The following is a 56659-nucleotide window of genomic DNA, read 5'->3' on the forward strand; positions in this document are numbered from 1 at the left end:
CCCCCCTTCGGCGACGGCAAAGGCGATCTTGCGGCAGATCGAGCCGATCTCGCGCTCCAGGTTCCTCACCCCCGCCTCGCGGGTGTAACGGCGCACCAGCTCCAAAAGCGCCGCGTCCGTGAAGCTCACCCCCTTGCCGGCCAGCCCGTTGGCCTCGGCCTGTTTCGGGACCAGGTACTCGCGCGCGATGGCAAGCTTCTCGTGCTCGGTGTAGCCGTCCAGCCGCACCACCTCCATACGGTCCAAAAGCGGCCGCGGAATGGAGTGACTGGTGTTGGCCGTGGTGATGAACATCACCTTGGAGAGGTCGTAGTCGAGGTCCAGGAAATGGTCGTTAAAGCAGGCATTCTGCTCCGGGTCGAGCACCTCGAGGAGCGCCGACGCCGGATCGCCCCGGAAGTCGGAGCTCATCTTGTCAATCTCGTCCAAAAGGAACACCGGGTTGGACGAGCCGCACTTCTTGAGCGACTGGATGATGCGCCCCGGCATGGCCCCGACGTAGGTGCGCCGGTGCCCGCGGATCTCCGCCTCGTCCCGCACCCCGCCCAGCGAGATCTTGACGAAGTCGCGGCCGGTGGCCTTCGCCACCGAGCGCGCCAGCGAGGTCTTGCCCACGCCCGGAGGGCCGACCAGGCAGAGGATGGGGCCCTTCATGCCCGGCGCGAGTGCGTTCACCGCCAGGAACTCCAGTATCCTCAGCTTCACCTTCTCCAGGCCGTAGTGGTCACCGTCAAGACGGGCACGCGCCTCCCGGATGTCGCGGTTCTCCTCGGCGTAGGCGCCCCAGGGGAGTGCCAGCAGCCAGTCCACGTAGTTTCTCACCACGGCCGCCTCGGCGGACATGGGGGACATGAACTTCAGCTTCTTGATCTCCGCCTGCACCTTCTGCTTGGCCTCGGCCGACAGCGGCAGCTTGGCGGCCTTCGCCTCAAGACTGCGCAACTCCTGCTTGAACTCGTCCTTCCCCCCCAGTTCCTTCTGGATGGCACGGATCTGCTCGTTCAGATAATAATCCTTCTGGGTCTTCTCCATCTGCTTCTTGACGCGAGCGTGGATCTTCTTCTCGATCTGCAGGATCTCGATTTCCGCCCCCATCAGCGACAACAGGCGCTCCATGCGCCGGGCCGGCTGCACCGCCGCCAGGAGTTCCTGCTTCTGCGCCACCTTGAGGTTCAGGTGCGGCGCAATGGTGTCGGCCAGGCGGGAAGCGTCGGCGATTCCCTGCACCGACTGCAGCACCTCGGCGGGTACCGAACTGTTCAGCTCGACGTAGTTCTCGAAGGAGGCCAGCACGCCGCGCTTGAGTGCCTCGACCTCGGTCAGGTTGGCGCTCTTCTCGGCGAGCGTTTCCACCTCGACCTCGAAGTAGTCGGTCCGGTCGCTGAAGGCGACGATGGAACCGCGCCTTTTCCCTTCCACCAGCACCTTCACGGTGCCGTCAGGTAACTTCAGGAGCTGGATCACCTGGCACAGGGTGCCGACCGTGTAGATGTCGCCCGCCTCGGGATCCTCGGTCTTGGCGTTTTTCTGGGTCGCGAGCAGGATCAGCTTGTCGTTCTGGGCCATGGCGGCCTCAAGAGCGAGCACCGACTTCTCACGCCCCACAAACAGAGGTATCACCATGTGCGGGAAGATCACGATGTCCCGTAAAGGAAAGAGAGGGAACCTTTCCGGATTCCCTCTCTTTTTGCGTCTGCTGCTGGTTTCTTCAGTCATATGTCCCTGTTAGGCGCTTTCGGCCACGTTCTCATAGACGATGATCGGTTTTTCCTTGCTGTAGATCACCTCTTCGCTGATCACCACCTCTTTCACCATGCTCTGGGACGGGATCTCATACATGATGTCGAGCATCGCGTTCTCCAGGATGGAACGCAGGCCGCGGGCGCCGGTCTTTCTCTTGAGCGCTTCGCGCGCGATGGCGATCAGGGAGCCGTCGGTGAACTTGAGCTTCACGTGCTCCATCTCGAACAGCTTCTGGTACTGCTTGATCAGCGCGTTCTTGGGCTCCTTGAGGATCTGGACCATGGCCTCCTCGTCCAGCTCGGAGAGCGAGGCGAGCATAGGGAGACGGCCCACGAACTCGGGGATGAACCCGAACTTCAAGAGGTCCTCGGGGGTGACGCCGGCCAAAAGTTCACCGGCCTTCTTCTCGACCTTCTTCTTGACGTCGGCCCCGAAGCCCAGGGTCTTCACGCCGATCCTCTGCTGGATGATATTGTCCAGCCCAGGGAAGGCGCCGCCGCAGATGAAGAGGATGTTGGTGGTGTCCACCTTCAGGAACTCCTGCTGCGGGTGCTTGCGGCCGCCCTTGGGCGGGACGCTGGCGATGGTCCCCTCGATGATCTTCAAAAGCGCCTGCTGCACCCCTTCACCGGAAACGTCGCGGGTGATGGAGGGGGAATCGGACTTCCTGGCGATCTTGTCGATCTCGTCGATGTAGATGATCCCCTTCTGTGCCTTCTCCACGTCGTAGTCGGCGGCCTGCAGGAGGGTCAGGATGATGTTCTCGACGTCCTCGCCCACGTAGCCCGCCTCGGTGAGGTTGGTGGCGTCCGCCATGGCGAAGGGAACCTTGAGGATGCGGGCCAGGGTCTGGGCCAGGAGCGTCTTACCCGAGCCGGTGGGCCCCAGAAGCAGGATGTTGCTCTTCTGCATCTCGACGTCGCCCGGCTTGGTCGGCGCCTCGACGCGCTTGTAGTGGTTGTACACCGCGACGGCCAGGACCTTCTTGGCGCGGGCCTGCCCGATGACGTACTCGTCCAGGACCTCCTTGATCTCCTGCGGCTTGGGGAGCTTGCGGACGTCCGGGCCGGAGGTGTCTTCGAGCTTGGACTCCTCCGCGATGATGTCGTTGCAAAGTTCGATGCACTCGTCGCAGATGTAGACCGTAGGCCCCGCAATAAGCTTCTTCACCTCTTCCTGGCTCTTCCCGCAAAAGGAACAGATCAGCGTATCCGAACGGTCATCTCTTCTGCTCAATTGGCACCTCCGGTGACAACGTTTCTTGTGACAATGGCATCTATAATACCATATGTCTTTGCCTCTTCGCCCGACATAAAATAGTCGCGCTCGGTGTCGGCAGCCACTTTTTCTACGTTCTGACCGGTGTGCTCAGCCAGAAGTTCATTGAGCTGGTCCTTCATGCGCAGGATCTCCTTGGCGTGGATGTGGATATCCGTCGCCTGCCCCTGGAAGCCTCCCAGCGGCTGGTGGATCATGATGCGCGAGTTGGCCAGGGAAAACCGCTTTCCCTTCTCCCCGCCCGACAGCAGGAAGGCGCCCATGGAGGCCGCCTGCCCGATGCAGATGGTCGACACCGGCGCCTTGATGTAGCGCATGGTGTCGTAGATCGCCATCCCGGCGGTGACCACACCGCCGGGGGAGTTGATGTAGAGATGGATATCCTTGTCGGGATCCTCGGCCTCCAGGAAGAGGAGCTGCGCGATCACCAGGTTGGCGACGTTGTCGTCGATGCCGCCACCCAGGAAGATGATCCTGTCCTTCAGAAGGCGCGAATAGATGTCGTACGACCTCTCGCCCCGGCCAGTCTGCTCCACTACTATCGGTACCAGCATGGAATCTCCTATTTGCTTTCCGCCTTGGGAACCTCGGTTACCTTGGCGCGCTCGGTGATGAACTGCACCGCCTTGTCTTCCCTCATCTGGGCCATCAGGCTGTCCTTGGCCCGCTCGTTGGTCTTGTACAGCTGTGCCACCTTCTCCAGCGGCTGCCCGGTCTGGCCGGAGATCTGGGCGATCTGCCCCTGGAACTCCTCGTCGGTCACCACGATGGATTCCTTCTCGGCCACCGCGTCGACGATGACGGAACCTTTGACCTGGTCACGGGCCACGTCACGGAACTGGGCTTTGTAGCTCTCGTCGGTCATCCCCATCATCTCCAGGGACATCCTCTGGGAGGCGAGGCGCTGCTTGGTGTTCTCCAGCATCATGGTGACCTGACGGTCCACCAGGGCCTCGGGGACCTCGACCGGGTTCTTCTCGATCAGCGCCTTGAAGACGTTCTCGCGCAGCTCGTTGTTGATGCGGGCCTCTTCCTGGGTCTGGTTGATCTCGGCCAGCTTCGCCTTCAGGAGGTCGAGGGTTTCGAACTCGTCACCGAACTCCTTGGCGAAGTCGTCGTTCAGCTCGGGGAGTTCCTTGATCTTGATCTCCTTGACGGTGATCTCGAAGTCGGCGGGTTTGCCGGCCAGCTCCGCGGAGCCGTAGTTCTCCGGGAAGGTCACCTTGATGGTGCTGCTGGTCCCGACGGTCATGCCGACCATCTGATCCTCGAAGCCCGGGATGAAACGGCCGGAGCCCAGCTCGAGCTGGAAGTCCTCTGCGGCACCACCCTCGAAAGGAACGCCGTCGATGGAGCCCTTGAAGTCGAAGGTGACGAAATCGCCCAGGGCGGCAGCATGCCCTTCCGGAGCCGGTGCGAGCTGCGCCATGCGCTCCTGCATCTCCTTGAGGCGGGCGTCGACCGCCGTCGGGTCGAGCACGAGCTGCTCCTTGGTCACCTCGAGGCCGAGGTATTCCTTCAGTTCGACTTCCGGGAAGATTTCCACGGTTGCCGAGTACTTGAACGGTTCGCCCTTCTTGAGCGTATCGCTCTCGATCACCGGGTAGGAGACCGGGTTGATCCCCTTTTCGGTGACAGCCTTGAAGTAGGTATCGCTAACGAGGCTCTTGACGACGTCCTCGGCCATCTTCTCGCCGTAGTGTTTCTCGATCAGGCTCATCGGGACCTTGCCCTTGCGGAACCCCTTGATCGCGGCATGCTTCCTTATTTCGGCATAAGCCTTGTCAACTTCAGCGGAAACTTTGTCCGCCGGAATTTCGAAGTTCAACTTCTTCTTGATGCTGTTGACCGATTCAACACTAATCTGCATGGAAAGTCCTCTCTTTGTTCACTTTATATGGCAGGCTCTCTGCCGTAATGCCTCGTGCATGAATGTCTGGGCGGGGGTTGTGGTGACGGGTCTGTCGGGGCATCCGCTAGAAAAGCTGCCTCCCGGAAGGGCTATGGCACCGAGCTGTTCGCTTAGGGCGCGCGACAAGAGCGTAAAGTAGCAAAGAGGAAGGGAACTTGTCAATATAGAATTGGTTTCGCTTTAATCGCTTACACCCCCGAAATGCCGTCCAACGCGCCCCCCGCCGCCATCACGCCTCCGGGTTTGATGGCGGCGGAACCAGGTGTGGGAACGCAAAAAAGCCGCCCCCCGGTGGGGGGCGGCGGCGTAGAAAAGAGGTGCTAGTAGGCCTCGTGATCGGCGGCCACCGCCTCGGCGGTGACCCTCCCCCGGAAGATCCGGTACACCCAGATTTTGTACAGGATCACCACCGGCACGAAGGTGAAGGCCACTCCGGTCATGATCTGCAGGGTGTACTCAGAGGAGGAGCTGTTGTAAATGGTAAGGCTGGACAGGGCGTCCATGCTGGACGGGATCAGGTTGGGGAACAGCCCGATCACGCCGGTCCCGACCACGCCCAGGATGGTGACGCAGGAAGCGGCGAAGGCGGCCAGGGTGTTGCCGGTGCCCAACAGCAGGCGCACACCGACCAGGGCAGCCACAGCGATCAGCGGGGCCACCAGGAACACGGGGGCCTTCAGATAATTGTCATAGAGCTTGGTCGCGAAGTTGGTGTAGGCAAGGAAGGCGACCGCCACCACGAGGAGCGGGACCCACAGGGTGCGGGCCAGGGACTCGGCGCGCCGGCTCAGGTCGCCGGTGCTCTTCACCGCCACGTAGAGGGCCCCGTGCTCAAGGAAGAGCATCACGAAGAGCAGGCCGCTCACAATGCCGTAGGGGTTCAAAAGCGCGACCAGGGAGCCATGGTACCCGGCCTTATCCATGGGAAGCCCGGCGAAGATGTTGCCGAAGGCGACGCCGAAGAGCAGCGCCGGCACGAAGCTCGACAGGACGATGGCCCAGTCCCAGCAACCGCGCCAGGTGGCGCCCTCTTCCTTGCTGCGGAACTCGAAGGAGACCCCGCGCACGATGAGCGCGAAGAGCAGCAGCAGAAGCGGCGTGTACAGGTAGCTGAACATGAGCGCGTAGGTGGTCGGGAAGGCGGCGAAGGTGGCGCCCCCGGCGGTGATCAGCCAGACCTCGTTGCCGTCCCAGACCGGGCCGAAGCTGTTGATGACCACGCGCCGCTCGATATCGGTCTTACCGAGCACGCGGTGCAGCATCCCCGCCCCCAAAACGAAACCATCCAGCATGAAATAGACCGCCCACAGAACACCCCAAAGTACAAACCATACGATATGCAGATCCATTGTCCCCCCCTAGTTTCTGAAGGCGTTGGTAGCGCCGACGTGAGTTTCTTCAGGCCCTTTGCGGGCGAATTTGGCCAACAGGTAGATGTCCACAAAGCCCAGCAGGCCGTAAAGGAGCGTGAAGCCGAGCAGGGAGCCGATCACCTGCGTCAATTCCAGGGACTTGGAGACCGCGTCCGAGGTCTTCATGATGCCGTAGACGATCCAGGGCTGGCGGCCCACTTCGGAAACGATCCAGCCGAGCTGGTTGGCGATGTAGGGGAGCGGGATGCAGAGCACCAGCAGCTTCAGGAACAGGGGATACTTCTCCAGCAGGCCGTTCTTCGAGAGAAACAGCGCCGCGGCAGAGAGGACGATGAACAGGGTTCCCAGCCCGACCATCAGGCGGAAGCTCAGGAAGACCGGGAGCACCGGCGGACGCTCGTCCTTGGGGAACGAGGTGATGCCGCGGATCTGGGCGTTGGTGTCGTGGAAGGCGAGGAAGCTCAGCAGGCCGGGCACGGGGAGCGCGGTGACCAGGTTGCACTCGTTCTTCTCGTCAGGGAAGGCGATCAGGTGCATGGGGGCGTTGTTACAGGAATTCCACACCGCCTCCATGGCGGCGAACTTGGCGGGCTGGGTCTTGGCGACGTCGGCCGCGTGGAAGTCCCCGATCACGCCGACCATGATGGAGGCGGCCAGGGCGAAGGCGGCGGCCATGCCGAAGGATGCCTTGAAGAACTCGCGGTTGCGCGCCTTGAGCAGGTGGTAGGCGGAGATTCCCATCACGAAGAACCCGGCCACCGTGTAGCCGGAGACGATCTGGTGCCCGAATTTCAGCAGGCCGAAGGGGTTGGTGACCAGCGCCAGGAAGTCCACCATCTCGGCGCGACCGTTTCTGAGCACGTAACCTACCGGGTGCTGCATCCAGCCGTTGGCCAGGAGTATCCACAGACCCGAGAGGTTGGTCGCCAGGGCCACCAGCCAGATGGAAACCGCGTGGAACCTTTTGCCCACCTTTTCCCAGCCAAAGGCCCAGACGCCGATGAACACGGACTCCATGAAGAAGGCCACGGTGGCCTCGATGGCAAGAGGCGCACCGAAGATGTCGCCGACGTAGCGCGAGTACTCGGCCCAGTTCATGCCGAACTGGAACTCCATGGTGATACCGGTCACCACGCCGAGGGCGAAGTTGATCAGGAACAGCTTGCCCCAGAACTTCGTCATCCTCTTGTACATCTCGTTGCCGGTCAGCACGTAGCGGGTCTCCATCATGGCCACCAGGACCGACAGCCCCAGGGTCAGCGGGACGAAGATGAAGTGGAACATGCAGGTAATGGCAAACTGCAGCCTGCTCAGGGTTAGTACATCCATGATTCGCTCCTTGAATTGAATTGAACGGTTTTTGGCCCTTGCGGGCCCTTCTCAGCCTAGTCGATATTAGTGGTCACAAAAGACCTTCAGGACCTTCTTTATCCTAATTGTAGACAAAATTTTTTGCGCCGATCAGGGGTCCTGGTTACGGGCCAGGGTATCGATGGTGACGCCGTCGAGGATGTGAACCACCTCGGTCTGCACCTGCTTCCAGACGGCGTGCACGCGGCAGGGGCCTCCCCTGTCGCAGGCGCTGCCCAACAGGCAGCGGTTGGGGAGAATCGGCCCTTCGACGGCCTCGACCACCTCACGTAGGGTGATGGCGGACGCGGGGCGCGCCAGTACGAACCCGCCGCCGGTACCGCGCGAGGACGTGACCAGACCCAGCTTGGCGAAGCTCTGGAAGATCTTGGCCAGGAAGGTCTGCGGCACCTCGGCGGCCGCGGCTATCTCGCTGATCAGCGAAACCCGCCCCGGCGGCTGCTGGGCCAGGTAGATGATGCCACGGATTGCGTATTCGCCCTTGCGGGTAAGTTCCATCATAAAAACACCTTTAGGACCAATTTGATCCCCTTTATAACCGACCACCCGGGTGGTGTCAAGATAAAATCCTGACAGCCGCTACTTTATAGAGCAGGTGCATGGCCGAGGGTACCTGACTGCAACTGGTGCAGGCGGCTCCAGGCGCGAGGCAGGCAAAGGGCGCGCGGCGGGGGGCAAGCAGGGGACATAAAAAGGGGGGTGCCGGAGGCGCCCCCCTTTGGAATCGGTCTATAGATTGGATCAGCCCAGGAGGCTGTTGAAGTTCCTTGCTCTGTTGGCCAGTATGGTCGGATCGAGCACCTCGCCACAGCAGGTGCATTTCCAGGCATCGAACGATCTCACGAAGTCATAGTATTTTTCCGCAAACATCCTACCTTTGCATTTAGGGCATTTCATAAGCCGTACCTCCCAACAAAAAGTTGATTAAAGAACTTCATGTGGGATCGTATAATTCACGCGACATGCCAATATCGGAAATATAAACAAGTTGTAATCTAAACCATACTCCTTTTCGAAGGAACCTTCGCAAAAAAGCCCCCTTACAGATGATTAGAAATATTTTCGGATTGTCGCCAACTTCCCTTCCCCGATCCCCGGCACCCGCAGCAGCCCCTCCACCGAACCAAAAGCGCCATTTTCCTGACGGTCAGCCACGATACGTCGGGAAAGTGCCGGTCCGATGCCCGGCAGGAGGTCCCATTCCGCCTCCTCGAGCAGGTCGGGATGCAGAGGAACCCCTAAGAGCATCCGCTCTCTCGCTCCCATCTTCGTAACAGAAATCAGCTGGTTAGCACCGTAATCCCCGGCCAGGGTGACCACATCGCCGCTAACCAGCGGCTGAGTGACGGGTCCTCTGACGCGTGTCGTGACGCCCTTCGCCGCAGGCGTCATATTTATGGCGGTACCGGCGTCGGTTCCCGCCGGCAGGCGGTAAACACCGGGATGCCGCACATTTCCGGCAAGCCGCACGGTGATGCCGCGCCCGGTGAAATTGGAAAAGGCCGCCCCCCCACCTGTTTCAGCGGGAGTGCGGCCTTTCATGTACAGCGAGAGGGTGAGGAGCAGGGCGAGACACCAGAGGGCGAGTCGCTGGCTCCTGGGCATCATTTCTTCGGTGCCGCCGTCTCCTCGTCTTTGTGCAGCTTGAACTCGATGGCGTCCACGAGGGCCTGGTAGGAGGCCTCGATGACGTTGCTGGAGACGCCGACGGTGCCCCAGCGCCCTTCCTTGTCGCCGCTCTCGATGAGGACGCGGATGGAGGAAGCGGTCCCCTGCCCTGCCGGAAGCACGCGGACCTTGTAGTCGTGCAGCTTCACGTCCTTCAATTTCGGGTAGAACTTCTCCAGCGCCTTCCTGAGGGCGTTGTCCAGGGCGTTTACCGGGCCGTGTCCCTCGGAGGCGGTATGCTCGACCTTGCCGCCGACCTTGACCTTGATGGTCGCCTCGGAGATGGGCTGGTCGTCCTCGGTGCGCTTCTCGTCGATGACGCGGAAGCCGATCACGGAGAAGAACTTGCGGTGCGTGCCGAGGGCCCGTTTCATCAGCAGTTCGAAGGAAGCCTCGGCACCCTCGAACTGGTAGCCGCGGTTCTCCATGGACTTGATGTCTTCCAGGATCTCGAGGGTGACCGGGTCCTTGCTGTCCAGGTTGATGTTGAACTCGGTTGCCTTGGCGAGGATGTTGGCGCGCCCGGAGAGGTCGGAGACGAGGACGCGGGTGGTGTTCCCCACCAGTTCCGGCCGCATGTGCTCGTAGGTTTCCGGGTGGCGCTGGATGGCGGAGACGTGTACGCCCCCCTTGTGAGCGAAGGCGGAGTTGCCGACGTAGGGCTGGTGCTTGTTGGGTGCCAGGTTGGCCAGCTCATAGACGTAGCGGGAGAGGTCCCGCAAGGTCTTCATCTGCGCGTCCGAGATGCAGTCACGCTGCATCTTCGCCTTGAGCGCCGGGATAATGGAGCAGAGGTTCGCGTTGCCGCAACGCTCGCCGAAGCCGTTGATGGTCCCCTGCACGTGCACGATCCCCTGCTGCACGGAGATGATGGAGTTGGCCACCGCACACTCCCCGTCGTTGTGGGCGTGGATGCCGAGCGGGGTCTTGATGGTCTTTTTCACCTCATCCACGATCGCCGCGATCTCGTACGGCATCGAGCCGCCGTTGGTGTCGCACAGGATGATGCAGTCCGCTCCCGCCTGCTGGGCCGCCTGCAGCGTCTTGATGGCGTACTCGGGGTTGGACTTGTAGCCGTCGAAGAAGTGCTCCGCGTCGTAGAAGACCTCGGGCATGTTCTTCTTGAGGAATTCCAGCGAGTCGAAGATCAGCTCCAGGTTCTCCTCGAGCGGGATCCTGAGCGCCTCGTGCACGTGGAAGTCCCAGGTCTTGCCGAAGATGGTGGCGGCGTCGGCCTTGGACTCCACCAGGGTGCGCAGGTTCTGGTCCTTGTCCGGGGTGATCTTGGCGCGGCGGGTCGAGCCGAAGGCGGCGATCTTCGCCTGGGAGAGCTTTTCCTTCTTGATGTCCTTGAAGAAGGCGACGTCCTTGGGGTTGGAACCGGGCCACCCCCCCTCGATGTAGTGAATGCCGCACTCGTCCAGCTTGTGCGCGATGCGGATCTTGTCCTCTACCAGGAAAGAGATGTCCTCCGCCTGCGTTCCGTCCCTAAGCGTCGTATCGTAAAGTTTCACCAGGCTCATATCCCCCCCGAACTTCATCAAAAGACGTTCAACGTTCAACGTTCAACGTTCAAAAGTCAGTTTGGGGACCGACTCCGCAGCTGTCTGTCCCCTCTCACCGTCCGCAGGTCCGCGTCCGCCGTTACGGAAACGCCCGAGCCGAAGCAGGGGCGTTTCGTAACGTCGAACGTTGAACGTTGAACGGGTTCTTTATTTCCCGGCCAGGCCGAAGGCGTCGTGCAGCACGCGGACGGCGAGTTCGGTGTACTTGGCGTCGACCACGACGGAGATCTTGATCTCGGAGGTGGAGATCATCTGGATGTTGATCCCCTCCTTGGCGAGCGCCTGGAACATGGTGGTGGCGACGCCGGCGTGGCTCCTCATGCCGAGGCCCACGATGGAGACCTTGGTGACGTTCTCGTCGGAGAGGACTTCCTTGGCGTGGATCGCCTCGGCGGTTTCCTTGGTTATGGTGAGCGCCTTCTTGAAGTCGGCCTGGGGCACGGTGAAGGTGAAGTCGGTGGAACCGGCCTCGCTCACGTTCTGGACGATCATGTCGACGGAGATGTTGGCGTCGGAAAGCGGAGAGAGGATCTGGGCGGCGATCCCGGGCTTGTCCGGTACCTGCATGACGGCGATTTTCACTTCATCCTTGGCGTAGGCGATACCCGAGACGAGCACTGCTTCCATTTCTTTATCCTCCTTGGTAACCATGGTTCCGAGATTTTCGTTGAAGCTCGAGCGGACGTGGACGTCGACGTTGTACTTGCTGGCGAACTCCACGGAGCGGATCTGCAGCACCTTCGCGCCGAGGCTGGCCAATTCCAGCATCTCCTCGTAGGAAATACGCTCGATCTTTTTGGCGTCCTTGCAGATGTTGGGGTCGGTGGTGTAGACGCCGTCCACGTCGGTGAAGATCTCGCAGACGTCGGCCTTCAAAGCCGCGGCGAGGGCTACCGCCGAGGTGTCGGAGCCGCCGCGCCCCAAGGTGGTGACGCTGCCGAACTCGTCCACGCCCTGGAAGCCGGCGACGATCAGAATGGTCCCCTCTTTCAGGTCGGCGCGCATCTTCTTGTCGTCGATGCTTTCGATCCTGGCCTTGCTGTAGGAGGTATCGGTGAGGATGGGCACCTGGAAGCCGAGGTAGGACTTCGCCTTGTACCCCATGGCTTTCAGGCACATGGCCAACAGTGCGATGGAGACCTGCTCCCCAGCCGCAACAAGCACGTCATATTCACGGTTGTCCGGGAACTCGCACACCTCGTTGGCAAGCGCGACCAGCTTGTTGGTTTCGCCTGCCATGGCGGAGACAACCACCACCATGTCGTTGCCGGCGTCATAGGTTTTTGCCACCCTCTTGGCGACGTTGCGAATTCGTTCGACGGACCCCATCGAGGTGCCGCCGTACTTTTGGACCACCAAAGCCATGTCAGTCCTCCTTGTACTCTACTGATTGATCCACCCGGAGCGTAATCCCGGCGGTAGGAACCACTTTATTAGCACATTAGCGTGTACGGTCAAAACATTTTTTTAAGTAATCACGGCCAAGATAGCCTATTTCTTCATTTTTCAGGTCCGTCCTGTTTACAGTATAAAAAAACGCCCCTCCTCGTTGAGAGAAAGGGGCGTTTGCTTCAAAAGGGGATCTCGATTGGAAGCGCCGTGCAACCCGCTGTTTGAATCATGAGCGGCGCTGTGCCGGTCGCTATGCCAGAACCGCTTCGGCCAGTACCCGCGCGCGCGGCCCGGAGGCGTCGAAACAGACGGAACGCTCGTCGACCCCGGCGTGATTCAGGGTGACGGTGAGGAGGTCGGCGGGCAGATCCTCCTCGAGCCGCTCGGCCCACTCCACGACGCAGGCGCCGTCTCCGGAGAAGTATTCGTCGAAGCCGAGGGTTTCAACGTCGTGCGCCCCCTCCAGCCGGTACAGGTCGAAATGGTACAGCGGAATGCGCCCATCGTAGATATTGAGGATGGTGTAGGTGGGACTGGTCACCGGGGTCTCCGGGTCCACCTCAAGCCCGAGCGCAATCCCCTTGGCGAACTGGGTCTTGCCGGCACCCAGGTCCCCCACCAGGGCGACGAAATCCCCCGGCTGCAACAACCGCCCGAGCCTCGCTCCCAACGCTACCGTTTCTTCCTGGCTCTTGGTCAACACGCAGGACATCCGGCCGCCTAGGCGATCATGGTGCGCACCATGTCGATGCGCCCGATGATGCCGACCACGCGGCGCCCTTCCACGACCGGCACGGCCTGGACCTTCTTCTGCGTCATGATCTCGGCAACGTCGGAGACCGGCGCCTCCGGCCCCACGCTGGCGACCTCCTCGGAATAAATATCACCGACGGTCTGGCCGGTCATCTTCTGCAGCTCCTTCTCGAAGCGCTTGTCGCTCTCGAGGTAGATGACCCAGTCGAAGATGGAGATGACGGTCGGGATGTGCAGCGGTTTGTCCTGCTCGATCAGGTCGCTTTCCGAGACGATTCCTACCAGGAGCCCTTCGTCGTCCACCACGGGGACGCTGGAGATGCGGCGCTCGGCGAAGAGCTTGGCGAGATCCCTGACGGTGGTGTCGCGGCGCACGGTGATGACGTCTGTGGTCATGATCTCTTTTGCTTTCATCATGGTCATTCTCCCTGTTGATGGTTCGTTGCGGTGGTTCGGGACGCGGCCAGGCTCGCCAGCGCCACGGGGAGCATCTCCTGCACGTCGGTGGCGCTCATCCCTTGGGTGCCCATCGGCTCCACAAGGAAGTCGGCTGAATGGCCGTGGACAAAGGCGCCCAATTGGCAGGCGGCGAAAGGATGATACCCCTGCCCCAGGAATGCGGCGACCACGCCGGTCAGGACGTCGCCCATGCCGCCGGTGGCCATGCCCGGATTGCCGCTGCCGTTCACGGCGATGCTTCCGTCGGGCGCGGCGATGATGCTGCGCGCCCCTTTGAGGATCAGGTATACCCGGTACCTGGTAGCGAAGGCGCGGGCGCAGCCGATGCGGTCCGCCTCCACCTCCGGCACCGAACACCCCACCAGGCGCGCCATCTCCCCCGGGTGCGGAGTGAGCACGGTGACGCGGTCCTGCCGGGCCGGCAGCAGTTCGGGCTTGAGCGCCACGGCGTTCAGCCCGTCGGCGTCCAGGACCAGCGGCTTGTCGAGCGCGGCAAGGAGCGAATGCACCAGGTAGACGGTAGAGGGGGCGGTGCCGATCCCCGGTCCCAGCGCGACCACGTCGCGGATAGCTGCGGCGGCGAGGATGTCGGCGAGAGAACCCGCCCTCAGGTACCCGGCCTCTTCCGGCCCGATCGGTATGGTCATCGCCTCGGTCGTCTTCTGTTCCAGTATCGGGTTCAGCGCGGCAGGCACGGCGAGGGTCACAAGGCCCGCCCCGGCGCGCTGCGCACTGTTGGCCGCCATAGCCGCGGCCCCGGTCTTGCCGGTGCTGCCGGCGACGATGAGGCAGTGGCCGCCGCTCCCCTTGTGGGCGGTGGCGGACCGGGGGCGAAAGAGCCCGGCCGCGCAGGCGAGGTCGACGAATTCCACCCCTTCCGCCTCGGCGACCACCGCGTCCGGCATGCCGATGTCGGCCACGACCAACCGCCCGCACAGGTCGGCGCCCGGGTAAAGTACGTTGCCCAATTTCGCCAGCGCGAAGGTGACGGTGATATCGGCGCGCACCGCGCGCCCCAGCACCTTTCCGGTGGCGGCGTCCACGCCCGAGGGGATGTCGACGGAAACCACCGGCACCCCGGCGGCGTTGATCATATCGATAGCCTCGCCGTAGACCCCGGTTACCTCGCTGTTCATGCCGGTGCCAAGCAGGGCGTCCACGATCACGGTGGCGCCTTGAAGCAGACCCTCCGCCCCGGCGAGCCCCTGCGGCACGCTCCGGACGGTTCCGGGGGCCAGGCGCGCGAGGTTCGCCGCCGCATCCCCGCCCACCGCCTCTGGCGCGGCCAGAAGCAGCACCGGGGCTTCCCAGCCACGCTCCGCGAGGAGCCTCGAGATCACGAAGCCGTCGCCGCCGTTGTTCCCCTTGCCCGCCACGATAACGGCACGCCGCGCGTCCTGCTCACCGAAGGCCTCCTCGATGACGTCGGCGCAGCCCCGTCCGGCCCGTTCCATGAGCTCCACCCCCGGCACGCCGAACTCGCCGATGGCCCGTCGATCCATAAGCTGCATGACCTGTCCGCTCACGACCTTCATCTAGCGCTCCAGTACCACCATGGCCACGGCGCAACCGGCGTCGTGCGAAAGCGACAGGAAACAGGAGCAAAGCCCCGCCTCCCGGAACAACGCATCGGCCCGACCGGTAAGCCGCAGCGTCGGCTTGCCCAGGGCGTCGTTCACCACTTCCATGTCCTGCCAGGAAATGCCGTCACGCAGCCCCGTTCCCAAAGCCTTCAAAAAGGCCTCTTTGGCGGCGAAACGTAAGGCATAGTGCTGCGCGGAAAGCTTCTTGGCGGAGCAGTAAGCTATCTCCCCCTGCGTGAAGATGCGCTGGAACAAGGCGTCGTTTCCCTGTTTCAGGAACTTCTCGAAGCGGGCTATCTCCACTATGTCAACGCCGGTACCGTAAATCAAGAAAGCTCCCTTTTGTTGCCTCGCAGCCCACCTGCGCTACTGCCATAGCGGCTGCCCTGACTGATACTATACCACTCACTGTCCTTCGCTGCCCTGCCCCGCTGCCGGCAGTGATTCACGCCACTCGCGCATCACGCCGTCCAAGTCCAGCGCGTAATCAGCCAGCGCCTTTGACACGGCCTTGTTCATGTCCGCACGCTCCCCCAAGTGCTTCAGGATCTCTTGCACGGCATACCAGCCGTAGCGCTGCACCATGAAACTGGTCATCGAAAAGCTCTGCTGGTACGCCATCCAGGCCTGCGCACCTCCCATACCGCTGAAGCCACGGGAGAGATCGGCCAGCGGCAACAGGTGTTTATCCGCGGCACCGGTCAACGGCGGGAGCTTGGGCGCGAACAGTTTGCGACCCTCGATCTCGGCAAGCCCCTCGTTGAACCAGGTGGGGACGTTGCCGTGGGTGAGCTCCGCCACCAATACGTGGGTGAACTCATGGAAGATGATGGCGCGCAGCTGCGGCGTGACCTCGGTGAGGCCTCCCACCGGCAGGCGGATCTTGCCGTCGTAGAGCCCCCCGGACCAGTCCGGGCCGGCGGTGACGCTGCTGTAATCCTTCTTGGTGTAGAGGAGCACCGGGATCCGGGTGGTCGGAAAACGCCCGAGATCTGAGCCGACCGTATTGTAGGCGCTCTCCAGTGCGTCCAGCACCTGGCCGGAAAGCCCGGGAGGGAGCTCGGCGTCGAAACTGAGGTCGAACATGGAGCTGTACCCCTTGTCCATCCTCGATTCAACGGGCAGCTCGCGCTCGGCCTTCTCGATCAACCCGGCCAGCACCTTGTTGGCGGGATCCAGCTCCTTCGCCCGCCGCCAGAGTTCCAGCGCGCCGGGAAGGTCGCCGGTGTCGTAGCTGATCTTGCCGAGGTAGACCAGAGGCTCGCTCCCCTCCCCTGCCTGGAGCAGTTCACTCCGCGCCGCGGCGTAATCCTTGTTGAGGTACAAGGCGATGCCGTGCATGAGAACCAGTTCCTTGCTGTCGGGGATGAGTTCGTGGGACTGCCGGAAGTTTTCCGCCGCCTGGGCGTAACGTCCCGCCTGCAGGTCGCGCTTGGCGAGCTCGCTGTAGGTGAAGGCCAGCTGGTGCTTGAGCTCCTGGTCGTAGGGAAAGCGTGAGGTCGCCGCCTTCAGCTCCTCGATCGCCTGGACGAAGTCCCCCTTGGCGATCAGTTGCTGCGCTTTGGCGCCATAGGTGAGAGGATCGGCGGCGAGAGCGGTGCCGGCGTACAGAAGCAGGGCGAGAAGCAGCGCGCGGCGGTCAGGCATGCGGCTGTTCCGGGACGGCCGGCTGTTCCAACCGCTTGGCCGGCGCGGAGGCCCGGCGCCCTTGGCAGGCCTCGCGGACGGAACGGGCGATACCGGCGGCGTCGAGACCGTAGGCGGCCTTGAGATCGGCCTGTTCCCCCTGCTCCACGAAAGAGTCCGGATACCCCAGGCGGATCACCCGCACCCCGGTCATATCGTGCTCCTCGAGCAGTTCCAGGATGGCGGTGCCGAAGCCCCCCTGGACCACGTTGTCTTCCACCGTGATCAAAAGGCCGGTCCGTGCCAGCTCCAGGATGAGTTCGGTATCGAGCGGCTTCACGAAGCGGGCGTTCATGACGGCGACCTCGATCCCTTCTTCGGCGAGGGCCGCCGCTGCCTGCCGGGCCGACTCGACCATGGTGCCGACCGCGAGGATGGCGCCGTCCTTGCCGTCCCGCAAGCGCTCCCCTTTGCCCACGGCGAGCGGGGTGAGGATCTGGTCCATCGGGACGCCCAGGCCGTTACCGCGCGGGTAGCGCAGCGCCGCCGGACCGTCCAGGGAGAGAGCGGTCACCAGCATGTGCTGCAACTCGTTCTCGTCCTTGGGGGCCATGATCGTGAGGCCGGGGACCGCGCGCAGGTAGGAAAGGTCGAAGACGCCGTGGTGGGTGGGGCCGTCGCTGCCGACCACGCCGGCGCGGTCGATGGCGAACACCACAGGGAGATCCTGCAGGCAGACGTCGTGGCAGAGCTGGTCGAAGCCGCGCTGCAGGAACGAGGAATAGAGGGCGACCACCGGCTTGAATCCTTCGGCGGCGAGCCCGGCCGCGAAGGTGACCGCGTGCTGCTCCGCGATCCCCACGTCGAAGAAGCGCTCGGGGAACTCCTTGGCGAAAGGGGTGAGCCCGGTGCCGTCGGGCATGGCGGCGGTTATGGCGACGACGCGGTCGTCCTCTTGCGCCAGCCGCTTGATGGTCTGCCCGAAAACGCCGGTATAGGAGGCAGCGCCCCCCTTCCCCTTGTGCACCTTGCCGGTCTTGATGTCGAACGGGCCGACGCCGTGGAACAGCGAGGGGTTGGCCTCGGCGGGGGGATACCCCTTCCCTTTCCTGGTCAGCACGTGGATCAGCACCGCGTCGTCGAAGCGCTTCACGTTCTCCAGCGTTTCCAGGAGTTTCGGGATGTCATGGCCGTCGATGGGGCCGATGTACTCGAAGCCGAAGGCCTCGAACAGCATTCCGGGCGTGAACAGGGTCTTCAGCGACTCCTCAGCCCGCTTGGCGATCTTCAGCACCGACCTGCCGAACATGGGGACCCCCTCCAGGAACGCCTCCAGGTCCTTCTTGGCGCGGTGCACGTACTCGCTGGTGATGGTCCGGGAGAGGAGGTTCGAGAGGGCGCCGACGTTCTCGGAGATGGACATCTCGTTGTCGTTGAGGATCACCACCAGGTCCTTGTTCAGCTCGCCCGCGTGGTTAAGCCCCTCGAAGGCGAGGCCGCCGGTCATGGCGCCGTCGCCGATCACCGCCAGCACCTTGTTGCGCGCCTTCTTCAGGTCGCGTCCCACGGCGAAGCCGACCCCGGCGGAGATGGAGGTGGAGGAGTGCCCGACATCGAAACAGTCGTGGGGCGACTCGACCCGCTTGGGGAAGCCGCTGATCCCCCCCTGGGTGCGCAGGGTGCCGAAGCGGTCCTTCCTGCCGGTCAAAAGCTTGTGGGCATAGGCCTGGTGCCCGACATCCCAGACGATCTTGTCCTTGGGGGAATCAAAGACCCGGTGCAGCGCGATGGTGAGTTCGACGACACCCAGGCTCGGGGCCACGTGGCCGCCGTTGGCGGAGCAGGTCTCGATGATGCGCGTGCGCAGCTCCTGGGCGAGCGTCTCCAGCTCGCGCAGCGAGAGCGCCTTCAGTTGACTCGGGTCGGTGATGCCGTCAAGGATGCTAGGCATTTACGATTTCCTTTTCACGATGTACGAGGCGATGGCGCGCAGCGGCTCGGCCCGCTCGTCGAACGAAGAGAGCGCGTCGAGGGCGATCTGCACCAGCTCCTGGGCCCGGGCCTTGGAGGCCTCCAGCCCCATCAGCGCCGGGTAGGTCGCCTTACCTCTGGCCTGGTCGCTGCCGGCGTCCTTGCCCAGCTCCTCCGTGGTCCCCTCGACGTCGAGGATGTCGTCGGCGATCTGGAAGGCGAGGCCGATGGCGTCGGCGTAGCGGGTCAGCGACTTGAACTGCTCCTCGCTCGCCCCCCCCAGGATGGCGCCACAGCGCACCGAGGCGCGGATCAGGGCGCCGGTCTTGTGGGTGTGGATGTAGGAGAGCGTGGCAATGTCGACGTCGTGACGCCCCTCGCTTTCCATGTCGACCACCTGACCGCCCACCATGCCGCGCGAACCGGAAGCGACGGCGATCTCCTGGATCACCCTGAGCCGTGCAGCGGGGTCGCCGCCGGTGCCGTTGGAGAGCAGGATGAAGGCCTCGGTAAGGAGGGCGTCGCCGGCCAGGATGGCGGTCGCCTCACCATATACTTTATGGTTGGTCGGGTTGCCCCTGCGGAAGTCGTCGTTATCCATGGCGGGAAGGTCGTCATGGATCAGGGAGTAGGTGTGAATCATCTCCATGGCGCAAGCCGCGGGCATGACCGCATCGGCGGAGCCGCCGACCGCCTCGCAGGCCGCCAGCATGAGCACCGGCCGTACGCGTTTGCCACCGGCGAAGACCGAGTAGCGCATGGCGCTGTGCAGGGATGCCGGCAGTTCCTTGGCATCGGGAAGGTAGCGCTCCAGCGCCTGGTCGACCAGCTGGCACTTCTGCTTCAGGTATTCCTTAAGATCCATGTGATGGTCTCACTTTCGATGTAGTGGTGTGGAAGATCTGCCGCGGACGCGGGTGCTACTCCTCCTCTTCGAAGGGCCTGGTGGCGAGGCTGCCGTCGCGCTGCTTGATGAGCAGTTCGACCCGCCGCTCGGCCTCGTTGAGCTTCTTCGAGCAGAAGGCGGAATACTTCACCCCCTCCTCGAACGCCTTCAGGGAATCCTCCAGGGAAAGCTCCCCCCCTTCCAGCTTCTTCACGACGTCCTCGAGCTTCTTCAGTGCGGTCTCGAACTTCTCAACGGCCATGCCAACCTCGTGTCCGGGTACTGCCGCGACGGATTAGAAGCGCCGCCGCGTTTAATTATTAAAAAGTGATCGCCTATTATACCGATCGCTCTGGAGCCGTCAAGGATTCACTCTCCCCGCGGCACTTGTCCACCGTGCACAGGGCGAAACCGGCGGCGAAGGAGAGTTCCAGCCGGTCGCCGGGGGCCAGTTGACGGAAGGAGGTGATCACCGAGCGGCCGGGGAGCTTGCGGGCGATGCTGTAGCCGCGGGAGAGTGTGGCGAGCGGGGAGACGGCGTTGAGGGTGCCAGTGGCAAGGCCGACCGTCTCGGCGGCGCAGGCCAGGCGCCGGGTCATGGCGTGGTCCAGGCGCAGCGACAGCGTCGAGAGCCGTTCCGCGTTGCGCTGCAGGGTAAGCGCGGGACTCTGGCGGGCCAGACGCGCAGAGAGAGTGACGATACGCTCCGAGGCGTCGTCGAGGATCAGTCCCGCCTCCCGCACCAGGCGGGCGTCCAGCGAGTCGACCCGCTGCGCGAGGTGGCCGAGGATGCGGCTCGGATCGGTGACGGCGCGGCTCATCGCCGTCACCAGCGCGCGCGAGCGCTCCAGGCGGCGCAGCTGTGCGACCTGGAGCCGGTGGGTGAGCGCCTCCACCGTCGCGGTCAGCTCCTGCTTGCTCTGCACCACCAGTTCCGCCGCGGCGGACGGGGTGGCGGCGCGCAGGTCGGCAACGAAGTCGGCGATGGTGAAGTCGATCTCGTGCCCCACCGCGGAGATTACCGGAACCGTGGATTTATGAATGGCCCGCGCCACCACCTCCTCGTTGAAGGCCCAGAGATCCTCCAGCGAGCCGCCGCCGCGGCCGACGATCATGACGTCGACGTTGCCGGCGCGATTCAGGTCGGCGATGGCCGCGGCGATTTCCTGGGCCGCCCCCTCCCCCTGGACCCGCACCGGTGCGATCAAAAGTTCCACGTTGGCGAAGCGGCGGGAAAGCACGGTGAGGATGTCGCGGATGGCGGCGCCGGTGGGAGAAGTGACCACGCCGATCTTGCGCGGGAGTTTCGGGATCTCGCGCTTGTGCAGCTCCGAGAAGAGCCCCTCCTTGGCGAGGCGTTCCTTCAACTGGATGAAGGCCATCTGCAGGCCGCCGATCCCCTGCGGTTCCATGGTGTCGACCGAGAGCTGGTACTCGCCGCGCGGCTCGAACAGGGTCATGCGGGCGCGCACGAGGACGCGCATCCCGTCGCGGGGGGTGAACTTCAGCGTGCGGAAGGCGCCGCGGAACATGACGCAGCGGATCTGGGCTCCGGGGTCCTTGAGGGTGAAGTAGCAGTGTCCGGACTGGGGGCAAGCAAGGTTGGAGATCTCCCCCTCGACCCAGACCTGGTCGAAGTTCTCCTCCAGGAGGCCGCGCACCAGCGCCGTCAGCGCGCTCACCGTGAGGACCCGCCGTTCCTTGAAAAGTTGCATACGCTACCTCAAAGTCAAAAGCAAACAACGTCAAAAGCAGTTACGCAAAGAACGCAAAGTATCCGCAAAGTGTGCAAAGGGAAAAGACGTTTGGGTAACTTCAAAGAAGACTTTCTCCGCGTCCTTCGCGACTGCTCCGCGTACTTCGCGTAACCGCTTTTTCGTGAAAGAATAAGCGGCGCTCAATGTCCACGTTTCTATCACGCCGCGCTCGCCACTGTCAAACGGGTTGACCGTCCGGGCGTGTCGATGTTAGTATGCGCGCCATGAAAAATTACCCTTATGTAATAACTGTTTCCTCGGAAAAGGGGGGCGTCGGCAAGACGACTCTGGCCACTAACCTCGCCATCTTCCTGAAGGGTCTGGACGAAAATCTGCCCGTGTCGATCTTCTCCTTCGATAACCACTTCACCATCGACAAGATGTTCTCGATCAAGGGGCAGAAACTGAACGGCACCGTGGCCGACCTCCTGCTGGAAACCCGCGGGCGCGACCTGCTGCACACCGGGCAGTACGGAGTCAACTACATCCCCTCCTCCACCACCCTTCCCGAGCTGCGCGGCTCGCTCAAGGGACCGATGGTTTTAGCGCGACTCCTGGCGATGTCCGAGATTCCGGGCATCCTGATCGTCGACACCCGTCCGGACCTCGACGTGATGACCCAGAACGCGCTCTACGCCGCGGACCGGGTGCTGGTCCCGATCAAGGACATGGCCAGCATGGACAACTGCCGCAACATCTTCGAGCTGTTCGACAAACGGGGACTGGACAGAAAAAGCCTGTCGCTCATCCCCTGCCTCATCGACGAGAGGATCAAGTTCGAAGGGATGTTCAAGGACCAGAAGACGCTCCTGAAGGCTTTCGCCATCAACCGCGGCTTCCGCTGCTCCGACATATTCATCTCCAAGAGCCCCAAGGTCGAGAGTCTCAACACCAACCCCGAAGGGAAGATCTACCCGATCCTCACCCACGGGCGCGGCACCGACGTCTACGGCCAGTTCGCGGCGCTGGGGCAGACCTGCCTCAACGAGTTCTACGAGACCGAAGAGCCGCGCGCCATGCTCTATGACAAGTGGCAGCACGAGGAGAACAAGAGAAAGAAAGAGGAATACTTCGGCAGGCTGTCCGGGCTGAAGAGCCAGTGCCTGGTGTGCGGGAAAGAGCTGAGCCAGGAATCGCAGGTTTCCTACTACTGCGAGAGCTCCGACGGCGCCGCCAGCGGCTACATGGAAGCCGATTGCTTCACCGGGTTCCTGGTTTCGACCATCTTCAAGATCGAGCGCCAGTTGCCGCCGGACGATCCGACCAGGCAGATGATCCACCAGACCGCGCTGGAATCGGTGTTCGTGCTGAACCCGGGCATCGGCGACGAGGCGGGGAGCATCGACTTCCACCGTTTTGACCTGAGCGGGAGCGAATTGCTGAAGAAGAAGTACCCGCTGGCCCGCGCCCCCGAGCGTGACGGCTTCTCCGGGATCATGACCGAGACCCTGGCCGGCTACGAAGGCGAATTGCGCGACGCCTTCTTGATGGTTCACCCCGTGAATGGCGACAACCCCGCGTCGATCCTGGTGGACGACAAGTACCGCGAAGTGTCGAAGCTCAAGAAAAGGATCGCGGCACAGCTTTAGAGAGGCAGAAACGGTTCAACGTTCAACGTTCGACAGAGGTCTTCCAGGTCTGCAGCTTTCTCGCTACGGCGCGTCCATAGAGAGGCAGAAACGGTTCAAGGTTCAACGTTCAACGTTCGACAGAGGTCTTCCAGCTCTTCAGCTTTCTCGCTACGGCGCGTTCAGTGGCCGTAGCAAGAGGATGACCGAAGCCAAAGCACTAACTCGAACATTGAACGTTGAACGTTGAACGGCTTCTAGTTGGTCAGTTCCGACGCATGCACAAAGGTGATGCCGCTTTTGGCCAGTTCGGGCATATAGAGCTTCAGGGCTCGCATGGTTGCAGGGTGCGGATGACAGATTGCTATCGCCGCACCCTTTTTTCTTGCTATGGCGGCGGCCTGCGCCAACTGCTTGCCGATCGCACTCTCGTCCTGCACGTTGTCCAAAAACACCTGGCGCGCCGCACACTTCATCCCCAGCGCCTTCGCCTCGCGATACCCCACCGAGGTCGGCGAGGTCTTGCTGTCCACGAAGAAAAGTCCCTTCTCCTTCAATATCTGCAGCACGACCTTCATCTTTGCCGCGTCCTGGGTAAAGCGCGACCCCATGTGGTTGTTGGCGCCCACGACATGGGGCACGGTGGCGAAATAGCTCTTGATCCGCCCCGCGATCTCCGCATCGTCCATGGCGACCAGCACCCCTATCGACTCCATCTTCTGTTTGGGATACCCCTCCGGCTCCATCGGCATGTGCACCATCACCTCGGCCCCTGCGGCGTGGGCGCCTTCGGCCACCTGCTTGGCGTGCGCGAGGCTCGGGATGACCGAGTAGGTGAGCGGCTGCCCAATCGACTGCAGCGTCTTCAACTCCTGCATGCTGGTTCCCATGTCGTCGATGATGATGGCGAGACGGCCGGGACCGGTGGCCTTAGGCAGAGCTGCCGGATGCGGCTTGGCTACCGGAGCCTGGGCGGTCGAAACCTGCTGCTGCACGGGGGCCGGCCTCTCGGGCATCGGCTGGTGCTTGGTCGCGCCTGCTGTCGCCTTCGGCGCAGGTTGAGAAGGGGGAGCCGGCTTCTTGAAATGCTCCAGGAGGAAGAAAGCGGCAGCTATCAGTACCGCGACTATCAGAAGTGCCATGAGCGGCTTGCGTCCACCGCCGCCGGGAGCAGGCTTGCGCCTGTTTACCGCCTTGCCTTTTCTTGTCAAAACTACCTCCACCGGGACGTCGCCTGGCATTGCCGCGACCGCCCCAAGACATCAGTGCCGGCTCTTTCAGGGCTCCGGCACGTTTTAATGTGAGATAGCATGATGCACTGCGACATTGCAAATACTTTGCAAAAGGAGAGAAGCAGAGAAAGGGGACTGGCTCCGCCAGGTGCCTGTCCCCCTTGTGTTTGGGGAGAAGGTGACTGAGTTGAAAGGAGCGTTCTTAGTTCATCAGGGAGGGCAATGGGAAGTTTCCGGCTACTATACCGGGGACAGTAATGTCTTCGTCGAGTTTCTCCCACCGCAGGGCGAAACCGTTCAGGCGTATTGTGACTTCCTTGAGCTCTTCGTCGGATGCCTTCGCCAGCAGTGGAAAACGGTTCGCGGGGAAGCCGATGATCCTGCCATCTGTTAGTTCCACGAATACGGTCCGCTGCTCGGCCCATGCCCTGACCGCCGCAGGCTCGACAACTTCGTCATCAACGCTTATGGATTTCATAAAATTTCTCCAGAAACAGCTCCTTGTTCTGGTAGACCGTGCGCTCTATATCGCGCAGGATCAAAGGAGAAACACCCTTGTTCCTTGCCAACCGTATTGGTTCCAGCCAGAACTTGCACTCACCGTCCGGCGTTTCCACATGGATATGAGGAGGCTCTTTCCCCTCGTCGGAATAAAAGTGAAAGCGATATGTGCCACTTCTTAGAACAGTCGGCATGGCGACCTTCCAGCAGCGAGTTGGACACTGATGCACTATAGCGAAGCGGGGATTTTCTGTCAAATTTTCAAGGGGTTCGTCTCTTCTCGCTACGGTGGGCACCGAAAGCTGCTCTTCCAGCATCAACATTAAAGAGATTGATTAAGCCATACGGAGGATGTATAAAAAGTTCCAACTGTCTCAGGAGGATGAACATGCTGGTCCAGTGGAGAGACGATCTCAGCATCGGGATGCTGGAGATCGACGTTCAGCACAAGCTTCTTTTCGATAAGTTCAACGCCTTCGTCAACGCCTACCAGTCCAACCAGGATACGGACGAGATAATGCGCATGTTCTGGTTTCTGGAAGCCTACGCGGTCACGCACTTCAAGGAAGAGGAGAAGCTGATGCAGCAGGTCCGCTATCCCGACTATGAGAAACATCGGGAAAAGCACCTTGCCTTCATCGACCAGATAAACCAACTGAAAGAGCGCCTGAAAGCGGAGGGACTCTCCCAGGGTGTGGTCAACAACATGACCAGCTTCATCACCAGTTGGCTCATCGAACACATCTCCACCATGGACCGCGCCATCGGCCGCTTCGTCAACAACTCCGCAGCCCCCCCCCTGCCCTGACCGTCGCCGCGTCCGCACCGACACCGGTGCCCCCGGCGACCGGAAACTTTCCGTCCCCCAATAACTCACACTTTTTGATCTGGATCATGCTCTAAACCGCCAATGGTGTTACCATGGGTTCAAAGGGGGCAGCACAAACGCCCCGCAACGCCTGAACCGGCCGCTCTGCCGTCAAGAGCCGCCAAGGGAGCGACACCATGGAAAAAACAAATCCGGATCCTGCTGAAACAAACAACTTGGAAACCGTAGGTTCGGTGGTCGCCAGGGATTTTCGCACCGCCGAAGTCTTTGAAAAATACGGCGTCGACTTCTGCTGCGGCGGCAACATGCCGCTGGCGCAGGCTTGCCGCGAAAAAGGGATCGATCTCGCGGTACTGCTGCGCGACCTCGAAGCGGTAGCGGCCCGCCCGCTGGAGCGCAGCCAGAACTACGACGCCTGGGAACTTCCCTTCCTGGCCGACTACATCGTCAACGCGCACCACAGCTACCTGAAGGAAAACATCCCGACCATCGCGGCGTATGCCAACAAGATCGTGCAGGTGCACGGTCCCAACCACCCCGAGGTAGTGCAGATCGCCCAGATCTTCGAAAGGGTGGCGGCCGACTTGATGCAGCACCTGGAAAACGAGGAAGGGCAGCTCTTCCCCGCCATCAGGAAGCTCACCGAACTGGAGAAGGAAGGTGGCGCACGGAACCCCGAAGAGATCAGGAAGCTGAAGGCAGTCCTCTCGGAACTGGGTCACGAGCATGACGAGGTGGGAGCCGCGGTGCACGAGATCCGCCGGCTTTCCAAGAACTACGCCGTGCCCGCCGACGCCTGCAACACCTTTATGGTCACCTATCAGAAACTGAAAGAGTTCGAGGACGATCTGCACAAACACGTCCACCTGGAGAACAACATCCTGTTCCCGAAGGCCGGGAAGCTGTAACGTTAAAGCAGTTACGCAAAGGACGCCAAGTAGGCGCGAAGCACACGAGGGAAGCGAAAAGATTTTGTTGTTAAACCTAAAGTCTCTCTTTCCGTTCTTTGCGGATACTCAGCGTTCTTTGCGATACCGCTTTGAAAGGCAGTTACGCAAAACAAGATGGGATAGCTAACACAAGGAGTCCACGAATGACCGTCATAGTAGCAATGTTCGCCTTTTCCTGGTTGGCCCTGGCGGCCGTCTCGCTCTGCCCCCTGAGGCAGCGCAAAGATGATTAACATGCCGCAGCCAGCCCCACATTAGCTTCTCCCCCCAAAAAACGCCCGTACGCGGAAGGCCCCGAAAACGGATCACCACAATCCTTTCGGGGCCTTATTTATGCCGCCGTGTTGACAACCACCCTCCTCACGGTATCCTTCCTGCTGTCAATCATTAGAGCAATCCAAGAATTCTCATCAACCACGGCAAAAGGAGGGCGGTATGACCGGAAAAACAGCCCGGCTGATCTTCTGGGTGGGAACCCTCACCTCGGCAGCGATTTTCCTCTGGCAAACCTACGACTTCCACATGCAGACCCCCAAGTTCACCCACACCGACAAGCTCACCGAACAAGTAGTGGCCGGCAAGAAGGTCTGGCACAAGTACAACTGCAACGACTGCCATACCATCCTCGGCTTCGGCGGCTACTACGCGCCCGACATGACCAAGGCCTTCTACCGGCTCGGGGAGAACAACATCGCCTCCATCGTGCAGCACCCGGACGTGATGTACAAAAACTCCTTCCGAAAGATGCCTCAATTGGGCGTCAGCGAGACCGAGACGAGGCAGCTGGTCAGCTTCCTGCGTTGGGTGGGCGATATCGAGAACCGGCACTGGCCGCCTCAGGACGAGAAGTTCGTGGAGGCGTACAAGCTGCGCGAGTCCCAGCCCCAGAAGCTGGACAAGGTGCACCTGGTGCTGCAGGCGTGCGGCGGCTGCCACACCTTCGAAAACCAGGGACGCAACGTGGGCGGCGACCTGACCACCATCGCCAACCGGATCACCTACGATCGCCAGACGCTGATCAACTACATGATCAACCCGCAGTCGGTGCGGCCGGGAGTCGCCATGCCGCCGCAGGACGTGAGCCCGCAGACGGCGGCCATCATCGCGGACTTCATCCTGAGCCTTAAGTCCACCAAGGAGGTGAGCAAATGATGCTGATCGAATACCAAAGCCAGCGGGTGTCGCTGTGGTACTTTCGTCTCGCCCTGGTGCTTTTCATACTGCAGGTGATCATGGGGCTGTGGCTCTCCATCAACTACGCCTTCACGCTGCCCCAGGAACTGGTCAACGTCTTCCCCTTCTCCACCGCCCGCGAGATCCACACCAACGTGCTGGTGGCCTGGATGCTGTTGGGATTCATGGGAGGGACCTACTATATCCTCCCCCCCGAGTGCGGCCGTGAGCTCTACAGCCCCAAGATCGCCTACGCCCAGCTCATCATCTTCGTCGCCGCCGCCGTCACCGCGGTGGTCGGCTTCCTGTTCGGCTGGACCCGGGGCAAACCGCTTTTGGAGATCCCCTTCCCCCTGAACGCACTGATCGTGGTCGCCGCGCTCCTCTTCATCGCCAACGTCGCCATGACCATCATCGAGTCCAAGGAGAAGTCGGCCCTGCAGTGGATGCTGCTGGGCGGCGTCACCTTCCTGGCGGTCATGTACCTCTTCGGCATGCCCTTCTACAAGAACCTGAACACGGATTATTACTACTGGTGGTGGGTGATCCATCTCTGGGTGGAAGGGGCCTGGGAGGTGGTGACCGCGTCCATCGTCGCCTACATCATCATGAGGGTTACCGGGGTGGACCGTAAGGTGGTGGAGAAGTGGCTCTACGTTGAGACGGGTCTTTTCCTTTTCACCGGCATCGTCGGCACCGGCCATCACTACTACTGGATCGGCGCGCCCGACTACTGGATCTGGTGGGGCGGCATCTTCAGCGCCCTGGAACCGCTCCCCATCGTGCTCATGGTGGTGGACACCTGGATGCACGTGCGCGAACGCAAAAACCCCATCGTCAATCCGCTCACCTGGTACTACATCATCGGTCTCGCCATCTACCACCTGGTCGGCGCCGGTCTTTGGGGCTTCATGCACACGCTGCCGCCGATCAACTACTACACCCACGGCAGCCAGGTCACCGTCTCGCACGGCCATCTCGCCTTCTTCGGCGCCTATGCCCTGTTGAACCTGACCATCTTCTACTTCGCCATGCCGCGCCTGAAGGGGATCAACAAGTACCAGGACCGGCTGGGCAAATGGGGCTTCTGGATCACCACCATCGGCATGTTCATCCTGGGGCTCGTGTTCGGCATCGCCGGCATCCTGCAGACGTACCTCGAGCGTTTCCTGGACATCGGTTACAGCACCGCGCACTTAACCATGATGTTCTGGTTCCGGGTCGCCTTCGGCGTCGGTCTCGTCTTCCTTGCCGGCGTGATCATCACCGTGTACCACCTCTTCACCATCAAGCCCTCCAGCATCCCGCCCCCCGAGCCGGTGGTGACGCCCGCCGCCAACATCTGACCAACGGTTAAAGACGAAAAAAAAGGCGCCAGGTCTGCCCAGACCTGGCGCTAAAGGAGCTACATCTGCTCTGGTGCTGCGTGCTGCTACTGCAAAGGGGACCGGCACCTGCGGAGCCGGTCCCCCCCACTTCGGTTTATTACGCGAGGCTCGCTTTCAGGTCTGCGTCGACGCTGCCGATCTGGCCGATGTTGAAGTTGTCGACCAGGAACTGCAATACGTTGGGCGACAGGTACGCCGGAAGCGCGGGCCCCAGCTTGATGTTCTTCACACCCAGGTACAAGAGCGACAACAGGATGACGTGTGCCTTCTGCTCGTACCAGGAAAGGATGAAGGAGAGCGGCAGGTCGTTCAGCCCGCAATTGAAGGCACCGGCCAGGGCCGAGGCGATCTGTACGGCGGAGTAGGCGTCGTTGCACTGGCCGACGTCCAGAAGACGCGGGATGCCGCCGATGTCGCCAAACTCGAGCTTGTTGAAACGGTACTTGCCGCAGGCAAGGGTCAGGATGACGCAGTCCTTGGGCACTTTCTCGGCAAACTCGGTGTAGTAGTTACGGCCGCTCTTCGCGCCGTCGCAACCGCCGATCAGGAAGAAGTGCTTCACCGCCCCCGCCTTCACCGCCTCGATCACCTTGTCCGCCACACCCAATACGGCGTTGTGGCCGAAACCGGTCAGGATCTCCTGACCCGGAGCGTCAGGCATGTCGGGACATTCAAGGGCCTTGTTGATCACCTCGTCGAACTTGTAACCGGTCAGGTGCTTGGCGCCGGGCCACCCCACTTCGCCCCAGGTGAACAAGCGGTCCTTGTAGCTGTCCGCCGGACGCTGGATACAGTTGGTGTTGAAGATGATGGCGCCGGGGAAGTTCGGGAACTCCTTGGCCTGGTCCTGCCACGCACCGCCGAAGTTGCCGTAGAGGTGCGAGTACTTCTTCAAGCCCGGGTAGCCGTGGGCCGGCAGCATCTCGCCGTGGGTGTAGATGTCGATCCCCTTCCCTTCGGTCTGCTTCAAGAGCTCTTCGAGCATGCGCAGGTCGTGGCCGGAAACGAGGATGCCCTTGTTCTTGCGGGTGCCGAGCTGGACCTTGGTCGGGACCGGGTGCCCGTAGTGCTCGACATGCCCGGTGTTCAGCATCTCCATGACCTTGATGTTCAGCTTGCCGCACTCCATGGCGATGCCCACGAAATCCATGAGCCCCTTGGTGGTGTCGGTGGTGGCGGCAAGTGCGCTGTGGAAGAAGGCGAACACCTCCTCGTCGGTCTTGCCGAGGATGAAAGCGTGGTTCGCATAGGCGGCCATACCCTTCAGGCCGTAGATGATGATCTCGATGGCGGAGAGGATGTCGGGGTCGCTGTGCTGGCTCTTCACGCCGTGCTCCTGCCCCTGCGCCACCAGCCCCTCCAGGTTGTCGGCGATCACCCACGCGGCCGGGCCGTCGTTAATGGCGGGAGCAGCCGCGCCGTTCTTCGCGCGGTAGGCGCTCTCGTACAACGCCTTCACCTGTTCCTTCAGGTCATAGCACTTCCTCAGCTTACCCGCCAGCTGCACCGGATCGAAATCGACGTTGGTGACGGTGGTGAAAAGCCCCTCGATGAGGAACATGTCGGCGACGGTGTTGCGCGCGTCCAGCGCCCTTGCCTTGTCAGCGTAAATGGCCAGCCCCTTGAGACCGTACATCATCAAGTCCAGTAACGCGGCGACCTCGGGATTCTTGCCACATACCCCAACTACCTCGCACCCGGTTCCTTTGGCGGCCTGCTCACATTGACGGCAGAACATCGACATACTGATTCCCCCTTTTCTATTGAAGTCACTAGGAAAATTCGAAAACTGATTTACTATATCTGGAAAGATTTCCATTTCAATAGCAGTCGAGCCAAAATTTGAATTAAATCAAGCTAATACAATAAACGAGCTTTCTCTGAGCCAGAAGGATGAACGGCAAAGACAGGTCAATGCCTGTCGATGCCTCGGGAGTCGACAGATGGGAAAGGACAGCAAGACGCTCTGCAAGTGGGATAAGGACGAGATAAAGGACAACCTGAAAGAACTCAAGAAGATCGTCGCGGAGCCGCGCTACGTCTGCAAGAAATGCGGCCGCGCGGCAAAAAAAGAGGAACACCTTTGCAAGCCCGAACCTCTGGATAAGAAGGATGGCTAGGACGCCCCCTTCGCTTCACCGGGGGCGGGGCCTTCGTTGAGCCACTTCATCATGACGCTGCTCATGGGATTGCGCCTGCGGAATTCGTTGCGCACGAAGTCCATGAGCCGGTTTAACAGGTCCTCGAACTGCGCCCATTCCCTCTTCAGGTCTTCGACGGCCGAGGTGTTCTGCGGGTCCCTCTGTACCCGGTGCAGCAGTTCCTCCAGGCGCTCCTGGGCCGCTTTCTGCTGGGTCAGGAGGTCTTTCCCCGTCCTGGTGAATTCATCCGAGAGAAAGAGGCTCTGCTTCTGGAAGATCTCCGAAAAACTCTCGCCGGTGCCCCTTATGGTCCTCAACTGTTTCTCCGCCTGGGTCCGCTCCCCCTGCCCTATCGAAGCCAGGAATTCCCTCCCCAGCCGCAACTGGTCGATGAGGGTGGCGTAGAGCCTCGCCAGGGCATCGGATTTGTTCTCCTGCTGGACGATCTGCTCGCAAAGCCCCTCCCGGAACAGCTTCAGGGCCCGCTCCGCCTCGCCCTGCATGCGCACCCGGAAATCATGGCAACTCTGCTGGGTCACCTGCCTGATGAAGAAATTGACGGCCCAATAGGTCGCCCCTATCCAGATGACAAGGAGTGTGGCACCGGCCGCACAGTAATAGATCAGTTCGCTGGTACTCATATGACTCCTCCGGACGGGATCGCCCTCTATTCTGCGGGGGGACCGACGTCATCAACCTTGGCAAAGGGATCCGCTTCAGTCAACAAGGGACATCCTGCTACCTTGTCTATCGGCATTTCTGCAGGTTTCTGCAGGTAAAAGAGGGGGGCTCAGACACAAAATGCAAATCCCCCCTGGCCCCCCTTTGACAAGGGGGGGACGTTGAGGGGGGGGACTGGCTCCGCCAGGTGCCTGTCCCCTTTTGGTTATGTCCCCTTTTGGCTAGAGAAGATCGCTGAGCTGAAAGGTGCGTTCCGCTAAAGGGACAGGCACCTGACGGAGCCTGTCCCTTCCTCTGGAGAACCTAAATGACGCCGTATACAGGGGGAACGCTTGCTAAATGCCGATAACAACTTAAACTGACACTTTGTTATTGTACGATCATTGGACGTTACTCTGACACACTCCTTGCCTCAATCAGACAAAATCACGGCAGTTCCGATATTTATGACTTAGGCTTGCGACTACTAAGCGACGGGCTCCGATACTGCAGACCCGTCGTTCATATGTCGCGGCACTGATCCATTCATCTCCAGGAGGACGGCATGAACCAACAGGAAGGGTATGCTGACGACATCGTCAAAGGGTTTGTGATCTGGAGCATGGTATGGGGGCTGGTGGCCGTGCTGGTCGGCGTCTTCATCTCGTTCCAGATCGCCTTCCCGCAGCTCAACTTCCCCCCCTACCTCACCTACGGCCGGCTGCGCCCGATCCATACCAACGCCGGGATCTTCGGCTGGGGCATCGGCAGCTTCATGGCCTTCTTCATCTACATCACCCAGCGCCTGACGCGAACGAGCCTGTGGAGCCCCGGGCTGGCCAAAGCCCAACTCTGGCTCTTCAATGTGGTGATCGCGCTGGCGGCGGTCACGCTGGCGATGGGGATGAACCGCTCCAAGGAATACGCCGAGCTGGAATGGCCGGTGGCGAGCCTGGTGGTCGTGCTTTGGGTCATCTTCGCGGTGAACATCGTGATGACCATCGTGAAAAGACGCGAGGAGCAGATGTACATCTCGCTCTGGTACATCCTGGCCACGCTGGTCGGGGTCGCCGTGCTCTACCTGGTCAACAACGCCTCCATTCCCGTCTCGCTCACCAAGTCCTACTCTGCCTACGCGGGCGCCAACGACGCCAACGTGCAGTGGTGGTACGGGCACAACGCGGTGGCGATGGTGCTCACCACGCCGCCTCTGGCGATCTTCTACTATTTCCTCCCCAAGGCGACCGGGGTCCCCATCTACAGCCATCGCATGGGGGTGATCGCCTTCTGGAGCCTCATCTTCATGTACCTCTGGACCGGGGCACACCACCTGCTCTGGGCGCCGGTGCCGGACTGGGTGCAGACGCTCGCCATGGCCTTCTCGGTGATGCTGATCGCCCCCTCCTGGGCCGCGGTCTTCAACGGCTACTTCTCCATGAACGGGCAATGGCACCAGATGCGCGAGAACTACCTGGTCAAGTTCCTGATCTTCGGCATCACCTTCTACGGCCTGCAGACGCTGCAGGGTCCGTCGCAGTCGGTCCGCACTTTCTCCGCCTTCATCCATTTCACCGACTGGGTGCCGGGACACGTGCACATGGGGACGCTCGGATGGGTCTCCCTGGTGCTCTTCGCCGCCATCTACTATACGATCCCCAGGCTCTACCACACCGAGATCTACAGTATCGGTCTGGCCAACGTGCACTTCTGGCTGGTCCTGACCGGGCAGCTCATCTTCTCCATCACCATGTGGATCGCGGGGGTACAGCAGGCGGCGATGCTGAACGCCACCAACCCGGACGGCAGCCTGCACTACAGCTTCATCGAAACCCTGGTGGAACTCTACCCGTACTGGCACATGCGGGCCTTGGGCGGGGTGATCTATCTCGCGGGGCTCCTCGTCTTCCTCTACAACATCTACCAGACCATCGCCGGCGCCAAGACCCAGGCCGTGGCGCAAAGAGCCTAGGGAGGAGACGCCATGATAGAGAAGAAACCGATCATATTCCTGCTCCTGGCCACCGCCACCATCCTGGTCGGCACCATCATCACCATGGTGCTCCCTTTCCGGTGGATCAACGACCCGAAGCTCGCCATCGCCTCGGTGAAGCCGTACACGCCGCTGCAGCTCGAGGGGCGTGACATCTACATCCGCGAGGGTTGCAACAACTGCCACACCCAGACCGTGCGCCCGCTCCTCTCCGACACCGAGCGCTACGGCGAATATTCCAAAAGTGGCGAATTCGTATACGACCAGCCGTTCCTGTGGGGCTCACGCAGAAACGGACCGGATCTCGCGCGCATCGGCGGCAAGTACCCCGACGCCTGGCACGTGAAGCACATGAAGGACCCGCGCGCCATGGTGCCGCGTTCCAACATGCCCTCCTACGACTTCCTGAACCGGCCGCTCGACACGAGCCTCTCCGAGAAGAAGATGAAGGCCCTCAAGTTCCCGTACACCCAGGCGGACCTCGACGCGCTGAAAGGCAAGAGCGAGATGGACGCCATCATCGCCTACATGCAGAAGGTGGGCAACGACATCCCCTGGAGAAAGACCGGCAAGGCCGAGGTGCTGGGCGAGTTGAAGAACCCGTTCCAGGACAACATGAGCGTCCTCCCCGAGGGACAGAAGCTCTACGCCGAGCACTGCGCCCAATGCCACGGCATCGAGCTGAAGGGCGAGGTGGGGCCGGACCTGCGCGACATGGACCAGCCTGACTCCAAGGTGTTCGCCACGGTGTACAGCGGCATCGCCGCGGGCGGCATGCCGGCCTTCGGCGACACGCTGGGCAAGGAGCGGACCTGGAAGGTGGTTACCTACCTGAAATCCGTGCACAAGCACTGATATGGACGGCGCCAGCATCTACTACCTGGGGGTCACCCTGATCCTGTTCCTGGTCTTCGCCGCCATCGTGGTGCGCACCTACAGCCGCAAGCACCGGGAAAAGGGGGAAGAGCCCAAGTTCCGCATGATGAACGACGACAAACCTAAGTAAGAGGACCATCTTGAGACGTAGGAAGACGAAGGGGACAGGCACCTACGGAGCCAGTCCCCGCTAAAAAGCGAGCAAAGGAGGACGCGATGTCCGACGAAAATAAAGAGTACGACGGCATCAGGTACCGGGCGGAGAAAAGCTCTCCGCTGGTGTTCAGGATCCTGTACTTCGGGCTGTGGGCCTGGGGGATCATCTTCATGGCCTACTACCTGTTCAGCGGCTGGAGTTCCTACGGCGAGTTCGACCAGATCAAGAAGGCCAAGGAGGCGCGCCTCGCCGTACAGCAGGAAAAGGGAGCAGCCGGACAGGCGGTTCCGACCAGCAAGGAAATCAAGAGCACCGACCTCGCCGAGGCAGGGAAGAAGGAGTTCGCCGCCCGCTGTGCCTCCTGCCACGGCGCCGACGGCAAGGGGGGGATCGGCCCCGACCTGACCGCCAAAAAGTACAAGTACGGCAGGACCGCCCCCGAGGTGACCGCGAGCATCAGTGACGGGCGCCCCGGCGGCATGCCCGGCTTCAAGAACGAGCTCTCCGGCGACAAGATCCAGGGGCTGGTCCAGTACGTCCTGTCGCTTTGAAATCGGTCCCGCTGAAGAAGTGGCGCATCGCCCCCTGGCGTAAGGGGGCGCAGTGGCTGACGACCCTGCTCACCCTGGTGATCCCGTTCATCCGTCCCGGCGGCGAATCGCTGCTGCGGCTGGACGCGGGTACCAGGACGCTCCTCTTCTTCGGGGCCAAGCTGCGCATCGAGGAGTTCTACCTGCTCCTCATCGTGGTGCTGATGCTGGTCTTCGCCTTCCTGTTTGTGACCATGCTCTTTGGCAGGGTCTGGTGCGGCTGGCTCTGCCCCCAGACCACGCTGGCTGATCTCGCCGACTGGTTCGAGGCCCGCACCCGGGCGCTCCCGGCGCTGCCGCGGGGCGTGCTGAGGCAGCTGTGGCATCTCGCCCTCTCGGCGCTGGTCGCCGCCAACCTGGTCTGGTACTTCATCGACCCGCCCGATTTCTTCGGGAGGGTCGCGGCGGGACAGCTGGGCGCGGTGGCGGGGATCTCGCTGGCCGCAACGGCGCTGGTGGTGTACGTCGACCTCGCTTTCGTGCGGCGCCGGTTCTGCAAGAGCGTCTGTCCCTACGGTCGGATCCAGTTGATGACCATGGAGCGCGGCACGCTCACCCTGGAGTTCGACCCGGAGTTGAAGGGTGTCTGCCTGCGCTGCGGTGCCTGCGTCAAAGCCTGCCCCACCGGGATCGACATCCGCGACGGGCTGCAGATCGAGTGCATCAACTGCGGCCGCTGCCTGGACGCCTGCCGGGACGTGTTCGCCAAGCGCGGCACCGGCGGGTTGATCCACTACACGTTCGGACCGCCGGGCGCCGACGGGTCGCGGCCGGTGAACAAAAAGGCGCTCCTGCTGGGGGGCGTGCTCCTGTTGCTGGCGGGGCTGCTGGTCGCGGGGGTCGTCACGCGCAGGGAGGCGACGCTCAAGGTGCAGCGCGCCGAAAGCGGCGAGGTGAAGCGTCTGCCGGACGGCTCGCTGGTGAATTTCTATTCCGCCTACCTGGAGAACCGCGGCGGCATGTCCCGGAGCTTCACACTTGAGGCGGCGCCCCTGCCGGGGTACCGGGTGGAGCTGGTGGGCCCGGTGCGGGGCCTGGAACTGGCCGGCAACGCCAACAGAAAGATCGGGTTCGCCCTGAAGCTCCGTCCCATGCCGACGTCGGGGATGCAGGTAGAGCTGAAGCTCATCTCCGGCGGCAAGGTGGTGGCGACCAGCCCGCTGCCGGTAGCAGTGCAGTAAGAACAACCAAGGAAGGAACCATGCGCACGAGAATTACCTTATCGTCCTGCCGGTGGCAGTTGGCCATCCTGCTCCTTTTGGCGGTATTTCTACTCGGGATGGGTACCAGCATGTACATCTCGTTCGAACGGGGGAGCCGGGTCACGGACGCGGACTACTACCGCAACGGGCTCAACTACGCGAAGACCAGCAGCGGCGCGTACAACCCGGGGCTTGACTGGGTCATGTCCGCCTCGCTTGCGGGGAGCGACCTGCAGGTACGGGTGCACGACGAGAAGGGGGCTCCGGTTGCCGGCGGGAGCCTCCTGTTCCAGACCAGGCACGGCAACGAGAAAGAGGTACTGACGCTGGCGGAATCCGCCCCCGGCGTCTTCGTCGCCCCGTGGCCGGTCTCGGGACAGGGCGAGCTGCGCGGCGAGCTCCTCTTCACCAAGGGAGAGGCGGTCGCCTCCCAGAAAGTGGTGTTCTTCAATTGAGAGGCGCACCGGCACCCTGCTTCCATTGCGGCGGCGACATCCCGCCCGGCATGCTGGTACAGGAGCGCGCTGCCGACTCCGTGCTCTCCTTTTGCTGCCACGGCTGCCACGGCGCCTACCTCCTCATCAGCGGGGCCGGGCTCGCCGACTATTACCGCCGGCGCGACTGGCAGGAAACGGGGCTCGTCCCCCAGGCCTTCAAGGGGGAGTACCGCGACGCCTACCTGTCCCGCTTCGTCTACACGTCGGCAGAGGGGAGCGCCATCGACATCATCATCGACGGCATCCGCTGCGCCTCCTGTGTCTGGCTCAACGAAAGGATCATCGGCGCCATCCCCGGCGTTCTCGACGCGCGGGTCAACTACGCCACCGGCCGGGCCCGGGTCCGCTTCGATCCGCAGCGGATCACCCCCTCCGCCATCTTCAACCGCATCGACCAGATCGGCTACGTCCCCCGCCCCTACACCGAGGACGCGGCGCGGGAGCTGGGGCAACGCGAGCACAAGGAGCTGCTGGTGCGCTTCGGCACCGCCTTCTTCCTCACCATGCAGCTCATGGCCTACGCCTTCGCCCTCTACGCCGGTTACTTCCAGGGGATCGAGCCGCAGATGAAGGCGTACCTGCAGCTCTTTTCGCTGCTGGTCACCACCCCGGTCGTCTTCTACTGCGGCTGGCCCTTTCTCTCCGGTGCCTGGCGCGGCATCTGCAACGGCGCTCCCAACATGGAGCTCCTGATCGCCATCGGCGCCCTCTCCTCCTACGGCTACAGCGTCTACGCGACCTGCACCGGGGGGGAGGTCTACTACGAGACCGCCGCCATGATCGTGACCTTGATCCTGGCCGGGCGGCTTCTGGAAAACGGGGCCAAGAGGCGGGCCTCCGGCGGGATCGGCAGGCTCCTGGAGCTCTGCTCGGGGCAGGCGCAGCGATTCGCGGGGGAAAAGCTCGAGACCGTGGAGCCGTCGGAGCTTCGCCCGGGGGACCTGATCCTGGTTGCGCCGGGGGAGAGGTTTCCGGTGGACGGGACGGTGATGGAAGGAAGCAGCGACGTAGACGAGTCGGCCGCGACCGGAGAGCCGCTGCCGCAGGTAAAGAAGGCGGGCGACCAGGTCATCGCCGGAAGCAGCAACCTGACCGGCGCCGTGCGGGTAACCTGCCTCAAAAAGGCCGGTGAGAGCTTCATCGCCCGGGTGGCGCACCTGGTGGAGGAGGCGCAGAGCCGGCGCGCCCCGATCCAGGCCATCGCCGACCGGGTCAGCGCCTACTTCGTCCCCGCCGTACTCACCCTCGCCGTGGCGACCTTCTGCTGGCACTACAGCGAGGGGAGGTCCCTGGGGGGAAGCCTCATGGTGGCGCTTGCGGTCCTGGTGATCGCCTGCCCCTGTTCGCTGGGGCTCGCCACCCCGACCGCCATCCTGGCCGGCACCGGCGCCGCCGCGGGGCTCGGGGTCGTCTTCAAAGGAGGGGACGTGCTGGAGCGGCTGAGCCGCGTGAGCATCGCGGTCTTCGACAAGACCGGGACCCTGACCCGGGGCGCCCCCATGCTGGTCGACATCCAGGCCGCGCCGGGGATGACGCCGCGCCAGGTGCTGGCGCTGGCCGCCGCGGTTGAGTGCGGTTCGCTGCACCCGATCGCCAAGGCGGTGCGCGACTATGCGGCCCGGCACGACATCGAGTATCCCACGGGAACAGAGCTCGTGACGCTGGCCGGTGCCGGAGTCACCGGCCGGGTGGCGAGCGAGACGGTGGCCCTGGGGAGCGTACCGTTTCTGGAGCGCATCGGAGTCTGGGGGATGCCGGCCGAGTTGGAATCGCCGGAGGGGGGGATGCTGGTAGGGATCGCCCACAAGGGACGCTACTGCGGCACCCTCACCTTCAAGGACCGCATGCGGGACGACGCCCCCGGTGTGGTCTCCTACTTCCGGCGCAACGGGATCGACACCCTGCTGCTGAGCGGCGACCGCCAGGAGTGCACCGACAAGGTGGCCAAAAGCGCCGGGGTGGCCCGTGGCGTGGGGTCCCTCTCCCCCGCGGACAAGACCCGTGAGATCGCAGCGCTGCAGGCAGCGGGTGCCACGGTGTTGATGGTAGGGGACGGCATCAACGACGCGCCGGCGCTGTCGGCCGCCGATGTCGGCTGCGCGGTCGCCGGGGGAACCGACATCGCGCTGGAGACCTCGGACCTGGTCCTCGCCAAGCCCGACCTGGAGCGGCTGTCGCTGGCACACCGGATGGCGCGGCGCACCATGGCGGTGGTCCGGCAGAACCTGGTCTGGGCCTTTCTCTACAACCTGGTCGGCATCCCGCTCGCCATGACCGGGCGCCTGACCCCGATCTACGCCGCGGCCGCCATGGCGCTCAGTTCCGTCTGCGTGGTCGGCAACTCGCTTAGGCTCATGAGGATTCCGGATGAATAACTCGCTTTTCGCACTGATCGGCCTCTCCTTTTTCCTGGGGTGCGGCTGCTGGCTCTTCTTTTTGTGGGGGGTGCAGAAGGGGGAGTTCAGCGACATGGAGCGCCCCAAGCACAGGATGCTGGACGACGACGAGCCCGCGCCCACTTCCCGTGTCGAGACTCCTCCCCTGCCCCATCCCGATTCCGACACGCATGATCTCACGCTGTCGAACCGCGGCGCCGAAACGCAGGAAGACGCACGGGCGGCGGTGAGGGCGGTACCGCACCGATAATACCTAATGGGGACAGAGGTAAGGGGGACAGGCACCTTCGGAGCCAGTCCCCTTTATAGACAGCCCCTTGGACACAGTCACCGCAGGAGACCGCTATGCTGCAGATCTGGTTGGCGTTCGTGGCCGGTTTGGCCGGCAGCTTCCATTGCATCGGGATGTGCGGCGGCATCGTGGCCGCCATCTCCCTGAAGGACAAGGAGGGCGCGCTCCCCTCGAGACTCAAGTCCCAGTTCTTCTACAACACCGGCCGGATAGTTACCTACACGCTCCTGGGGGCGCTGGCGGGGCTCATCGGCTCCTCGCTCAACCTCATGGCGATGAAGACGGTCTTTCGCTGGTTCATGGTGGGGGCGAACCTCATGGTGATCATGGTAGGGCTCTCCTCGGCGCTGGGGTTGAGCGTTTTCAACCTCTCCACCCTGGAAGGAAACGGCGCGCGCTTCCTCGCCGCCCCGATGCGGCGGGCCATCGCCGCCCCCTCACCGCTTGCCTCCCTGCCGCTGGGACTGGTGCTGGGCCTGCTCCCCTGCGGCCTGGTCTACGCGCCCCTTCTGGTCGCCGCCGGGACCGGGAGCCCCGTCACCGGCGCGGCCACCATGGCCGCCATGGGCCTGGGCACCGTCCCGGTCATGCTTGGTTTCGGCACCGCCTCCAGCGCCGTCTCCGGCGCCCTCAAAAACGCCATGCTGCGCGCCGCCGGCGTCGCCATCGCCCTCATGGGCGTGGCAGGTTTGTGGAAAATCTTCGCTAAAGCCTGCTGTCATTGATCATTCCCCCCACATCTATAAACGGTTGCGCAAAGAGCGCCGAGTATCCGCTGAGACCACGAAGAAAGACGGGGTAAATAAAAAATCCCATCTTCGTGAACTTCGCGCCTGCTTGTGCGTGCTTTGCGTAACGGCTTTGAAAAAGGTTAGAATGTCTGGGGAGGACGTATCATGAAACATCAGGGAAGCCCGCCGCTGCAAATTCACAAGCTGGAGCCGAAACTGAAGCAGGGACTGACCGTGGTCATCACCGGTCACGGCAAGGGGAAGACGACTTCGGCGCTGGGGATGGCGCTGCGCGCCTGCGGGCACGGCATGAAGGTCTGCATCATCCAGTTCATGAAGGGGGACATCTACGCCGGGGAATGGGACGGGGTGAAGCTTCTGGGCGAACAGGTGGAGCTGCACACGACCGGCAAGGGGTTCTGCGGCATCCGCGGCAACCCCTATCCACGCAGCGAGCACCGGGCCAACGCCCAGGACGCCGTGCAACTCGCCCTGGAGAAGATAGACTCGGCGGCCTTCGACATGGTGATCCTGGACGAGATCAACAACGCCCTGCACCTGCAGCTCGTCGACCTGGAACAGGTGCTGGAGATCCTGGCGCGCAAACCGCCGCTTTTGCACCTGGTGCTCACCGGCCGCAACGCCCACCCGCTGGTGATCGAGCTGGCCGACACGGTGAGCGAGGTGGTGGAGGTGAAGCACGCCTACCGCAGGGACATCGAGCCTCAGCCCGGCGTGGACTACTGATCCTCGCAGACGCTGACCCGGTTCCGCCCTTGCGCCTTGGAGCGATAGAGGGCGTCGTCGGCCGATGAGATGTACCACTCGACGCCGTGGTCCCGCGTCGCCAGCCCACCCGCAACGCCTATGCTCATGGTGACCACGCCGAACTCGGAGTGGGCGTGCGGCAGGGCGTGCGCCATGAGCTCCAGCCGCAGCCGCTCGGCCAGGTGTCCCGCCAGCTCGGCACTGGTGTCGGGCAAAATGACGGCGAACTCCTCGCCGCCGTAGCGCGCCACCACCTCACCGGCCCGCTTGAAGCTCTTCCTCAACAGCTCCCCCACCAGTTGCAAGGAGGTATCCCCGGCCGGGTGGCCGTACAGGTCGTTGAACTGCTTGAAGCGGTCGATATCGCACATGATCAGCGAGAGGTTGCGCCCGTTGCGCGTGGCACGCTGGACCTCCGAACGCAGCGATTCGTCGAAGTGGCGCCGGTTGGACACCCCGGTAAGCCCGTCCTGACGCGCCAGTTCCTCCAGTTCCCGGTTCTTCTGGGCCAGTTCCCTGCTGAGCTGCTCCAGCAGGTCGCCCCGGTGCTTCAGCTCCACGTGGTTGCGCACCCGGGCCAGCACGATGGGGGGCCGGATCGGCTTGGTGAGGTAGTCGATCGCCCCCAGTTCCAGCCCCCGGGTCTCGTCCTCGTCGTTTCCCATCGCGGTCACGAACACCACCGGCAGCCCGGCCGTCGCCGGGTCCTGCTTCAGCGTCCGGCAGACCTCGTAGCCGTCCATGTCGGGCATCATGACGTCCAGGAGCACCAGGTCCGGCGTATGCTCCCGCACCATCCTGATGCCGTCGACGCCGCTCTTGGCGAAGAGGACATCGAACTCCCCCTTGAGGATCTGGTACAGGATGTCGATGTTGGTGGTCGTGTCGTCCACGATGAGGATCTTGCCTCGTGCAGCCCTTTCCGGCCCCTCGATGTTCATGTCCTTAGCTCCAGGTGTACGATGATTTCCTGCAAAACCGTGCGCGCGTCGGCAAAATCAAGCGCCTGCAGCGTGGCGTCCAACCGCTCCGGCAGTTCTCCCGCCAGCAGGGGGCGCATCTCCTCCCACACCGCCAGGGCGTTCATGTTCTGGCTCGCCAATAACGCGACCATGGTGCGGCCCAGGGCGGCCACCTGCTCGGGCTCCTCGCACTCGATACGTGCCATCGCGCTCCCCGCCCCTCTCCCGGAGCTGCCCCACTGCTCTTCAAGCTGCCGGATGGAGCCCATCACCTCCTCCAGCTTCTCGGTGAAACGCTCCAGTGTCTCGTGCACCTGACTGGCGTCGTCTCCCTTCAGGGCCATCTCCAGCGATGCCGCGGCGCTCCCCAGCCAGATTGCACCCACGTTCCCCGCGCTCCCCTTGACCGTGTGGATCAGGCGCCGGGCCTCCTTCGGATCGCCTCCCCCCGCGGCCGCCGCCATGCGCGGCACGAGCTCTTCGTTGTCGCGGCGGAAGCCGACCAGCAGCTTCTTCAGAAGTTTGCCGTTTTGCAGCCTCGCTTTCGCCCGCTGCAGGTCCAGTCCCGGCAACTGGTCAGGAAGGTCCTGCCCGCTTTCCTCCGCCTCCGGGTCCGTCGGCTCCGGTTTTCCCGGCAGCGCCCCCACCCAACGCTTCAGGGTTGCAAACAGCTTGGACACGTTGATCGGCTTGTCCACCTGGTCGTTCATGCCCGCCTCGCGGCAGAGCAGACGCTCCCCCGGCAGGGCGCTGGCGGTCATGGCGATGACGGGAAGCCGCTCCAGCGCGGGGTCGAGCCGCATGCGCCGGGTCGCCTCCAGCCCGTCCATGACCGGCATGTGCACGTCCATGAGCACGGCATGATAGCTCGCCCCGGGGGCGTGCACCATGGAAAGTGCCTCGGCGCCGTTGCGCGCCAGCTCGACCTGGACCCCGCCCCGCTCCAGTATGAACCGGGCCACCTCCTGGTTGATGGGGTTGTCCTCCACCAGCAGGACGCGCATCCCCGCCACCTCCTGGATCGACTCGTCTTCGGGCGGCTCGGGGGGCGGCGCCTGCCCGGGCTCCTGCCGGCCGAACCGGGCCACGAAGCTGAAGGTGCTGCCGCGCCCCGGCTCGCTCTCCACCCACACCTGCCCCTCCATGAGCTGCACCAGCTCACGGCAGATGGCGAGGCCGAGCCCGGTGCCGCCGTAGCGGCGCGTGGTGGAGTTGTCCGCCTGGGTGAAGGGGGTGAAGAGCCCCTCCCGCTGCTTCGCCTCCATACCGATGCCGGTGTCGGAGACGGAGAAGCGCAGCGTCACGCACTCCTGTTCCAGGGCCACAAGCGCCACCCCCACCTCCACCTTCCCCTTCTCGGTGAACTTGATGGCGTTGCCGGTGAGATTCAAAAGGACCTGCCCCAGCCTGAGCGGATCCCCCACCAGGAACTCCGGGATGCCGTCGCCGGCTGCCACGGTGAACTCGACCTCTTTGTCCCGCAGGATCGCGTCCACCACGTTGTTCAGGTCGGAGAGCACCTGCTCCAGCCGGAACGGGATCCGCTCGAGCTCCATCTTCCCCGCCTCGATCTTGGAGAAGTCGAGGATGTCGTTGATGACCCGCAGCAGCACCCCCGAGGCGCTCTGCGCCTTGTCCAGGTAATCCTTTTGCTGCTCGGTGAGCTCGGTGTGCTGCAGCAGGTAGAGCATGCCGAGCGCCGCGTTCATGGGGGTGCGGATCTCGTGGCTCATGTTGGCCAGGAACTCGCTCTTGGCGCGGGCGGCCGCCTCGGCGGCCTCGGTGGCGCGGCGCAGCTCCTCCTCGGCCCGCTTTCTCTCGGTGATGTCGAAGAAGGTTACCACCCCGCCCACCAGTTCCCCGTCCTGCAGCTGGGGATAAGACCAGTATTCCACCGCGAAGCTGGTGCCGTCGGCACGCCAGAAGACCTCGTCGTCGCAGTGCATCCCCTGCTCCCCGCACAGCACCCGGTTGAGCGGACAGGACTGCACCGGATTGGGAGAACCGTCGGGGGTGGTGTGATGGATGAGCAGGTGCATGTTGCGCCCCAAGAGTTCCTCGGTGCCGGCGTACCCCAAAAGCCTCGCGCAGGCGCGGTTGGCGAAGGTGCAGTTCCCCAACAGGTCCATCCCGAAGATCGCCTCGGCCGTCGACTCCAGCAGGAGCCGGATGCGCTCGTCGCTTCTGATCAGCGCCTCTTCGGCGCGCTTTCTGTCGGTGATGTCCTCCTTCACCGCCACGAAGTTCCTGATCTCGCCCGTGTCGCCCGTGACCGAGGAGATCGAGGCGCTCTCCCAGTAGAGATCCCCGTTTTTGCGCCGGTTGCGCATCTCGCCGCGCCATTTGCGGCCGGAGAGGACCGTCTGCCACATCTCCGTGTAAAACTCGCGAGGGTGATACCCCGACTTCACGATCCTCGGGTTTTGCCCCAGCACCTCCTCGGCGCCGTACCCGGTCACCTTGGTGAAATGGGGATTGACGTACTCGATGCGGCCGTCGCGGTCGGTGACCATCACCGTGACCGGGGCCTGGTCGATGGCCAGACGCAGCTCGCGCGCCGATTCCTTTTGGCGGCGCAGCTCCACGATCATGCGGTTGAAGGCGCGGGCCAGGGTCCCGATTTCGTCCCCGGTCCGGATCGCCACCGGCTCCAGCTCCTGCTCCTGGTCGCCGATCCCCTCCACGTGACGGATGAAGGTCAACAGCGGCGCCGTCACCCGCCTCATGAAGAGCAGGCAGACCAGCACGCTTCCCGCCAGTGCCGCCACGAGACCCGCTGCCAGCAGAAGCTTGGTCTCCCGCACCGGCGCGTAGGCCTCGGTGAGCGGGAAGGTGGAGGCGAGGATCCACCCGGTGCTGTTCAGGCGCTTGAACGCCGCCACCGCCGGCAACCCGCGCGAGGTTACCGTCTCGCCGGCCCCTTCGAACCCTGCCAGGGCCCGGTCCAGCAAGGGGTTCGCCCCGGGGGGAAGGTCGCGCTTCATGATGCGCTGCTGGTCCGGGTGGGCGATGATGATGCGGCGGGTGTTGAACAGGTAGAGATAGCCCTTTTTCCCGATCCGGGCGTGGGCGAGCTTGCCCAGGTAGTTGTCCTGGTACAGGTCGATCATGCCGCCGATCATCCCGAGGATGGCCCCCTTGCCGTCCAGCACCGGGACCACGAAAGCGACGGTGGGGTGGCCGTGCTCCCGGGTGGTGATGAAGGGCTCGGAGATGACCGTCCTTTTGCTGCGGACGGCGTCACGGTAGTACTCGCGGAACGAGTAATCCCTGCCGATCAGCCGCTTTTCCAGGGGATTCACCGCGATGAGCCTGCCGCCGGCATCGAAGATGAAGATGTCGCTGTCGAAGAGCGCCAGGGTGTCGGGGCGCTGTTCCAGGAAGCGCTGGGCCAAAAGCGGGCTGGTGAAGAGCCGGGGGGGAAGGGTCTTGGCCAGTGCCTCGAGCTGGAGCCTGGCATTCCCGATCTTGCTGTCGATCTCCCCGGCCATGGAGCTCACCATGGAAAACTGCTGTTCCGACACGGTCTCCTGGTACTGCTTTTCCAGGAACCACGCGGCAAACAGCGCCATGAAGGAGAGCACCAGCACCACCAGCAGGGATACCATCAGGCTCATCTTGGTTGTCAGGCTCAGTTTCTTCATGCTCAGAGACAGCTCCACGCCGGATAGTGATCGAGAAGGCAGGCGGATCCGGGCTTCGCGCCCTCTTTTCCGCTCCACTTCTCTTCGGCGTCCGACGGTGAAGCTTTAATTAGCGGCGTAAGGTTTTGCGAAGCCCGCCGACCAGAAAGGAACATGCCGGGAGGGGGATTGCGGGAACTTGCCTGGCATGGGCCGACTGCTATACTGGCACATTGTGTTTTTTTTAATAATAGGAGCCGACCGTGCCAGCAGAGCGACCAAACGACGGGTACCACCGCCTGATGCGGCGGGTAAACAAGTTCCCGCAGGGGGCGCCGGAATCGGAGCTCCTGCTCGGGATCTTCTCCATCCTGTGCAGCGATCAGGAGGCAGCGCTCATGAGCCGGTTGCCGCTGCGCCCGTTTTCGGCGACCAAGGCGGCGAGGATCTGGCATCTCCCCGCTGATGAGGCCCGGGCCCTGCTGGAAAAGCTCGCCTCGCGCTCCCTGCTGCTGGACATCGAGCGCGACGGCAGGCGCGTCTACTTCCTTCCTCCCCCCATGGCAGGATTCTTCGAGTTTTCGCTGATGCGGCTGCGCCCCGACCTGGACCAGAAGGAGCTGGCGCGCCTGTTTTTCCAGTACATCAACGTCGAGGATGCCTTCATCCGCGACCTCTTTGCCGGGGGGGAAACCTCCCTGGGGCGGGTGCTGGTGAACGAGGAGGCCGTTGCCGACGAGCAGGCCTGCCAGGTGCTCGACTACGAGCGCGCCAGCGAGGTGATCAAAAGCGCGAGCCACATCGCGGTGGGGCTTTGCTATTGCCGGCACAAGATGGCGCAGGTGGACCGGGGCTGCGCCGCGCCGCTGGACATCTGCATGACCCTGAACCTGGCGGCGCAGTCGCTTTTGAGGCGTGGCGTGGCGCGCCGCGTGGAGAGCGCCGAGGGGCTGGACCTGCTGCAAAAGGCGCGCGACCTGAACCTGGTGCAGTGTGCCGACAACGTGCGGCAGCAGGTGAATTTCATCTGCCATTGCTGCGCCTGCTGCTGCGAGGCCTTGATCGCCACCCGCAGGCTCGCCATCCCCAACGCCATGTACAGCACCAACTTCGTCCAGGCGACCGACGCCGACCGCTGCAGCGGCTGCGGCAGGTGCGCCGCGGTCTGCCCGGTCGGCACCATCACGATGGAAGCCCAGGAGACACCCCTCCCCCTCCCTGACCCTCCCCCTCCGGGGGAGGGGATGAGCGACGGCCAAGGCCTCTTCCCGGCAGAGGGGATGTGCGACGTGCAGCTCCTCCCCCCGGAGGGGGGAGGTCGGGAGGGGGGAGCTCGCGACAGTGGCCGGCCCAAGGCGCAGGTCGCCACCGATTTCTGCCTGGGGTGCGGGGTATGCGTGCGCAACTGCCCTACCGGCGCCATCCGCCTCACACCCCGGGCCAGGCGCATCCTCACGCCGGTGAATACGGCACACCGGCTGGTGCTGATGGCCATCGAGCGCGGCAAGCTGCAAAACCTCATCTTCGACAACCAGGCCTACCTGAGCCACCGCGCCATGGCGGCGATCCTCGGGGCGATCCTCAAGCTGCCGCCGGTGCAGCGGCTCATGGCCGCCCGACAACTCAAGTCGCGCTACCTGGAACGGCTTCTGGCCAGGGTCGAGGTGGACCGGTTTTCCGGGTACGACTGATGTAACGCACGAGAAACGACTCAAAGCTCTGGAGGTGTCACATGCCAACGGTAAAGTACGGCAGTACGGTGCAGGTGCATTACACGGCGCTGCGCAAAAACGGGGAAATCGTCGAATCGACGGCTGGAGGAGACCCGCTGCGGATCACGGTGGGCGCGGGCAAGGTGATGCGCGGTTTGGAGGAGGCCCTGGAAGGGATGTCGGCGGGAGAATCGAAGCGGGTGACGGTGCCGCCGGACAAGGCGTACGGGCGCCGGGATCCTTCCGCCGTGTCCCGCTTTTCCCGCGATTCGGCGGCCCCCATCGGCGGCAGCGCAACCCAGATGCAGCACGAGGTGGTGAACCGGGGGACCACGGACGAGTTCAGCATCGCCACCACCGACAAGGGCGTGAACCTGGACCGCAACCCGCATCTGGCAGGGGAAGAGATCGTGCTGCAGATCGACGTGGTGGAGATAGAGAATACCTGAGGAGAGCGGCTATCTCGACTTGGCCCTTGCCAAAAAAAGAGCGTTGCCGTACAGTACTCCTGTACAACTCGCGAGGGAGGAAGCAGATGTTGAAGACTACCTACACCAATGCCCGGGCCAACCTCGCCGGGCTTTGCGACGAAGTCACCAAGAACCGCGAGATCGTGATCATCGATCGCCGCAGCGGAGAGAGCGTCGCCATGATAGCGGCGGACGAACTGGCCAGCCTGGTGGAGACGGCGCACCTGATGCGATCGCCCAAGAACGCGCAGAGGCTTTTGACCGCGCTGGAGCGCGCCCTGAAGCGGGAGGGCGAGCCGGAAACGGCCGAGGCGCTCCGCGCGGAGCTTGGCCTTGGCGGCTAAGCTGCGCCAGGCGGTGTTCCACCCGGAGTTTCGCGAAGACCTGCGCCACTGGGTGGAGGTGGACAGAAAGACCGCATTGCGGGCCCTGTCGCTGGTGGAGGCGGTGATGCACGACCCGTTCCAGGGGATCGGCAAGCCCGAACCGCTCAAGTATCTCTCCCCCGGCGTCTGGTCCCGCCGTCTCACCCAAGAGCACCGGCTGGTCTACCTGGTAAGCGACGACCGCATCGACTTTCTCCAGGCACGCTACCACTACTGATCCCCGCCTACCCTACCCCCAGCAGCTTGAGCCCCTCCCGGAACAACAGCAGCGCGAAGAAGGTCAACAGCGCGCCGAGCAGGCGCATGATCCAGAGGTAAACCCGGCTCCCCATGAAGGCCCGCGACCTCCCCACCGCGAGCGCGAGGACGATCTTCGCGCCGATGAGGCAGAGGTAGAAGCTCGCGATGAAGGCGACAAAGGCGGCGGGACCGACCTTGAGCGACCGGGTCAGAAGCGGCGCGCCCACGGTGATCCAGAACAGGTAGGGGTGCGGGCTGAGCAGGTTGGTCAGCACCCCCTTCCTGAGCGACTTGGGAGGCTCCTTGGGGAGGTCGAGTTGCACCGGCTTGGCCCGCAGCGACTGGTAGCCGGTGTAGAGGACGAAGAGGCCGCCCGCCAGAGACAGCGCGCCGATGATGCCGTGATAACCGGAGAGGTTCATCAACAAAAGCAGCGTGGCGGCGATGATGGGGAAATCTGTGATGATGGGGGAGAGCGCCACCCGCACGCCGGAGCGGGTGCCGTGGGTGAGCGTCTCGGAGATGACCAGCATCAGAAGCGGCCCCGGCGAGAACCCCGCCGAGCAGCCCAGAACAAGACCTGCAGTGAGAAAATCGATCATATAAATATCACGTCCTTCATTCCTTCTCCTTGGGCATCTGCGGCTGCTCCGCCGCGGTCTCCATCCCTTGGGCCACCTCTTTCACGATCCCCATGCGGGCGTAGATGGGACGGACCATCTGGCGGATCCGGGGGAGATTTCTCGCGAAGAAGAACGCGCCGGCAAGACAGCAGCAGGCCCCGATGATGAGGGTGACCCGAGGACCGACCACCTTGGTCATGGCACCGGCCCCCAGGCTGCCAAAGGGTGCCATCCCCATGAAGGCCACGGTGAAGAAGCTCATCACCCTCCCCCGCTTGTCTTCCTCCAGGATGGTCTGCAGGATGGTGTTGCAGGAAGCGACCAGGGTCATGGCGCCGAAACCCGCCACTACCAGCGCGGCAAGGGAGAGCGCCATGCTGCTCGATATGGCGAAGACGGCCACCCCGACGGAAAAAAGACAGGTTGCCAGCACGATGAGTTTGCCCAGGCCGAGGACGCTGCTGCGCGAGGCGAGGTAGATGGTGCCGACCAGGGCGCCGCAGCCGGCGGCGGTCATGAGAAAGCCGAAGGTGTGGGCGCCGCCGTGCAGGATGTCCTTGGCGAAAACCGGGATCAGCACGGTGTACGGCATGCCGGTGAGGCTCATCAGGGCGACCAGCAGCAGGATGCTCCGGATCGGCCCGAAGCCGAAGGCGTAAAGAAAGCCTTCCTTGAGCTCGTGGTAGATGCGGCGCCGGGGCCTGTCGTTGCCGGCACGCGGCTCGATGCGCATCGCCGCCAGGGCCAGGAGCACGGCAAGGTAGCTGGCGCTGTTCAGCAGGAAGCAGATCCCCTCCCCCACCGAGGCCACCAGCAGACCCGCAACGGTCGGTCCGATCAGGCGGGCGGCATTGACCATGGAGGAGTTGAGGGCGATGGCGTTGCCAAGGTCCTCGCGCTCGGTCACCATTTCGACCACGAAAGACTGGCGCACCGGAATGTCGAAGGCGTTCACCACGCCTAGCACCAGGCTCAGCACCACGATATGCCAGACCTGGACCACCCCCAGCAGCACCGCCGCCGCCAGGAGCGCCGCCTGGACCATGGCCAGCGCCTGGGTCAGCATCAACAGGCGGCGCCGGTTGCAGCGGTCCGCGAAGACGCCGGCCACCGGCGCGAAGACGAAGGTGGGGACCTGGCTGGTGAAGCCCACCACCCCCAGCAGCATCGCGGAGTCGGTCAGCCGGTACACGAGCCAGCTCATGGCGACCTGCTGCATCCAGGTGCCGACCAGCGAGACGCTCTGCCCCGCCACGAAGAGGCGGTAATTCCGGGAACGCAGCGCCCGCAGCAGCACCTTCACACGGGATATGCCGGCGAGGGGGCTCATGGCACCTTACAGGGGGGTACCTTCCTGCGGAGGCGCCTCTCCCGGCACTTCCCGGGCAGGCGTGTCCTCGTCGGAGCCGTCGTCCTCGAGGGTGCACACGATCGCCGCGACCGTTTCACCGAAGCTGCCGGGGACGATGTCGCTCCACTGCTCGTCGTTGCCGTAGGAGCTCACCGGACTCCCCTTGGCGTCGTAGTAGTGCACCGAAGAGACGTTCATGGTCGCCTCGTTGCAGTTGATATTCCACTTCTCCTTGCTGTAATAGCTCCCCTTGAGCGCCCCCGTGAGCGCCTTGCGCCCTTCATCCGTGTACAAGAAGGCGACCCAGGCCGAACGGGTGTTGCTGTCGGCGTCGACGATCTGCGCGGACCCTTTGACGCCGTAGACGCACATGCTCTCGCTGCAATCCAGCTTCAAAAGCGAGGCATCCGCGTCCCACTTTTCCAACAGCGATTGCGAGCTCGGCGCATCCTTGGCCGTCTTTTTCTTCTCCCCGGCGAACGAGGTCGATGCAATGAAAACCAGCGCCAGGATCAATAACCTCTTCATACCGCCCCCTATACTTCATTCCACCTTGCCATCGCAGTGGTGGAGGAAAAAGAAGTCATCGTAATCGCCTGCCGCTACCACTACTCAGGCTGAATGACCTCGTTTGCTTCGAGTCAGACTGCTCCTTTTTACCACGTTCTCCCTTCCCTGCAATAGCGCACCACACTTTCGACATGGATCGCGGTGGTATTGAGAAAAGTCGTGTCGAAGTCGCCGTCTTTGAGTATCAGCGGCAGTTCGGTGCAGCCTAAGATGACCGCCTCCACCTTTTCCTGCCACACCAGGCGCTCGATGATGTCGATCAACCCCTTCCTAGTGTCTTGCTTGATGATGCCCAGTTCGATCTCGGTCATCAGCTTGTCGTGGATGTAGTGCTGATCATCGGCAGAGGGAACCACCACTGAGATGCCCGCGGCCGCGAAGGGAGGCGCGAAAAAGTTTTCTTCCATGGTGAACTTCGTCCCCAAAAGACCGACCTTCTTCACCCCGAGCTCCTGCGCCTTGTCGCAGGTGGCGGCGACGATGCTGATGAGCGGGATGGGAGACTTGGCCCGGACCTCGTCGAACACGACGTGCGGCGTGTTGGCGGTGATGATGGCGAAGTCGGCGCCCGCCTTGTGCAGCGCCCTCACCTTCTGCACCAGCAGGTACACCAAGTGGTTCCACTCGCGCTTCGCGGCGAGGTCCATCACCTCCTGCAGGCTCACGCTATAGATCACCATCTCCGGTGCGGCGAGGCTCCCCGGCTCCCGGAACGCCTCGATGATGCGCTGGTAATAGTCGACGGTGGACTCGGGCCCAAGGCCGCCGATCATGCCGATCGTCTTCATCACTTCCTCCTGTTAACCTCCGGATGCGGGATCGTTTCTTCAGGCCGGCGCAGCGCAGATCCTGCGCGCGAGGTCGGTCATCCTGCGCTGCGACTTGTTGGTGCGCACCGCCATGGCCAGCGCCTTGGGCTCGCCGATCACCACCACCAGCTTCTTGCCCCGGGTCACCGCGGTGTAGATCAGATTGCGCTCCAGCATGGTGTAGTGCTGCATGGATAGCGGGATCACGACAGCCGTGTACTCGGAGCCCTGGCTTTTGTGGATGCTGGTGGCGTAGGCGAGGCTCACCTCGTCCAGTTCGCCGAACTGATATTCCACCAGCCGGTCGTCGAAATCGACGCTCAGCGTCCCCTCCTCCTGGCGCACCTCCATGATCCGGCCGATGTCGCCGTTGAAGACTTCCTTCTCGTAGTTGTTCACCGTCTGGATCACCTTGTCGCCGGGCGCGAAGCCGGTGCCGAAGCGGCTCACCCTGGGTTCCGCCTTGCCGTTCAGCACCCCCTGCAGCTCCGCGTTTAGCGAGCCGGTGCCGAGTCCGCCGCGGTTCATGGGGGTGAGCACCTGGATGTCACGCACCGGGTCGAAGCCGAAACGTTTCGGGATGCGCTCGGTGATCACCTGCAGCAGCTTGCCGTGGATGTCCTCGGCGGTCGCGGCGGGGATGAAGTAGAAGTCCGCCAACTCCTTCCCCTCGTCCTGCAGGGGGAGCTCGCCGCGGTTGATGCGGTGCGCATTGACGATGATCCTGGAGCCCGCGGCCTGGCGGAAGATCTCGGTAAGCCACACGGTGGCGACGGCGCCGGATTCGATGATGTCGGCGAGGACGCAGCCGGGGCCTACCGAGGGGAGCTGGTCCACGTCCCCCACGATGATGACACCGGCATGGTCCGGGACGGCGGGAAGGAGCTTGTTCATCAGCACCACGTCGACCATGGAGGCCTCGTCCATCACCAGGAGGTCGGTGGCAAGCGAGTTATTGCCGTCGCGCTTGAAGCCGAAGCTCTGCGGGTCGAACTCGAGCAGGCGGTGGATGGTCTTGGCCTCGATACCGGTCGATTCGGTCAACCGCTTGGCCGCCCTTCCGGTCGGGGCGCACAGGGTCACCCTCAGGTGCCGGGAACGGATGATGGCCAGGATGCTGTTCACGAGCGTGGTCTTGCCGACACCGGGGCCGCCGGTGACGACGACCACCTTGTTCTTCAGGGCGAGCCGGATGGCGTCGCGCTGAGACGCGGAAAGGGTGATGCCGTTGTGACTCTCCACCCAGGGGATGGCATCTTCGGCGACGATGCCGCTCCAGGGAGGCGCGCCGCTGGAGAGGCGCGCGAGGCTCGCGGCGACACCGACCTCGGCACGGTGCAGCGGGGTCAGGAACAGGCAGGGGCGCCCTGCGATGGGCTCGGCGACCAGGTTCTGCTCGGCGATCTCCGCGTCGATGGCGGCTTCGATGACGGCGATGGGGATATCGAGGAGAGAGGCGGCGCTCTGCGCGAGGTCGGCACGGGCGGCCGCGCAGTGCCCGCTTGCGGAGAGTTCCTGCAGCACGTGCCTGACACCGGCCTGCGCCCGGATCATCGAGTCGCGCGCGATGCCGAGGTTGGCGGCCAGGGCGTCGGCGGTCTTGAAACCGATCCCCTGGATGTCGAGGGCGAGCCGGTACGGGTTCTCGGTGACCTTGAAGATCGCCTCGTTGCCATAGCACTTGTAGATGCGCACGGCGCGCGCGGTCCCCAGCCCGTTACTTTGCAGGAAGACCATGATCTCCCGGATCGCCTTCTGCTCCACCCAGGCGCTCGCTACCGACTCCATACGCTTGCGGCCGATGCCCGGGAGTTCCAAAAGGCGCTCCGGGCGTTTCTCGATGACGTCGAAGACCTCCTCGCGAAAGGCCTGCACCAGCACCTTGGCGAAGTGGTGACCGATGCCGTGCACCATCCCGGAGCCCAGGTACTTCTCTATTCCTTCCAGCGTGGTCGGGGGCACCACCTTCAGGTGCTCGGCCTTGAACTGCATGCCGTGGGTGCGGTCGTTGTGCCACGCTCCGGTGCACTCGAGGAACTCGCCCGGCGTCACCGTGGCGGCGCTTCCCGTCACCGTCACCAGTTCCCGGTGCCCGGCGACCTTCACCCGCAGCACGCAGAAACCCGTCTCCTCGCTGTGGAAGGTGACCCTTTCCAGGGAGCCGGCGATCCTTTCGACCGGGTGCTCTGAGGGTGGTCTTTCTTTCATCGGGGCTCCGCGTCAGGGTTGTGGAACTCGGGAACAGTAATGGAGCGTCGGAGCCACGTCGGGTCGCTAGTCCACCGCGGGCGGATTCGCTGAGCCGCGAACAGGTCGACAAGGCGAGCCCCGGATTTTATCGGGATTGTTGTCCGGAGGAGAAGGGGACCTCGAAGACGCGGCCGCCACGGGACAGCTTCACCTTCGTCTCCTTGATCTCGAGCACGCGGGCGCCGCCGACTTCGGCACCCTCACCGACCAGGATCCCGTTCAGAACTGCGCGCCTCAGGCGTCGCTCGTCCTGGTAGGCGATACCGGAGATGGTGATGTCCTGGGTGCCGGCTGCGACGGCAGCAGGTTCCTGGGGTGCGTTCTGTGCCTCCGGCGACGCGGACTGAGCCGCGACTGCGCGGGATGCCTTGCGCGAGGCCGGCGCAACCGGCGGGGCAACTGCGACCGGAGCTTGAGCTGCAACGACCGGTGCCGCCATAGGCGCAGCAGCCGGAACGGGTGTTGGAACGGGTGTCGGAGCCGGCTCCGCGACGGCAGCCGCTGGGGGCGCCACGGCGGTCGTGGGAGCGGTCGGCACCTGGGTTGCGGGGGCGGCGGCAACGGGAACTTCCGCGGCCGGTTGCGGTGCATGCCCCTTCAAAAGGAAACCAGCGCCGACGCCGGCCATGAGCAGCACGACGCCCGCGATAACCGCCACCGGATAGCGGCGCGGCTCCCTGGGCTGGGCCGCCAGGCGGTAGCGCAGCACCTCGGGGCGCAGGTCCTGGCCGGTGCCGCGCCTGCTCCTGCGTTCCTGTTCCATCTTTCTCAAGGCATCGAGTATCAAGCTCATGTCACATCCGTCCCGTCTGTTTGCTGTCGGCACCAACGCGTATCAGCCCCGGCGGGAAGAACCCGCCGGCGCGGCGGTACAGGAGCATGAGGGTCTGCGCCCCCACCTTCCCGTCCGCCGTCAGCTGCTCCCGGCGCTGGAACTCGGCAAGCGCCCCTTTGGTCGCGTCATTGAAATTGCCGTCCACAGCCCCCGGATAGCAGTCGACCTGTTTCAAGAGCCCCTGGAGGGCCTTGATCCCGGCAGCCCTGTCCGCGCCTTTGCCCCGTGAGGTGATGCCGTGGAAATCCTTCCAAAGGACGGTGGTCCCGCCGGTCCAAATCTGCGCCAGTTCGGCGTGGGTAAGTTTCGACCGCCCCGCCACCTGCGGAACGACCTCCATGCCTCCCCTATCCACCGCGACGATGGCGATCAACCGTTCGCCTCCCCCCGGCAGCGCGACGTGGAGCAGCAGCGGCGCATCCAGCCGCGTCATCAATTCGAAGGTTCCGGACAACTTCGAGGCGACGAGCCCGCGCTGCCGCGCCAACGTGCGCAGGTTGGCAGGTTGCCCCGGAACCGGCTCGACCCGTGGCGCCTGCCAGGCGTCCAATATCGCGTTGACGGCAGCGTAGAGGTTTTCCTGCTCGGGTTGCGCCGCTATCGCCTGGCGTGCGGCCTCAGCCGACAACGCGGGCACCTTGTCGCTTGCCTTGGTCGTCGTGGCCTCCTTCTTCTCAGTGGACTCCTTCTTCTCCTCCGGAACCAGATGGAAGGAGACCGCGGCGAACCCGGCGATGATGATGACACAGACGACCAGCGCAGCCGACAGCGCTCTCACCTGCGACGCCCGCCGCCGGCGGGGCGACTCCTTGCGCAGATCGGCCAAGGCGAGCGACGCCATGTCCGGGGTGATCTCCTTGCAGTCGCGGGTGTAGGCGAGCAGCAGCGCACGGTCGCACACGCCGTTGATCAGGCGCGGCAGGCCTCCGGAAAACTTGAAGATCCGCTTGAAAGCGCCGGGGGAGAAAGTGAGCGGTTCCCTCCCGTCGGCGGCGAACCGGATCCGGTGCCGGATGTAGGCGCAGGTGTCCTCGAAGCACATGGGCTTCAGGTGGTAGCGCACCGTGATGCGCTGATCGAGTTGCCGCAACTCGTCCCGGGCGAGCAGCGTGTTCAGCTCAGGCTGCCCGACCAGCACGATCTGGATCAGCTTGTCGCTCTCGGTTTCAAGATTCGAGATGAGCCGCACGTGTTCCAGCACCTCGACCGAGAGGTTCTGGGCCTCGTCTATGACCAGCACCACCGTGTGCCCCGCACGGTTTTCATCGAGCAGGAAAGCGTTGAGGGCCGCGTGCAGGTCGCGGATCTCGCTCCCCTCGGTAGGAAGCCCGAACTCGGCGTTGACCTCCTTCATGAACCCAAGGGGAGAGAGGATCGGGTTGAAGATCAGCGCGGTGCGGTGGGTTTCCGGGTCGAGCTGGTTCAAGAGCGTGCGCACAATGGTGGTCTTGCCGGTGCCCACCTCGCCGGAGAGTTCGATGAACCCGGCGCGGTTTTCTATTGCGAAGAGCAGGTGCGCGAAAGCCTCCTGGTGTGGAGCGCTCAGGAAC

53 protein-coding genes (2 of these 53 cut by a window edge) are annotated in these 56659 nt (G+C 63.2%); 20 read left to right on the forward strand and 33 right to left on the reverse strand.

What is annotated here, in order from left to right; genetic code table 11:
- The 19 genes from lon to xseA form a co-directional block, all read right to left on the reverse strand.
- Positions 1-1716 carry the 5' portion of an endopeptidase La gene (gene lon / locus KP004_RS13680; RefSeq protein WP_216799075.1) on the reverse strand. Its footprint begins 705 nt before the window's first position, so only the first 1716 of its 2421 coding nucleotides appear in the window; its start codon is at positions 1714-1716; its stop codon lies off the left edge, out of view.
- Positions 1717-1725: 9 nt separating this feature from the next.
- Positions 1726-2979, reverse strand: coding sequence for an ATP-dependent Clp protease ATP-binding subunit ClpX (gene clpX, locus KP004_RS13685; RefSeq protein WP_183348987.1), 1254 nt, complete (start codon positions 2977-2979; stop codon positions 1726-1728).
- The gene (gene clpP / locus KP004_RS13690) at positions 2976-3575 is read right to left on the reverse strand and encodes an ATP-dependent Clp endopeptidase proteolytic subunit ClpP (RefSeq protein ID WP_199387858.1); all 600 of its coding nucleotides are present in this window, start codon (positions 3573-3575) and stop codon (positions 2976-2978) included. Before clpP ends, clpX begins: the two co-directional genes overlap by 4 nt.
- Before the next feature lie 8 nt (positions 3576-3583).
- On the reverse strand, positions 3584-4891 hold the full coding sequence (gene tig / locus KP004_RS13695) for a trigger factor (protein ID WP_216799076.1): 1308 nt from the start codon (positions 4889-4891) through the stop codon (positions 3584-3586).
- A 362-nt stretch (positions 4892-5253) separates the two neighbouring features.
- Complete coding sequence (cydB, locus tag KP004_RS13700; RefSeq protein WP_216799077.1) at positions 5254-6282, reverse strand: cytochrome d ubiquinol oxidase subunit II; 1029 nt, start codon at positions 6280-6282, stop codon at positions 5254-5256.
- 9 nt (positions 6283-6291) lie between these two features.
- A complete protein-coding gene (locus KP004_RS13705) occupies positions 6292-7635 on the reverse strand; it encodes a cytochrome ubiquinol oxidase subunit I (RefSeq protein ID WP_275423137.1) in 1344 nt (447 codons plus the stop codon).
- Positions 7636-7767: 132 nt separating this feature from the next.
- Positions 7768-8178 (reverse strand): RrF2 family transcriptional regulator, encoded by a 411-nt coding sequence (locus KP004_RS13710; RefSeq protein WP_216799078.1) that lies wholly within the window; start codon positions 8176-8178, stop codon positions 7768-7770.
- Between the two features lie 549 nt (positions 8179-8727).
- Positions 8728-9282, reverse strand: coding sequence for a ComEA family DNA-binding protein (locus tag KP004_RS13715; protein ID WP_239026812.1), 555 nt, complete (start codon positions 9280-9282; stop codon positions 8728-8730).
- Positions 9282-10868, reverse strand: a complete 1587-nt coding sequence (gene cimA / locus KP004_RS13720; RefSeq protein ID WP_216799080.1) for a citramalate synthase — start codon at positions 10866-10868, stop codon at positions 9282-9284. Before cimA ends, KP004_RS13715 begins: the two co-directional genes overlap by 1 nt.
- Positions 10869-11057: 189 nt before the next feature.
- Complete coding sequence (locus KP004_RS13725; RefSeq protein WP_216799081.1) at positions 11058-12275, reverse strand: aspartate kinase; 1218 nt, start codon at positions 12273-12275, stop codon at positions 11058-11060.
- A gap of 277 nt (positions 12276-12552) precedes the next feature.
- Positions 12553-13014, reverse strand: coding sequence for a tRNA (adenosine(37)-N6)-threonylcarbamoyltransferase complex ATPase subunit type 1 TsaE (tsaE, locus tag KP004_RS13730; RefSeq protein ID WP_216799082.1), 462 nt, complete (start codon positions 13012-13014; stop codon positions 12553-12555).
- A gap of 8 nt (positions 13015-13022) precedes the next feature.
- Positions 13023-13472 carry a CBS domain-containing protein gene (locus tag KP004_RS13735; protein WP_216799083.1) on the reverse strand — a complete coding sequence of 150 codons (450 nt, stop codon included), beginning with the start codon at positions 13470-13472 and terminating at the stop codon, positions 13023-13025.
- A 2-nt stretch (positions 13473-13474) separates the two neighbouring features.
- Positions 13475-15049, reverse strand: coding sequence for an NAD(P)H-hydrate dehydratase (locus KP004_RS13740; RefSeq protein WP_216799084.1), 1575 nt, complete (start codon positions 15047-15049; stop codon positions 13475-13477).
- Complete coding sequence (locus KP004_RS13745) at positions 15050-15427, reverse strand: holo-[acyl-carrier-protein] synthase (RefSeq protein WP_216799085.1); 378 nt, start codon at positions 15425-15427, stop codon at positions 15050-15052.
- A gap of 75 nt (positions 15428-15502) precedes the next feature.
- The gene (locus tag KP004_RS13750; RefSeq protein WP_216799086.1) at positions 15503-16744 is read right to left on the reverse strand and encodes a peptidase MA family metallohydrolase; all 1242 of its coding nucleotides are present in this window, start codon (positions 16742-16744) and stop codon (positions 15503-15505) included.
- Positions 16737-18674, reverse strand: a complete 1938-nt coding sequence (dxs, locus tag KP004_RS13755) for a 1-deoxy-D-xylulose-5-phosphate synthase (RefSeq protein WP_216799087.1) — start codon at positions 18672-18674, stop codon at positions 16737-16739. Before dxs ends, KP004_RS13750 begins: the two co-directional genes overlap by 8 nt.
- Complete coding sequence (locus KP004_RS13760) at positions 18675-19559, reverse strand: polyprenyl synthetase family protein (protein ID WP_216799088.1); 885 nt, start codon at positions 19557-19559, stop codon at positions 18675-18677.
- A gap of 55 nt (positions 19560-19614) precedes the next feature.
- The gene (locus KP004_RS13765; RefSeq protein ID WP_216799089.1) at positions 19615-19842 is read right to left on the reverse strand and encodes an exodeoxyribonuclease VII small subunit; all 228 of its coding nucleotides are present in this window, start codon (positions 19840-19842) and stop codon (positions 19615-19617) included.
- Between the two features lie 76 nt (positions 19843-19918).
- Positions 19919-21295 (reverse strand): exodeoxyribonuclease VII large subunit, encoded by a 1377-nt coding sequence (xseA, locus tag KP004_RS13770; RefSeq protein WP_216799090.1) that lies wholly within the window; start codon positions 21293-21295, stop codon positions 19919-19921.
- Positions 21296-21552: 257 nt separating this feature from the next.
- Here xseA and KP004_RS13775 point away from each other — a divergent pair, with 257 nt between their 5' ends.
- Positions 21553-22926 carry a ParA family protein gene (locus KP004_RS13775; protein WP_216799091.1) on the forward strand — a complete coding sequence of 458 codons (1374 nt, stop codon included), beginning with the start codon at positions 21553-21555 and terminating at the stop codon, positions 22924-22926.
- 236 nt (positions 22927-23162) lie between these two features.
- On the opposite strand, the gene KP004_RS13780 is transcribed toward KP004_RS13775, so the two are convergent.
- From KP004_RS13780 to KP004_RS21585, 3 genes are all read right to left on the reverse strand, one after another.
- Positions 23163-24116, reverse strand: coding sequence for a divergent polysaccharide deacetylase family protein (locus tag KP004_RS13780; RefSeq protein WP_216799092.1), 954 nt, complete (start codon positions 24114-24116; stop codon positions 23163-23165).
- 223 nt (positions 24117-24339) lie between these two features.
- On the reverse strand, positions 24340-24615 hold the full coding sequence (locus KP004_RS13785) for a DUF2442 domain-containing protein (protein ID WP_216799093.1): 276 nt from the start codon (positions 24613-24615) through the stop codon (positions 24340-24342).
- Positions 24596-24961, reverse strand: coding sequence for a DUF4160 domain-containing protein (locus tag KP004_RS21585; RefSeq protein ID WP_216799094.1), 366 nt, complete (start codon positions 24959-24961; stop codon positions 24596-24598). The genes KP004_RS13785 and KP004_RS21585 overlap by 20 nt, the downstream gene beginning before the upstream one ends.
- A gap of 65 nt (positions 24962-25026) precedes the next feature.
- Between KP004_RS21585 and KP004_RS13795 the strand changes: the two genes are divergently transcribed.
- The 4 genes from KP004_RS13795 to KP004_RS13810 all read left to right on the forward strand — a co-directional run bounded on the left by KP004_RS13795 (position 25027) and on the right by KP004_RS13810 (position 28936).
- Positions 25027-25446, forward strand: coding sequence for a bacteriohemerythrin (locus KP004_RS13795; RefSeq protein ID WP_216799095.1), 420 nt, complete (start codon positions 25027-25029; stop codon positions 25444-25446).
- 197 nt (positions 25447-25643) lie between these two features.
- Positions 25644-26375 carry an iron-sulfur cluster repair di-iron protein gene (ric, locus tag KP004_RS13800; protein WP_216799096.1) on the forward strand — a complete coding sequence of 244 codons (732 nt, stop codon included), beginning with the start codon at positions 25644-25646 and terminating at the stop codon, positions 26373-26375.
- Between the two features lie 477 nt (positions 26376-26852).
- Complete coding sequence (locus tag KP004_RS13805; RefSeq protein ID WP_216799097.1) at positions 26853-27569, forward strand: c-type cytochrome; 717 nt, start codon at positions 26853-26855, stop codon at positions 27567-27569.
- Complete coding sequence (locus KP004_RS13810; protein WP_216799098.1) at positions 27566-28936, forward strand: cbb3-type cytochrome c oxidase subunit I; 1371 nt, start codon at positions 27566-27568, stop codon at positions 28934-28936. Before KP004_RS13805 ends, KP004_RS13810 begins: the two co-directional genes overlap by 4 nt.
- Positions 28937-29075: 139 nt before the next feature.
- Here KP004_RS13810 and hcp read toward each other — a convergent pair whose 3' ends face one another.
- Positions 29076-30722, reverse strand: a complete 1647-nt coding sequence (gene hcp, locus KP004_RS13815; RefSeq protein WP_216799099.1) for a hydroxylamine reductase — start codon at positions 30720-30722, stop codon at positions 29076-29078.
- Positions 30723-30921: 199 nt separating this feature from the next.
- Between hcp and KP004_RS13820 the strand changes: the two genes are divergently transcribed.
- Positions 30922-31098, forward strand: coding sequence for a hypothetical protein (locus KP004_RS13820; RefSeq protein WP_216799100.1), 177 nt, complete (start codon positions 30922-30924; stop codon positions 31096-31098).
- Here KP004_RS13820 and KP004_RS13825 read toward each other — a convergent pair.
- Entirely contained in the window at positions 31095-31760 is a 666-nt protein-coding gene (locus tag KP004_RS13825; RefSeq protein WP_216799101.1) for a hypothetical protein, read from the reverse strand. The two genes, KP004_RS13820 and KP004_RS13825, sit on opposite strands and share 4 nt — an antisense overlap.
- Positions 31761-32344: 584 nt before the next feature.
- Here KP004_RS13825 and KP004_RS13830 point away from each other — a divergent pair.
- The 10 genes from KP004_RS13830 (at position 32345) to cobO (ending at position 41257) form a co-directional block, all read left to right on the forward strand.
- Positions 32345-33748, forward strand: a complete 1404-nt coding sequence (locus tag KP004_RS13830) for a cbb3-type cytochrome c oxidase subunit I (protein ID WP_216799102.1) — start codon at positions 32345-32347, stop codon at positions 33746-33748.
- A 12-nt stretch (positions 33749-33760) separates the two neighbouring features.
- A complete protein-coding gene (locus KP004_RS13835) occupies positions 33761-34624 on the forward strand; it encodes a cbb3-type cytochrome c oxidase subunit II (protein ID WP_216799103.1) in 864 nt (287 codons plus the stop codon).
- A gap of 1 nt (position 34625) precedes the next feature.
- Entirely contained in the window at positions 34626-34775 is a 150-nt protein-coding gene (locus KP004_RS13840; protein WP_216799104.1) for a cbb3-type cytochrome c oxidase subunit 3, read from the forward strand.
- An 86-nt stretch (positions 34776-34861) separates the two neighbouring features.
- On the forward strand, positions 34862-35353 hold the full coding sequence (locus KP004_RS13845; protein ID WP_216799105.1) for a c-type cytochrome: 492 nt from the start codon (positions 34862-34864) through the stop codon (positions 35351-35353).
- Positions 35350-36573, forward strand: coding sequence for a 4Fe-4S dicluster domain-containing protein (locus KP004_RS13850; protein WP_216799106.1), 1224 nt, complete (start codon positions 35350-35352; stop codon positions 36571-36573). The genes KP004_RS13845 and KP004_RS13850 overlap by 4 nt, the downstream gene beginning before the upstream one ends.
- Positions 36574-36593: 20 nt before the next feature.
- On the forward strand, positions 36594-37049 hold the full coding sequence (locus KP004_RS13855) for a FixH family protein (protein WP_216799107.1): 456 nt from the start codon (positions 36594-36596) through the stop codon (positions 37047-37049).
- Complete coding sequence (locus KP004_RS13860) at positions 37046-39466, forward strand: heavy metal translocating P-type ATPase (protein WP_239026813.1); 2421 nt, start codon at positions 37046-37048, stop codon at positions 39464-39466. Before KP004_RS13855 ends, KP004_RS13860 begins: the two co-directional genes overlap by 4 nt.
- Positions 39459-39737, forward strand: a complete 279-nt coding sequence (gene ccoS, locus KP004_RS13865) for a cbb3-type cytochrome oxidase assembly protein CcoS (RefSeq protein WP_216799108.1) — start codon at positions 39459-39461, stop codon at positions 39735-39737. Before KP004_RS13860 ends, ccoS begins: the two co-directional genes overlap by 8 nt.
- Before the next feature lie 95 nt (positions 39738-39832).
- Complete coding sequence (locus KP004_RS13870; RefSeq protein ID WP_216799109.1) at positions 39833-40504, forward strand: sulfite exporter TauE/SafE family protein; 672 nt, start codon at positions 39833-39835, stop codon at positions 40502-40504.
- A 171-nt stretch (positions 40505-40675) separates the two neighbouring features.
- Positions 40676-41257, forward strand: coding sequence for a cob(I)yrinic acid a,c-diamide adenosyltransferase (gene cobO / locus KP004_RS13875; RefSeq protein ID WP_216799110.1), 582 nt, complete (start codon positions 40676-40678; stop codon positions 41255-41257).
- On the opposite strand, the gene KP004_RS13880 is transcribed toward cobO, so the two are convergent.
- Complete coding sequence (locus KP004_RS13880) at positions 41251-42219, reverse strand: diguanylate cyclase (protein WP_216799111.1); 969 nt, start codon at positions 42217-42219, stop codon at positions 41251-41253. The genes cobO and KP004_RS13880 overlap by 7 nt on opposite strands.
- Complete coding sequence (locus KP004_RS13885; protein ID WP_216799112.1) at positions 42216-45884, reverse strand: PAS domain S-box protein; 3669 nt, start codon at positions 45882-45884, stop codon at positions 42216-42218. Before KP004_RS13885 ends, KP004_RS13880 begins: the two co-directional genes overlap by 4 nt.
- Before the next feature lie 242 nt (positions 45885-46126).
- Here KP004_RS13885 and KP004_RS13890 point away from each other — a divergent pair, with 242 nt between their 5' ends.
- The 4 genes from KP004_RS13890 (at position 46127) to KP004_RS13905 (ending at position 48648) form a co-directional block, all read left to right on the forward strand.
- Positions 46127-47554, forward strand: a complete 1428-nt coding sequence (locus KP004_RS13890; protein WP_216799113.1) for a 4Fe-4S binding protein — start codon at positions 46127-46129, stop codon at positions 47552-47554.
- A 41-nt stretch (positions 47555-47595) separates the two neighbouring features.
- A complete protein-coding gene (locus KP004_RS13895) occupies positions 47596-48024 on the forward strand; it encodes an FKBP-type peptidyl-prolyl cis-trans isomerase (protein ID WP_216799114.1) in 429 nt (142 codons plus the stop codon).
- An 86-nt stretch (positions 48025-48110) separates the two neighbouring features.
- A complete protein-coding gene (locus KP004_RS13900; RefSeq protein ID WP_216799115.1) occupies positions 48111-48389 on the forward strand; it encodes a type II toxin-antitoxin system Phd/YefM family antitoxin in 279 nt (92 codons plus the stop codon).
- Positions 48379-48648 (forward strand): Txe/YoeB family addiction module toxin, encoded by a 270-nt coding sequence (locus tag KP004_RS13905; protein WP_275423138.1) that lies wholly within the window; start codon positions 48379-48381, stop codon positions 48646-48648. The genes KP004_RS13900 and KP004_RS13905 overlap by 11 nt, the downstream gene beginning before the upstream one ends.
- A 7-nt stretch (positions 48649-48655) precedes the next feature.
- Here KP004_RS13905 and KP004_RS13910 read toward each other — a convergent pair whose 3' ends face one another.
- From KP004_RS13910 to KP004_RS13940, 7 genes are all read right to left on the reverse strand, one after another.
- Entirely contained in the window at positions 48656-49273 is a 618-nt protein-coding gene (locus tag KP004_RS13910; protein WP_216799116.1) for a LysE family translocator, read from the reverse strand.
- 16 nt (positions 49274-49289) lie between these two features.
- Positions 49290-50624 carry an MFS transporter gene (locus KP004_RS13915; RefSeq protein ID WP_216799117.1) on the reverse strand — a complete coding sequence of 445 codons (1335 nt, stop codon included), beginning with the start codon at positions 50622-50624 and terminating at the stop codon, positions 49290-49292.
- Positions 50625-50630: 6 nt separating this feature from the next.
- Positions 50631-51173, reverse strand: a complete 543-nt coding sequence (locus KP004_RS13920; RefSeq protein WP_216799118.1) for a surface-adhesin E family protein — start codon at positions 51171-51173, stop codon at positions 50631-50633.
- A 128-nt stretch (positions 51174-51301) separates the two neighbouring features.
- On the reverse strand, positions 51302-52003 hold the full coding sequence (locus tag KP004_RS13925; protein WP_216799119.1) for an aspartate/glutamate racemase family protein: 702 nt from the start codon (positions 52001-52003) through the stop codon (positions 51302-51304).
- Positions 52004-52042: 39 nt separating this feature from the next.
- The gene (gene recD2 / locus KP004_RS13930) at positions 52043-54232 is read right to left on the reverse strand and encodes an SF1B family DNA helicase RecD2 (RefSeq protein WP_216799120.1); all 2190 of its coding nucleotides are present in this window, start codon (positions 54230-54232) and stop codon (positions 52043-52045) included.
- Between the two features lie 127 nt (positions 54233-54359).
- A complete protein-coding gene (locus KP004_RS13935; protein ID WP_216799121.1) occupies positions 54360-55067 on the reverse strand; it encodes a general secretion pathway protein GspB in 708 nt (235 codons plus the stop codon).
- A gap of 1 nt (position 55068) precedes the next feature.
- Positions 55069-56659: the 3' portion of an AAA family ATPase gene (locus KP004_RS13940; RefSeq protein ID WP_216799122.1), read on the reverse strand. 65 nt of this gene lie beyond the right edge of the window; only the last 1591 of its 1656 coding nucleotides appear in the window; the start codon falls outside the window, past its right edge; its stop codon occupies positions 55069-55071.

The sequence above is a fragment of the Geomonas oryzisoli genome (genome assembly GCF_018986915.1).
Lineage (GTDB): Bacteria > Desulfobacterota > Desulfuromonadia > Geobacterales > Geobacteraceae > Geomonas > Geomonas oryzisoli.

What these genes read in the sequence shown, in the direction of transcription:
- KP004_RS13735 (WP_216799083.1), bottom strand. Translation starts at nt 13,472, where the DNA reads ATGATGAAAGCAAAAGAGATCATGACCACAGACGTCATCACCGTGCGC.
- KP004_RS13820 (WP_216799100.1), top strand. Translation starts at nt 30,922, where the DNA reads ATGGGAAAGGACAGCAAGACGCTCTGCAAGTGGGATAAGGACGAGATA.
- ccoS (WP_216799108.1), top strand. Translation starts at nt 39,459, where the DNA reads ATGAATAACTCGCTTTTCGCACTGATCGGCCTCTCCTTTTTCCTGGGG.
- KP004_RS13835 (WP_216799103.1), top strand. Translation starts at nt 33,761, where the DNA reads ATGATAGAGAAGAAACCGATCATATTCCTGCTCCTGGCCACCGCCACC.
- KP004_RS13785 (WP_216799093.1), bottom strand. Translation starts at nt 24,615, where the DNA reads ATGAAATCCATAAGCGTTGATGACGAAGTTGTCGAGCCTGCGGCGGTC.
- hcp (WP_216799099.1), bottom strand. Translation starts at nt 30,722, where the DNA reads ATGTCGATGTTCTGCCGTCAATGTGAGCAGGCCGCCAAAGGAACCGGG.
- KP004_RS13845 (WP_216799105.1), top strand. Translation starts at nt 34,862, where the DNA reads ATGTCCGACGAAAATAAAGAGTACGACGGCATCAGGTACCGGGCGGAG.
- KP004_RS13870 (WP_216799109.1), top strand. Translation starts at nt 39,833, where the DNA reads ATGCTGCAGATCTGGTTGGCGTTCGTGGCCGGTTTGGCCGGCAGCTTC.
- cydB (WP_216799077.1), bottom strand. Translation starts at nt 6,282, where the DNA reads ATGGATCTGCATATCGTATGGTTTGTACTTTGGGGTGTTCTGTGGGCG.
- tig (WP_216799076.1), bottom strand. Translation starts at nt 4,891, where the DNA reads ATGCAGATTAGTGTTGAATCGGTCAACAGCATCAAGAAGAAGTTGAAC.
- KP004_RS13805 (WP_216799097.1), top strand. Translation starts at nt 26,853, where the DNA reads ATGACCGGAAAAACAGCCCGGCTGATCTTCTGGGTGGGAACCCTCACC.
- ric (WP_216799096.1), top strand. Translation starts at nt 25,644, where the DNA reads ATGGAAAAAACAAATCCGGATCCTGCTGAAACAAACAACTTGGAAACC.
- KP004_RS13920 (WP_216799118.1), bottom strand. Translation starts at nt 51,173, where the DNA reads ATGAAGAGGTTATTGATCCTGGCGCTGGTTTTCATTGCATCGACCTCG.
- tsaE (WP_216799082.1), bottom strand. Translation starts at nt 13,014, where the DNA reads ATGTCCTGCGTGTTGACCAAGAGCCAGGAAGAAACGGTAGCGTTGGGA.
- KP004_RS13710 (WP_216799078.1), bottom strand. Translation starts at nt 8,178, where the DNA reads ATGATGGAACTTACCCGCAAGGGCGAATACGCAATCCGTGGCATCATC.
- KP004_RS13840 (WP_216799104.1), top strand. Translation starts at nt 34,626, where the DNA reads ATGGACGGCGCCAGCATCTACTACCTGGGGGTCACCCTGATCCTGTTC.
- KP004_RS21585 (WP_216799094.1), bottom strand. Translation starts at nt 24,961, where the DNA reads ATGTTGATGCTGGAAGAGCAGCTTTCGGTGCCCACCGTAGCGAGAAGA.
- xseA (WP_216799090.1), bottom strand. Translation starts at nt 21,295, where the DNA reads ATGCAACTTTTCAAGGAACGGCGGGTCCTCACGGTGAGCGCGCTGACG.
- KP004_RS13725 (WP_216799081.1), bottom strand. Translation starts at nt 12,275, where the DNA reads ATGGCTTTGGTGGTCCAAAAGTACGGCGGCACCTCGATGGGGTCCGTC.
- KP004_RS13925 (WP_216799119.1), bottom strand. Translation starts at nt 52,003, where the DNA reads ATGAAGACGATCGGCATGATCGGCGGCCTTGGGCCCGAGTCCACCGTC.
- KP004_RS13935 (WP_216799121.1), bottom strand. Translation starts at nt 55,067, where the DNA reads ATGAGCTTGATACTCGATGCCTTGAGAAAGATGGAACAGGAACGCAGG.
- KP004_RS13750 (WP_216799086.1), bottom strand. Translation starts at nt 16,744, where the DNA reads ATGCCTGACCGCCGCGCGCTGCTTCTCGCCCTGCTTCTGTACGCCGGC.
- KP004_RS13765 (WP_216799089.1), bottom strand. Translation starts at nt 19,842, where the DNA reads ATGGCCGTTGAGAAGTTCGAGACCGCACTGAAGAAGCTCGAGGACGTC.
- KP004_RS13715 (WP_239026812.1), bottom strand. Translation starts at nt 9,282, where the DNA reads ATGCCCAGGAGCCAGCGACTCGCCCTCTGGTGTCTCGCCCTGCTCCTC.
- cimA (WP_216799080.1), bottom strand. Translation starts at nt 10,868, where the DNA reads ATGAGCCTGGTGAAACTTTACGATACGACGCTTAGGGACGGAACGCAG.
- dxs (WP_216799087.1), bottom strand. Translation starts at nt 18,674, where the DNA reads ATGCCTAGCATCCTTGACGGCATCACCGACCCGAGTCAACTGAAGGCG.
- KP004_RS13740 (WP_216799084.1), bottom strand. Translation starts at nt 15,049, where the DNA reads ATGAAGGTCGTGAGCGGACAGGTCATGCAGCTTATGGATCGACGGGCC.
- KP004_RS13830 (WP_216799102.1), top strand. Translation starts at nt 32,345, where the DNA reads ATGAACCAACAGGAAGGGTATGCTGACGACATCGTCAAAGGGTTTGTG.
- cobO (WP_216799110.1), top strand. Translation starts at nt 40,676, where the DNA reads ATGAAACATCAGGGAAGCCCGCCGCTGCAAATTCACAAGCTGGAGCCG.
- KP004_RS13855 (WP_216799107.1), top strand. Translation starts at nt 36,594, where the DNA reads ATGCGCACGAGAATTACCTTATCGTCCTGCCGGTGGCAGTTGGCCATC.
- KP004_RS13760 (WP_216799088.1), bottom strand. Translation starts at nt 19,559, where the DNA reads ATGGATCTTAAGGAATACCTGAAGCAGAAGTGCCAGCTGGTCGACCAG.
- KP004_RS13795 (WP_216799095.1), top strand. Translation starts at nt 25,027, where the DNA reads ATGCTGGTCCAGTGGAGAGACGATCTCAGCATCGGGATGCTGGAGATC.
- KP004_RS13885 (WP_216799112.1), bottom strand. Translation starts at nt 45,884, where the DNA reads ATGAAGAAACTGAGCCTGACAACCAAGATGAGCCTGATGGTATCCCTG.
- recD2 (WP_216799120.1), bottom strand. Translation starts at nt 54,232, where the DNA reads ATGAAAGAAAGACCACCCTCAGAGCACCCGGTCGAAAGGATCGCCGGC.
- KP004_RS13705 (WP_275423137.1), bottom strand. Translation starts at nt 7,635, where the DNA reads ATGGATGTACTAACCCTGAGCAGGCTGCAGTTTGCCATTACCTGCATG.
- KP004_RS13895 (WP_216799114.1), top strand. Translation starts at nt 47,596, where the DNA reads ATGCCAACGGTAAAGTACGGCAGTACGGTGCAGGTGCATTACACGGCG.
- clpP (WP_199387858.1), bottom strand. Translation starts at nt 3,575, where the DNA reads ATGCTGGTACCGATAGTAGTGGAGCAGACTGGCCGGGGCGAGAGGTCG.
- KP004_RS13825 (WP_216799101.1), bottom strand. Translation starts at nt 31,760, where the DNA reads ATGAGTACCAGCGAACTGATCTATTACTGTGCGGCCGGTGCCACACTC.
- KP004_RS13915 (WP_216799117.1), bottom strand. Translation starts at nt 50,624, where the DNA reads ATGAGCCCCCTCGCCGGCATATCCCGTGTGAAGGTGCTGCTGCGGGCG.
- KP004_RS13900 (WP_216799115.1), top strand. Translation starts at nt 48,111, where the DNA reads ATGTTGAAGACTACCTACACCAATGCCCGGGCCAACCTCGCCGGGCTT.
- KP004_RS13775 (WP_216799091.1), top strand. Translation starts at nt 21,553, where the DNA reads ATGCGCGCCATGAAAAATTACCCTTATGTAATAACTGTTTCCTCGGAA.
- KP004_RS13910 (WP_216799116.1), bottom strand. Translation starts at nt 49,273, where the DNA reads ATGATCGATTTTCTCACTGCAGGTCTTGTTCTGGGCTGCTCGGCGGGG.
- KP004_RS13810 (WP_216799098.1), top strand. Translation starts at nt 27,566, where the DNA reads ATGATGCTGATCGAATACCAAAGCCAGCGGGTGTCGCTGTGGTACTTT.
- KP004_RS13880 (WP_216799111.1), bottom strand. Translation starts at nt 42,219, where the DNA reads ATGAACATCGAGGGGCCGGAAAGGGCTGCACGAGGCAAGATCCTCATC.